Below are 57,671 nucleotides of genomic sequence, written 5' to 3' on the forward strand. Positions count from 1 at the left end.
GCGCCTGATTGCCGACCTGCTGCTGATGCGCGGTAATATCGGCAAGCCGGGGGCGGGAATTTGTCCGCTACGTGGCCATTCCAACGTTCAGGGTAACCGCACCGTTGGCATTACCGAAAAACCGAGCGCCCAGTTCCTTGCTAACCTGCAGCGGGTGTTTGGCTTCACGCCGCCGCAGGAGCACGGTCACGACGCGGTTAAAGCGCTACAGGCGATGATCGACGGCGAATCGAAAGCGCTGCTTTGCCTTGGCGGTAACTTTGCGGTGGCGATGCCGGATCACGAACGGGCTTTCCCGGCGGTACGGAGTCTTGATCTGAGCGTACATATCGGCACTAAACTTAACCGCTCGCATCTTCTGGTGGCAAAAGAGACCTTTATTCTGCCGTGCCTTGGCCGAACCGAACTGGATATTCAGGAAACGGGGCGCCAGTCGATTACCGTGGAAGATTCGATGTCGATGGTTCACGCGTCATCCGGTAAGCTGAAACCCGGCTCACCGCAGCTGCGTTCGGAACCGGCGATTGTCGCCGCGATGGCAATGGCGACCTTGCCGGAGAGTAAAATTGACTGGCTGGCGCTGGTCGCCGACTATGACAGGATCCGCGATCTGATCGAACAGACCATTCCCGGTTTTGACAATTACAACCAGCGTATTCGCCATCCCGGTGGTTTTCGTATGCCGCTGCCGCCGACGGAACGCATCTGGCCGACGCCGACCGGTAAAGCGATGTTCTCGGTTTTCCACGGCGTGCACGAAAACCAACAAGTGGACGGTGACGATGTGATGCGCTTGGTCACGCTGCGCAGCCACGATCAGTACAACACCACCATTTACGCCATGGACGACCGTTATCGTGGGATTTTTGGCCGCCGCGATGTGCTGTTTATGAACGAACAGGATATGGCTGCACAGGGGTTCGAACATGGCGATCGGGTAGATATTCGCTCCGCGCTGCCGGGTAATGACCAGCGGCTGGAGGACATTACCCTGGTGGCCTATAGCATCGCACCGGGCACCGTTGCGGCTTACTATCCCGAAGCTAACGTACTGGTTCCTCTGGACTATCTTGATAAAGAGAGTGGCACGCCCTCTTATAAATCGGCACCTATTCGCTTGACGCTACGCTCGAAAGAGATCCGTACGCTGGAAGGGATTCGTTAGGTCAATATTCACCCACGGCGTATTTACCGCCGTGGGCGCTCAGCTACTTCTGCGCCAAAATAAGCTTGATACTCAACCCGATAAAGCCGGCGGCAAAGCTCACTCTGAGCCCCTGTAAAACCCTGGGGCGAGTCAGCACGTATCCGCGCATCGCCGCCGAAAACGCGCCATAGAGCATAAAAATCAGCAGCGTCATCAGCATAAACACCCCGCTCAGTATCAGCATCTCCCTGACCGGAGAAGCCGAGCTGCTGTGGATAAACTGCGGCAAAAAGGCGAGAAAAAAGAGCGGCAGCTTGGGGTTAAGCAGATTGATCAGAATTGCGTGGGTAATCACTTGTCGCAGGTTGCGGCGTTCGTCGCCTTCTACGTTCAAACTGCCGCGCTGGGTGAGGGTGGCCCACGCCAGATACAGCAGCCAGGCGACGCCCGCATATTTCACCACCTCGTATGCGCCGGGCGTACTGTGGAGGATCGCCGCCAGTCCGGTTATCGCCGCAAGCATATGCGGAATAATGCCCAGCGTGCAGCCGAAAGCGGCGGCAAAACTCATACGCCTTCCCGCTGCCAGACCGGTGGCAATGGTGTAAAGCGTCCCGGTGCCGGGGGCAATGACCACAATAAGTGATGTCAGAAGAAACTCAGGGCTGATTAACGACATAATGTAGTTCCTGGCGTAAAGAATCGAAGGCCTGAGTATTTATGAACGCGTCGCGTCGGTATTGAACAAAATTGCACTCTGCCAGCTAACGGAGCACCTGATAGCGTCCTGGCGTCATGGCGAACTGTTTTTGAAAAGCACGGGTGAGGTGGCTTTGATCGGCAAAACCGGCCATCAGTGCGGTGTCCGCAGGTGAGTGGCCGGCAGCTAACAGACGGCGTGCCAGCCGCACACGGGACTGTATCAGGTAGGCGTGCGGCGTGATGCCGGTTGCGCGAGCGAAGCCGCGGATCAGCTGAAAGCGGCTGATACCGCTCAGGGCGGCGAGAACGTCGAGAGAGATTTTCTCTTCAGGGGCGTCATCAATATATTGCCTGGCCAACGCAATGGCGGGGGAGTCGCTTTTGCCGGGCAGCCGTGCACAAAGATGAAAACGAGTGATCTGCATCAGGCTTAGCAGTAGCGCTTCTTCCACTGCGGTGTCGTCGGCTGCGCTGGCGGTAATCTCGCGGAAAAGTTGCTGCATAATCTCGCGCAGGTGTGGATCGTCAACAACCGGGCGCAGGAGAATATCTTCAGCTTTTATTTGTCCCTGAAATTCGCCAGCAACAAGTTCAGGATCGAGATAAACCATCTGCCAGCTGCGGTGGCCATCCAGCGGGATGCCATCGTGCATCTCTCCCGGATTGACCATGATGATATTTCCGGCAATGGCCTCAATTTTCCCCAGATGGCTCCAGGAACGTTGCGCACCCTGAGTGAAAATCCCGATACCGAACTGATCGTGCGAATGCCGCGAAAAACGCTGTTCCGTGACTAACGACATAGCTTCCAGCCCCGGCAAAGTGACCCGGTGCTGCTGGACGTGATGAAGGCGAGTTTTCAACGGTTTCTCCTGCCGGTGCATGATACGAGTGTAGCCCTGCGAACGTAAGGCGAGCAACAGCTGATGGCGCTTGAATTTCATGGTTGCTGAACATAACATTTAGCTAACATTTTTCCTGCTGCGCTCACCATGGATAACGGATGGATATCAAACAGCTTAAGTATCTGATTGCGCTCGACAGGACGCGTCATTTTGGCCAGGCCGCGGCGGCTTGCCATATCACCCAGCCCACGCTTTCGATGCGTATCCGCAATCTTGAAGAAGAGCTTAATTTAACGCTGATTCAGCGCGGGCAGCGATTTGAAGGATTCACCCCGGAAGGCGAGCGTATTCTCGCCTGGGCACGAGCGCTGCTGGCGGCGCACGATGGGCTGGAGGCGGAGGCGGCTATCTGTCGCGGGCAGATGGTCGGCCAGCTAAGAGTAGGAATGGTGCCGTTAGCCAGCCTGAATCCGATGCAACTGATTAAACCGCTGTCTGATAAATACCCGGAGCTACAGTTCAGCCTGCTATCGATGACTTCGGAGCAGATCATCGACGGCGTTAGCCGCAACCAGCTGGATCTTGGGATCTGCTATCTGCACCACGTCGATAGCCAGTTGTTTAATGTGGTCTGGTTGCCCAATACCCGCATGGGTTTGCTGCATGATAAGCGTCACTATCAGTTTGAGGAGGCGACTCCTGAATGGGAGACGCTGGCTGCGCTGCCGCTGGGGTTCCTGACGAAGGGCATGTACTACCGCGAATCGATAGAAATGAGCTTTAAGGCCAAGGGGCTGGCGCCGAAGTACGTCTTCGAAAGCGACTCTACTTTTCAGATTATCCAGGCGGTGCAGGCCGGGATCTGCTGCGCGATCATGCCGCTGAATAACGGTCTTGAAGCGTTGAGCGATAATCTGGACATCAGACCCATCGCGGAGACGGAAGTTGACTCAATGCTGGCGCTGATTATGCGCAACAAAGAGCCGGTGTCGTCGCTGGCGGAAAAATGTTTTGCCGATGCACAGAGGATTTTTGGCGAGTCGGCATGCGCCGCTGGCTAATCCCGGCGGCGCTTGTCATCAGATATTCTCCAGGCTTATTCCCCGGGTTTTTGGACCGAAAATACCCACTGACAGCATAACCATCAGCATGCTGGCGACGATAAAGCTAATCACCCCCGGCGTACCGGCATATTGCAAAATAATACCGATTAAGATGCTGGTGATCGCTGTCGACAGGCGGCTAAAGGAGTAGCAGAAGCCTACCGCCCGCGCGCGAATATGGGTCGGGAAAACTTCGGCCTGATAGGCGTGATAGCTGATGGTCAGCCAGGCGTTTGACCAGGTTATCATAAACCCGCAAATCACCAGCAGCACCGGACTGTTTTGCAGGGCAAAGAGGGTACCGAAGATTACCGTCATCAACGCGGAAAGAACAATTTGCCATTTGTTTTCAAAGCGATGTACGAAGCGGGTGCAGAACAGGCAGCCAATCGGGTAGGCGAGGGTAATAAAAAACGCATACAGCAGGCTATGGGTAATGCTCGCCCCCTGGCCGGAAAGCAGCGCGGGCAGCCAGTTGCCAAAGCCAAAGAAGCCGATGGCCTGGAAGAAGTTCATCACCATTAGCATGATGGTGCGTTTGCGATACTGCGGAGCCCAGATCTCTTTAAAGTTTCCCAGCTTACGCGGGCTGTTGTGCTGCTCAACGCAATGGCGAGGTGACGGAGAAACGCCGCAGCGCTGCTCCATTTCGCACATCACCTTGTGGGCGTCCTCGTGGCGGCCTTTTTCCTCCAGCCAGCGCGCCGACTCCGGGAGCTTCTTACGGATAACCCATATCACCAGCGAGCAGAGCGCGCCGAAGATAATCACCCAGCGCCAGCCAGTGAGACCAAAAAGCGTGGTGGGCACCAGCACCCACGACATCAGCGCCACGGCGGGAACCGATAAGAACTGAATAAAGAAGGCGAAAGCGAAGGCTTTATTACGCAGATGGGTCGGTACCCATTCGCTTAAATAGGTGTCAATGGTGACCAGCTCAATGCCGAGACCGACGCCGACCAGAAAACGGCAGAAAATCACTCCTTCGGCGCTGCTTTGTAAGGCCATAATCAGGGAAAAAACACCGTACCAGGCAAGGGCGAACATAAACGTCAGGCGACGGCCCAGTTTATCAGCCAGAGGGGCAAGCAGGCTGGCACCGATAAACAGCCCCATAAAGGTGGATGAGGCAAATGCCGCCTGGTCGGAAATACCGAAAATACCTTTGTCGCCGGTATGGAAAATATCCTCTGCCAGCAGGCCGGTGCTGATATATCCGGTCTGGAAAAGATCGTACAGCTCGAAGAAACCGCCCAGCGCCAGCAGCGTGATAAAGGTCCACAGGCCAACGGAGGCGGGAAGCGCATCGATGCGAGCGGTTAAGCTGGAGTGGGGTTGTCCTGGGGAGGCGAACGGTGCGTCGTCCAGAACCTGGGTGGTAGACATATTATTATTTTCCTCAGATAAAATGTTTGCCTGCTAATGTTAATTGATTGTTAATAGTTTTAAATTTTTAATCGCTCGCCATACGAGCTGCGCACAGCCGAAAATGTTGATAAAATGTGAAAGTGTTGATGAATGAACTGGTTTTTGCTAAAGCCGCCTGCAGGTTTTGAAGTAAAGCACCGGGAAGAGCGGATGACGGTTAGCGTTGCCAACGCTGAATGATGTTAAAACGCGAATAATTTGTCTTATTAGACAATTCTAAACAAATCCTCACCAAAGCGAGATTTTAACTTTACTCAAATAATTGAATGACTATAATGAGCACAAATTCAAACAGGAGAAATATGTTGGACAGTCACCCTTACTTAAACATCAAGGCAAGCTGACGCTATTTTTCCTGCGCTGCTTGCCAAACCGGCGGGCAGCAATCTCCTCACTCAGACGATTGCATCCCATTAAAGAAAAACGCAGCATAGCTGCGAGGATCATCGTCATGTTCATGTTTAAAAATACATTATTCCCTCCGCCGTCAACACGACGTTAATCGCCTCCCCGGCGACAATTTGTCGTGTGCTGAATAAAGCACGTATTTAATTCTTCCAGCAAAAATGGAGGAACGTATGTTGATGTTTCCTTATATCGCAAATTTACTCGCAGCGATGCTGTTGGGTGCGCTGATTGGTGCCGAAAGACAATGGCGTCAGCGTATGGCGGGCTTGCGCACTAACGCACTGGTGGCAACCGGCGCGGCGGTTTTTATTCTCAGCTCAATTTCAACATCGCCGGATAGCCCGGGGCGTATTGCGGCTCAGGTGGTCTCCGGAATCGGTTTTCTCGGCGCGGGCGTTATCATGCGCGAAGGAATGAACGTGCGCGGCCTGAATACCGCCGCCACGCTGTGGTGCTCTGCGGCGATTGGCGTGCTGTGCGGGCTGGGCCAGTTCTGGCAAGCGGCGGCGGCAACGCTGATCATTCTGTGTGCAAATATTTTGCTTCGCGAAGCGGCGCAGCGGATTAATCAGATCCCCGGCGCGACTGAAGAAGAGAAATGCTACGTCCTGAATATTATCTGTAATAGCGAACATGAAAGTGCTATTCGTCAGTTATTACTGAATATCAGTAAAGAGATGACGCTCAGTTTACAGGGGCTGGTTTCAATAGCAGCAAAAGAACAAGGACATAAAGAAATTCGTATTGAGCTGGTCGGCAATGCTGATTATCGAAAGTCACGAGACCTTATTATGTCAAGAATTGGCGGTCACGAAAATATTACGTCAGTCCGCTGGTGCGTTGAGGGGAGCTAATCCCCAGGATATTAAACTATTGCAATGATTTGCATAAGGAGGGAATGATGGATATTCCCATAGGCCTAAAGTAATACGCGCTTAATAGCGAAAGAAATACATTATGCATAGACATTTTATGCAGGGATAAACACGTTTTAAATTTGGGGAACAATCATGACTGACATGAAAATAGAAAACCGGAAAGTAAACCGGTCTGCGTCAGAAAATGATAAGCAGCATAAAAAAAGCTTTGCCATTGAAACTGAGGCCTTTAACAGCCCGGACCATACGCTGGCGCGGCTCAACAGCAGCCGTCAGGGGCTGACAACGGAAGATGCCCTCGAGCGGCTGGAGGATTATGGCCGCAATGAGGTTGCGCATGAACAGGCACCTCCGGCGCTGATCCAGCTTTTGCAGGCATTCAATAACCCGTTTATTTACGTTCTGATGGCGCTGGCTGCCGTCAGCTTCGTGACCGATTACTGGCTACCGCTGCGTAACGGCGAAGAGACCGATCTGACCGGAATTATCATTATTGTGACGATGGTCAGTTTGAGCGGGTTATTGCGTTTCTGGCAGGAGTTTCGGACCAACAAAGCGGCGCAGGCGCTGAAATCGATGGTTCGTACTACGGCGACGGTGCTGCGCCGCGGGCCCGGCAATATTGGCCCGGTACAAGAGGAAATAGCGATAGAGGAGCTGGTGCCTGGGGACATTATCTTCCTGGCAGCGGGGGACCTGGTTCCGGCGGACGTTCGCCTGCTGGAGTCCCGGGATCTGTTTGTCAGCCAGTCGATACTCAGCGGCGAGTCGCTGCCGGTTGAAAAGTATGACGTTATGGCCAGCGTGTCCGGCAAAGGCAGCGACAGGCTCCCGGAGCCGAACAAGGACAAGAGTCTGCTTGAGATGGGCAACATTTGCCTGATGGGAACCAACGTGACCAGCGGCAGGGCGCAGGCGGTGGTTGTGGCCACCGGCAACCGCACCTGGTTTGGTTCACTGGCAAAATCCATTGTTGGAACCCGTACCCAGACGGCGTTCGATCGCGGGGTGAATAGCGTCAGCTGGCTGTTGATCCGCTTTATGCTGGTGATGGTGCCGATCGTCCTGCTGATCAACGGATTCAGCAAAGGCGACTGGGTAGAAGCCTCGCTTTTTGCTCTGGCGGTGGCGGTTGGCCTGACGCCAGAAATGCTGCCGATGATCGTCAGTTCTAACCTGGCGAAAGGCGCCATCGCGATGTCACGGCGCAAAGTGATCGTTAAACGCCTGAACGCCATTCAGAACTTTGGCGCGATGGATGTGTTGTGTACCGATAAAACCGGCACCCTGACTCAGGACAATATCATTCTCGAGCACCATCTTGACGTGAGCGGTACCGAGAGCGATCGGGTACTGACGCTGGCATGGCTTAACAGCAGCAGCCAGAGCGGGGCGCGTAATCTGATGGACCGGGCGGTGCTGCGCTTTGGTGAGGGGCGGATTTCCCCCTCGACAAAAGAACGTTTTGTGAAGCTTGATGAACTGCCATTCGACTTTGTACGTCGTCGGGTGTCAGTCTCGGTGGAGGATGTACGCCACGGTGACAAGAGCCTGATCTGCAAAGGCGCGGTCGAAGAGATGCTGATGGTGGCGACCCACCTGCGCGAAGGCGACAAGGTGGTTGAGCTGGATGAAACCCGCCGCGACCTGCTGTTAGCCAAAACCGAGGACTACAATGCTCAGGGTTTCCGCGTGCTGCTGGTGGCAACCCGCAAACTGGATGACTCCGCCTTAACCACGCCTCTCAGCACTGCCGATGAGCAGGGATTGACGGTCGAAGGTATGCTGACTTTCCTCGATCCGCCGAAAGAGAGCGCCGGAAAAGCAATTACTGCACTGCGTGATAACGGCGTGGCGGTGAAAGTCCTGACCGGCGATAACCCGGTGGTCACGGCGCGTATTTGCCTCGAAGTCGGGATTGATGCCCACGGCATCCTGACCGGTGCGCAAATTGAGGCGATGACGGATAACGAACTGGAGCGCGAAGTGGAAACACGCTCGGTGTTCGCTAAGCTGACGCCGTTGCAGAAGTCGCGCATTTTGAAAACGTTACAGAAAAACGGCCATACCGTCGGTTTCCTTGGCGATGGTATTAACGACGCGCCAGCGCTGCGCGATGCTGATGTAGGGATTTCGGTTGACAGCGCGGCGGATATCGCTAAAGAAGCATCCGATATTATCCTGCTGGAAAAGGATCTGATGGTGCTGGAAGAAGGCGTTATCAAAGGCCGTGAAACCTTCGGCAATATCATTAAGTACCTGAACATGACCGCCAGTTCTAACTTCGGTAACGTTTTTTCGGTACTGGTGGCCAGCGCGTTTATTCCATTTTTGCCGATGCTGGCGATTCACCTGCTGATCCAGAACCTGATGTACGATCTGTCCCAGCTTTCGCTGCCCTGGGACAAGATGGACAAAGAGTTTCTGCGCAAACCGCGCAAGTGGGATGCCAAAAACATCGGCCGCTTTATGCTGTGGATTGGCCCGACGTCGTCGATTTTTGATATATCCACTTTCGCGCTGATGTGGTACGTATTCGCGGCGAATAATGTTGAAGCGCAGTCCCTGTTCCAGTCAGGCTGGTTTATTGAAGGGCTGCTGTCGCAGACGCTGGTGGTGCATATGCTGAGGACGCAGAAGATTCCGTTTATCCAGAGCCGCGCCACGCTGCCGGTGCTGCTCACCACCGTGCTGATTATGGCGATGGGGATCTATATTCCCTTCTCACCGCTGGGCGCGATGGTCGGGCTGGAGCCGCTGCCGCTGAGCTACTTCCCGTGGCTGGTTGCGACGCTGCTCAGCTATTGCCTGGTGGCGCAGGGTATGAAGCGTTTCTATATCAAACGTTTTGGTCAGTGGTTCTGATGATAAGGAGGCGCAGAGATGAATCGTTCTCCGGACACCCTCATCGCGCTGATATTTTTTCTGATGGGTCTGCTGGTGCTGCTGTTGGCTTTCTGGCAAATCCTGTTCTGAAGAGGGGGCACGATGCGCAAAGGATCGCTGGATAAAGTCTTTATTCAGGTGGCGATTATTGCGGCCATTATCATTCTGTTGACCATCTGGATAAGATAAAAGGAACCCCGGGCCTGTGGCCCGGGGTTTTGACTTACCGTTGCGGCGGTAGCGCCTGTAAAATCCGCCCGGCCTCTTTCTCATTAAGCGGATAATCAAAGAAGCGCTGATAGAAATCACGGGTGATGCTCACCATATCAACATTGGCAAAGCGCTGAGGATGAAGCAACTTAGCCGCCCACTGAATTTGCAATGCGCTTTCGGTGCCATAACGATCCCACGGGAAAACGCCTGACGGATTCTGCACCACATGATCGTTTTTCACCGCGTTCAGGCTGGCAAAAAGTCCAGCCCAAGGGGATGTCTTCCAGTCGCCGCTGCCGGGGCCGAGAATGATAATGTCCGGCTGCCAGGCCAGCACTTTCTCCGGCGAAACCTCCTGCATATTGCCGTTAATTTCCTGCGCGACGTTCCTGCCGCCCGCCAGATGGATCCAGGTGTCAATCAGCGTATGGCTGCCGTCTACTTTCAGGGGCTTCAGCGATTGAATATGTAGTATCCGTGGGCGCTCATTGTCACTGAGTGACGCTGTTTTTTTCCCGACGCTATCAATAACTGATTGAAGATATTGATTATATTCGCCAGCTCGCGCCAGAGCCTGTCGACTGCCAATCACCTGCGCGGTGGTGGTTAACGAGTGCTGTAGCGAAGGATAGTCGGTAAAACGCATCTCCATAACCGGCAGGCCCGCCTGGCGAAACGCCGCGGCATCACCGTTATCTTTCGCGACAAATACCACCTGGGCTCCCTGAGCGAGCAGCGCCTCGCTGGTGAAGTGCGGCCCGCGAGCGATCAACGCCTGATGCAGCTTCGGCGCAATATGAAACATCCACGGCCGAGCGTCAGGGCGGTTGACGGTAGCGACGATGTTATCGCCAACCCCCAGCGTCATCAGCAAGGAATGGTGGGCGTACCAGCCTTCGGCAATTCTGTCCACGTTGTCGGGAAGGGTAACGTTGTGTCCGGCATCGTCGGTCACCTGACGGGAAGCCAGCGCCGGGAAGGCCAGAACAGCGCAGAGTAAACCAGCAGCTAATTTTTTCATTGGGCTCCTTAGAAGTCGAACTGTACAGAGACCGTCGCTTCACGCGGCGCGCCTAATTGCGCGCTGGCGTATCCCGCACCGGTATAGCCGGTCAACGCGCCGGGAACGATATTGGTCCAGTATTGACGATTGGTAATGTTAGTCACTGCTAACCTAAAGGTGGTGTCGGTATTGAACAACCGGGTGCGATAGTTGCTGCCAAGATCAACAGTGGTATAGCTGCCGACCCAGCTGTCGTTGGCGTTATCGGTCGCGCGGCGGCCAACGTAATGAATGTTGCCAGTCACGTCGAGGCCTGGCAGCTGCTGGATGCTGTAAACCGCCAGCATGTTGGCGGTGAAGCGCGGCAAACCAACGACCTGTTTATCATCCGCGTTGGCGCTTGAGGTGTCATGCAGGCGTGGGTCAAGCCAGGTCGCGCCGCCAAACAGGCGCAGGTTGCGAGTAACGTGGCCATCGGCCATCAGCTCGATCCCGCGGTTTTTCTGCGTACCGTCCTGAGCGAAATCGCCGTTGCTGTTGGTATAAGCAAACGGACGTTCAGCCTGAAATAGGGCGGTACTTAACAGCAAATCCTGTGTCGGCGCATATTTGGCACCGATTTCAATCTGATGGCTGCGGTATGGATCGAGCACTTCCCCGGCGTTATTGGCCCCTGTCGGTGCGGTGTCGCCTTGCTGCATGCTGTTGGCCCAGGTGGTATAGAGGGTGACGTTATCAATCGGTTTATACATCAGGCTGGCGGAACCGCTGACGCCGTTATCATCGCTTTTGCTGCTGCGCTGGCTACTTTTGTTGTAGTTACTGACGGTAAACAGGTTTTCACTGCCGGAAAGCAACAGGCTCCACTGCGGGTTAAAGGTCAGCGTATCGCTGAGTAAAAAAACGTGCTGGGTGGTGGTGGCCGAATGGTAGCGGTCAGTGAAGTCTGGGTAATCTGGCCGCTCAAAAGTTGGGTTATCGTTGAGTGATGAACTGCCTAATGTCTGGGTGCCGCCGCTGCGCGGGTTGTAGTTCTTCCAGACAAAACCGCGCATGCCGAGCGCCAGATCGTGCTGTAGCCAGCCGGTCTCTACGCTGCCGGTAAGGTTCGCCAGATAGCTGTTGATCGTAAAACGGCTGGCGGCAGAGTTGGCAGTTGTGGTGGTGTAGTTACCTTTATTATCGGTAAGCGTATTGGTGACTGCGGTGGATTCGCGATCGGCAATCTGACGCAGCACGCCGACATCCAGCAGCCAGTTGCCGTCGAAATCGTGTTTGATATGCAGGCTGCCGGTGGTGGTGGTGTCGTCATTCCCGGCGTAATACTGGCCATATTTGTCTTTCGTTGAGTCCAATGCCGACGGGAATTGGGTGCCTTTGGCAAGAGCAAAGCTGCCGGGCATCCCTTTTTGATAGAAGTGGTAGTAGCTGAAGTTGCTCTCCAGTACGGTTTTATCGGTCAGCTGGAAATCCAGCGCCAGCCCGGCATACTGATTGCGCTGACGGCTGCCGTGGGTATAGCCGCTGCCGTCCTGATCCATCAGGTTGAGACGATATTTAACCCGGTCGCCCGCATCCAGGGGGCCGCTCAGATCCAGCGCCGCGTTGGCACCCGAACCCGTGCCGCCGCCGACGGTTACCCGACGCAGCGGGACATCGGTTGGCCGCTTTGATACCAGGTTAAACATCCCCGCGGGGTTAGCCGGCCCGTACAGCGCGCCCGCCATACCGTTCAACACCTCGATACGCTGGAACTGCTCCGCCGGGTATTCGGTGGTTGAGACTACGTTCAGGCCGTCAATCATACTGTTTTGTACTACGCTACCCTGCATGCCGCGGGTTTGCGGGCGCACGCCTTCGCCCTGTACAGAAGGCATATAGCGGTAAACGTCTTTAACGCTGCCGAGCTGCTGCTGGCGAATCAGAGAATCCGACATGGTTTGTACCGCCCACGGTACATCGAGAAGCTTGCGTTTGCCGAGGTTGCCCAGCGTCGCCTGCTTTTGTGCTGCAGGAGTATTGTCATCAAGAGATTCTGCATTGGCCTGCGGCGCGGCGCTGACCACCATGGTTTCTTCCGCATAAGCGGTAATCGCCATAAACAATGAGGAGTAGGGAATAACCCCGGTCAATAAAGCGAGTTTCGTTAAGCGCATGAGTTTTAATTTCAGACTGGTGAAAGTGGAATGAGGCGAGAGCGACTCACGTCTCCGTCTGAAGGGTACGAATTATAATTGTATGATGATTAAGGGTAGGGATGATCGATATATATGTCAATATATAACGATTATTGCCAGTCGCTAAACGTTGCCAGATTCCGTTATTCGGCGATTTTATTTAATTGATTATTATATGAATTTAATGACGATATCCCCATCAAGGGGTAGGCTGTGTTCCCCTGAAGATATCAGGGGAACGGCAATCATTTGAGAAGTGGTAATTCGGCAAGCATCTGCTTAAGGTTTATTGCGTCCCAGGGCAGATGTTCCGCGACGGTGAGTCCTACCGGTAATGCCAGCGCAGTAGCCTGATTTACCAGCATGACCACTTCGCTCATCGTCAGTTTCCCTTCGGCTACATCGCCAAAGTCGTGTTCTCCTCGTCCGGGTCGGGCAAAGAGTACCGAGCGGAACAGATCGGGATTCAACACATCAAGATCGAGGTGGATCGCCAGATATTCAATACCTTCGCGGGTTATCCAGTCACTTACCGCCTGAGCGCCGTCTCTCACCGCTTGCGGATCGCAGGTCGCGATAGCGTGGTCGGTAATAAACTGTGCTTCATATTCCAGCGGGCTGTGAATACCAGCAATCATCGCTTTATGCGGCGATAGGGGCGTTTTAACGTCGCGGGTCAGTTCGCTGTCGCTCACGCCCATCAGCGCGCCCAGGACGTGAGCGTGGGAATGAGGGTACTGTTCCGGGGTCATGACGTCAGGGTGAGAGTCAATCCACAGGATGCCGAGCTTATCGCCATATTTCTCAGTGAGATAAGCGAACGGGGCCAGCGAGACCAGGCAATCGCCGCCAAGGGTCACAATAGTTTCCGGGTGATGTTCAGCGATTTTTTCACGTGCGTTGCGCAACTGCGCGACAACCTGGCTGCGGCCAACAATGCCGTTCTCGTTCACCAGTGGTTTATCGGACGGCGGCGTGACGGCGACTTCCGCCACGGCACCAGGAGAGGGGGGCGCGAGCCAGGCAAGAAGCTGGGAACCAAAATAGTAGGGCGGATTGTTGCCTCCTTGCCATTGCGGGAAGAGCAAACGGAGATTGTTGTGGGGTGAGTGAGTCATGAAACCCTCGATTCAGTGATGAACATACAAATGAACGAACGTTCATTCACTTTATAGTGTGTCTGAAATCAGTGCAAGCAAACCCGCACAACGTCTAGCCAGCATTGCGCAAAAGAGGCTAGAATCGCCCATCGCTGGATGGGGGCACAAATGTCAAAAGATTCAGAAACGTACCATAAACTGATTGTCGCGGCGGCGGCCTGCTTCTCTGAAAAAGGGTTTAACGGCACCAGCGTGCGGGAGATTGCGCAGCGGGCAGGGATTAGCCAGGGGGCGATGTACACCTATTTCAAAAGCAAAGACGAGCTGGTTGAAGCCATTATCCTTGAAGAGCAGAAATCTGCGCTGGCAAAGCAGCAGGAACCGCTGCACGGTACCTGCTTCGGGCAGGTTTGCCGTCTTGCTATCTCCTGCATCCAGGAGGTCGGCTATCCTTCATCCCACTCGCTGTGGGTGGAGATCATTGCGGAGTCGGCCAGAAAAGAGAACCTGCGTGCGGCTTTTATTGCCAGCGATAAGGTCATGCGTGAAGGCGTGGCGCATATCATCCGCAAGGGTATTGTTGCCGGAGAATTTAGCCAGCAGGTCGATCCTGAGGAAGCCACGATGACCCTTTTCGCGTTGATTGACGGTTTTATCGGGCGTAAGGCCATGATACCTTCATTCGAAATTGAAGCACAAATTACGCGTTTTACCGACGTGATAGCGGCGGTTTTGCAGAAATTACCGTGAAGCAGGCGAGGGATACAGGGCGGAAGAAACCCCGGCGGGCGTGAAGCCTGCCGGGGAAGGGATTACAGATCGAAGCGATCCAGATTCATCACTTTGGTCCACGCCGCCACAAAATCAGTGACGAACTTCTGCCGCGCATCGCTGCAAGCGTAAACCTCAGCCAGCGCGCGAAGCACAGAGTTGGAACCAAACACCAGGTCAACGCGGGTGGCGGTGTATTTCTCTTCACCGCTCTTACGGTCGCGGCCGATAAACAGCTCAGACTGCTCATCCGCGGCTTTCCAGACAGTGCCCATATCGAGCAGATTGGCGAAGAAATCGTTAGTCAATACGCCCACTCGGTCGGTAAACACGCCGTGCTTGCTGCCGTCGAAGTTAGCGCCCAGCACGCGAAGACCACCGACCAGCACCGTCATTTCCGGCGCGGTCAGCGTTAACTGCTGCGCTTTATCAATCAACAACGTTTCAGTGGAAATACCGCTTTCAATGCGACGATAGTTGCGGAAACCGTCTGCCAGCGGTTGCAGCAGATCCATCGATTCGACATCAGTCTGATCCTGACGTGCATCGACGCGACCTGGAGCAAAAGGCACGCTAACCTGCACGCCTGCCGCAGCGGCGGCCTGCTCAATGCCAACTACACCTGCCAGCACGATAATATCGGCCAGCGATGCTTTACCGGATGCCTGCTGAATTGCCTGCAGAGTCGGCAACACGCGGGTCGCAATAGCGTTGACCGGCCAGGATTTCTGCGGCTCCAGCGCCAGGCGCGCACCGTTAGCACCACCGCGTTTATCACCGCCGCGGAAGGTAGAAGCAGATGCCCATGCCACTGACACCAGTTCGCTTACCGACAGACCGGCATCGGCAATCGCCGCTTTCAGGCTGGCGATATCATCGGAGGTCGGGTTGTGGGTAGCTGCCGGTAATGGATCTTGCCAAATCAGATCTTCTTTCGGCACTTCCGGTCCCATGTAACGGGATTTTGGCCCCATATCGCGGTGGATCAGCTTGAACCACGCGCGGGCAAAGGCTTCGTTAAAGGCCTGCGGGTCGTTGAGGAAGCGACGTGAAATCTTGTCAAACTCCGGGTCAAAGCGCAGCGTCAGGTCGGTGACCAGCATCGTTGGCTTGCGTTTTTTCTCCGGATTGAATGGGTCGGGAATAATCTCCGGCGCGTCTTTCGCTTCGAACTGAATCGCGCCAGCCGGGCTACGGGTCTGTACCCACTCATATTTGTACAGGTTTTCGAAGAAGTAGTTGCTCCACTGGGTTGGGGTTTGCGTCCAGACCACTTCCAGGCCGGAAGTGATAGCGTCCGGGCCAACGCCGCTGCCGTAGCTGTTCGCCCAGCCCAGCCCCTGAGCTTCAATCGGCGCGGCTTCCGGCTCAGCGCCGACGTGGCTGGCTGCTGCGGAACCGTGCGTTTTACCCAGCGTATGACCACCGGCGATTAGGGCGACAATCTCTTCATCGTCCATTGCCATATTGCCGAAGGTGGCGCGAATAGCGGCGGCGGCGGAGAGCGGATCACCGCTGGCGTTAGGGCCTTCAGGGTTAACGTAAATCAGCCCCATTTCGGTCGCGCCAATGGCTTGCTTATTCAGGCTTTCCGGATGACGATGCGCCAGCCATTCGGTTTCATTGCCCCAGTCAACGTCCAGATCCGGTTCCCAAACATCTTCACGACCGGCACCGAAACCAAAAGTGCGGAAACCTGAGTTTTCCAGTGCCACGTTACCCGCCAGCATATAGAGGTCGGCCCAGGAGATTTTCTGGCCATATTTCTGTTTTACCGGCCACAGCAGGCGGCGAGCTTTGTCCAGACTGACGTTATCCGGCCAGGAGTTAAGCGGTGCAAAACGCTGCTGTCCGCGACCCGCGCCGCCGCGACCGTCAACGGTACGATAGGTACCTGCGCCGTGCCACGCCATACGAATAAACAGCCCGATATAGCTACCCCAGTCAGCAGGCCACCACTCCTGTGAGTCTGTCAGTACGGCGCGGATATCGGCCTTCAGCGCCGAATAATCGAGCTTTTTGAATTCTTCCCGATAGTTAAAATGTTCACCCAGCGGGTTCGAACGATTGGAGTGCTGATTCAGCAAATCAACACGTAGTTGGTTTGGCCACCAGTCGCGGTTGCCGGTACCACCGCCTGCGCTCTGGGTTGGCGCTTCGGCGTGGAAGGGGCATTTCCCAGCGGGTGCGTTATTCGAAGGGTCGTTTGACGTGCTCATATCAGGCTCCGTTTGCTTTTGTGAATGCCATAACGATATACACTGCTACCAATAAGCGATATTTGAATGAGTCTACGGATTTAATAGCTATTTCCGTTCAATCACTACTATAAAAACCGTGCAATTATTGTTGTTAAACGGTTGGTTATCAAAACCACCGTAATAACCATAGTCGTAACAAAGGGGTAAAGGAAACGTTAAAGTGCTTTCGTCATCACCGAATGCTAATTGTTTGAGTTATGACAATTTTAGTGCGTATAACCGCTTAGCGCTGCCAGTATAAAGGCGTACCAAAAGCGTCGATAAAATAGTCAATCACCGCGCGTACGTTTAGTGAGGGATGCCGGGCATGAGGGTAAATGGCGGAAACCGGGGAAGGTACGCTGCTGATAGCGGCGGTATAATTGGTCATCAGCTTAATAAGTCTTCCCTCGCCAATTGCTTCGTTCACCATCCAATCAGGAAATAGCACTACGCCCATACCTCCGAGCGCAGAGGTCAATAACGCATCGGCATTGTTTGAGGCCAGCTGCGGCGTCTGCGGATAGTGCATCCATTCTCCATCCGCAAGGCGGAACAGCCAGCGGTTAGGTCCGTTTGAACCACTGTAAACCAGCGTACTGTGCTGACGAAGATCTTCTGGGTTCTTCGGGATGCCGCGCCGTTGTAGATATTCCGGAGCTGCAACCAGGTAGTGGTGCTGCATACCGAGCACTCTGGCATGAAAGCTGGAGTCCGGGAGACTGCCGATACGAAAAATAACGTCGGTCGCTTCACGGTGCGGATCGATAAAATCATCGGTCAGCGCCAGCTCAATTTGCATCTGCGGATAACGTTCCTTCAGGTCCGGGAGCCACGGTGCGATATGGCGCTGACCGAAATAGACCGGGGCGTTTATGCGTACCAGACCACCCGGCTGAAGCGTCCGCTCCTGAAGGTCACGTCTGGCGGCGCTAAACTGTTCGCTGATGCTTCTGGCATGGGCGGCGAACAGACGCCCGGCTTCGGTTGGCACCACTGAGCGGGTGTTGCGATAAAACAGCTGTTGGCCGAGGGAGTCCTCAAGCTGATGGATGACCCGCGATACCATGGAAGGGGAAACGCCTTCCCGCCGCGCGACTACTGAAAAACTCTGGCTGTCGTAAACAGCGATAAAAAGCTGCAACGCCCGAAAATTCACATTGTCTGCATCGCTCATTAATGCAATATCCGCAAAAGTGTTTCCTTGATTGTATCGTTTTTTACATTACTCCGCTGCTTTATGCTCTGCCGCCTGATCAATAAGCGAGTAGCAACGATGCAGTTAGTACTGATTTTTTTGGTGATTGCCGGCGGTATGGGATTATCCGTTGAAGCCGGTCTTTTAGGGCCGCTGGCCGGGCAGGTAGGGGATTTATGGGCCACATTCAGTATTTTTAGCGTTGGAACCGCGCTGACGTTTCTACTGATGCTGCTGTTTGGCCCACGACAAAGCCCTTCATTTTTCTCCTTGCCGGGCTGGCAGCTCACCGGGGGCATTCTGGGACCGATTTACGTCGTCATCTTAACCGTTGCCGTGCCGGTTATCGGTATCGCCATGACCATGATCGGCATTCTTGCCGGTCAGGTATGCAAAAGCCTGCTGATCGACCATTACGGATTATTCGGTTCGCCAAAACGTAAAATTGATGGTCGGCGGCTTCTCGCTCTGCTGTTTATCGTTTTCGCCCTGATTTTAATCGCCACAAGCTGAGGATATGTCATGAGTAGCATAATGATTTTGCTGGCGCTGGTTGGCGGCGCAATGTTGAGCATGCAGGCAGCGATCAATGGCCGTTTAGGTAGCCAGGTTGGCGTATTCCGTAGTGCGTTTCTCACTTTCGCGGTAGGTGGAGTGATTACGGCGCTGCTGATTTTTTACTTTGAACCCCGCCAGGTGGTTACGCTACTGGATGTACCTAAATGGCAGCTATTAGGCGCGTTTTGCGGCGTGCCCTATATTGTGATTATGGTGCTGGCGGTACAGCGTATTGGTACCGCAACGGCTACGGTGGCAGTGATTTTTGGCCAACTGACCATGAGCCTGCTGATTGATAACTTCGGCTGGCTGGGAAATGACGCCATCGCCTTTTCACCTGGACGGCTGGGGGCGATTATCTGCCTGGGGCTGGCGCTTTTCTTTATCTATCGTTCCAGTGCGGCGGAAAAAGACAAAAGCAGTTGAAAGATGGTGCCCACCTGTTCAGGTGAGTTGCCGTTTGCCGCCGAACGCGACCATACTGTTCAGCACCATGTTACTGGCGCTTAAGACAGGTTACTGTCGGGGAGCATGGTGTTAGCCGCCGCGCGCCTGGGCATCACTTCATTCACTGGAGATACGCTATGCCTGAATTTTCGTCGCTGCTAACCTTTGCTCTTGTCGCCCTTGGTCTGGTGCTGACGCCTGGCCCGAATATGATCTATCTGATTTCACGCTCGATTTGCCAGGGGAGAAGGGCCGGGTTGGTTTCCCTGGGCGGCGTGGCGCTGGGTTTTGTGTTTTATATGCTGTGCGCCGCCTTCGGTATTACCGCGCTGATCTTCGCCGTTCCCTATGCGTATGACATTTTACGTATCAGCGGCGTTGCATATTTGCTCTATCTGGCCTGGCAGGCGGTGAAGCCCGGAGGCCGTTCGGTCTTTGCGGTGCGCGATTTGCCCGCAGATAGCGGCCGCAAACTGTTCTTGATGGGCTTTGTGACTAATCTGGCGAATCCAAAAATCGCCATTATGTATCTCTCTTTATTGCCGCAGTTTATTACTCCGGGACACGGCAGCATCCTCTCTCAGTCGCTGATACTGGGGTTTACCCAGGCGATAATTAGCGTGGCGGTCAATGCGCTGATTGTAGTGATGGCCGGACAGGTTTCGTTGTTTCTTGCCGGACGCCCTTTATGGCAGCAGTTTCAGCGCTGGTTGATGGCGACGGTACTGGCGGGGATGGCGGTTAAAATCGCCTTTGAGGCCCGTAGATAGCAGATGGTCCTCTCTGTATATCGGTTAATCGGTATTGACTTCTGTTGCGTTGCCAATAGAGGTCTTTTTCGTGACGTTGTCACGTATTTTCTCACATACTGATACATTTCTGCCAGAACATTAGCAACCTTTCGGTAGGGCTCCCGCGTTGATAACGCTATTCTTCCACGCTTTTCCCTTTTCAGGCCCTTTGTAATCCAGGTAAATGACCGCTAATGTCCCTAATGAGAGATGAAATTCGCGACCACTCAGCGGAAGAGATGCTATTTATTCGCCGTGCTGTCATTGCTTTTCTACTGGTGGTGGTCTGCTTTGCCATCCTGATTATTAACCTCTACCGCCTGCAGGTCGATCAGCACGACTTCTATCAAACCCGCTCAAATCAGAACGACATCAAAATGCTGCCCATCGCGCCGAGCCGGGGGCTGATTTTCGACCGCAACGGCATTCCGCTGGTGCAAAACATCACCCTGTACCGTTTGCAGGTGATCCCGAGCAAAATCGCTGATATGACGGCGCTGCTGCAGCAGTTGACGCCGATTGTCGATCTCACCCCGGAAGATATCGCCGGTTTTCGCGACGATATGCATCACAACAGCCGCTATAAAGAGGTGACCTTAAAATCGGATCTCAGCGACGTGGAAGTGGCGCGCTTTGCGGTCAATGAGTTTCATTTCCCCGGCGTTACCGTTGAGAGCTATCAGCAGCGCGATTACCCCTACGGCGCAGAGCTGGCGCATGTGGTCGGCTATGTGTCGAAAATCAACGACAGCGATCTGCAAAAGCTGGCGAAAGCGGGTGAAGAAGAGAACTACGCCGCCGACCATAATATCGGTAAGCAGGGCATTGAAGGCTATTACGAGAAAGCGCTGCACGGCACTACGGGTTATCAGGAAGTTGAGGTGGATAACCATGGCCGGGTGGTGCGCTTGCTAAAAGAGGTGCCGCCGGTTGCCGGGAAGAATATCTACCTGACGCTGGACCTGCACCTGCAGCAGTATATCGAGTCGGTGCTGAAGGGGCAGCGTGCGGCGGTCGTTGCGGTCGATCCGCGTGATGGCGGGGTACTGGCGATGGTCTCCAGCCCGAGCTATGACCCAAACCCATTTGTCAGAGGTATTGGCTATCAGGCCTACCGTTCACTGCTCGATAACCCGGATCGGCCGCTGATTAACCGGGTCACCCAGGGGCTGTATCCGCCGGCCTCCACGGTTAAACCCTATATGGCGCTGTCGGCGCTGTCGGCTGGGGTCATCACCCCAACAACTTCTTTCTTCGGCGCGTCGACCTGGACGCTGCCGGGAACCCAGCGCCGTTATCGCGACTGGCTAAAGAGCGGTCACGGTATGCTGAATGTGACAAAAGCGATTGAAGAATCGGCGGATACCTTTTTCTATCAGGTAGCGTTCGAAATGGGCATCGACCGTATCCATGAGTGGTTAAGCAAATTTGGCTATGGCCAATCAACCGGCATCGATCTTAACGAAGAGTACGCCGGAGTGTTGCCGAGCCGGGAGTGGAAGCAGCGAGTGCATAAAAAACCGTGGTATCAGGGGGATACTATCTCCGTCGGTATCGGCCAGGGCTACTGGATTGCCACGCCAATCCAGATGGTGAAAGCGCTGACTACGCTGATTAACAACGGTAAGGTACAAAACCCGCATCTGCTCTATTCCATGAAGCAAGGCAACAAGGTCGAGCGCTATCAGCCGCCGCAGAATCTGCCGCAGGTTGGCGATCCGCATTCACCATACTGGAGCGTGGTGCGTAACGGCATGTATGGCATGGCGAACTTGCCAAATGGCACCGGCTATAAGCTGTTTCATACCGCACCGTATCAGATTGCGGCCAAGTCCGGGACTTCCCAGGTCTTTAGCCTGAAAGAGAACCAGACCTATAACGCCAAAATGATCCCGGTACGCCTGCGCGATCATATTTTCTATACCCTGTTTGCGCCATATCAGCATCCGAAAGTGGCGATGGCGCTGATTCTGGAAAACGGTGGCGGCGATGGCGTGGTTGCGGGGCCAACGGCACGCGCGATCCTCGACCATATTTTTGACCCGGCCAATGTGCCAGCGGCGCAAGGTGCACAATCGACCGTGCCGCAGGTAGACAGCGCCGACGCGCAATAGGGCATTATTCACTCAAAGCATAAGCGTTAACGGATTGGTTATTTGCCGCCGTTAGCGCTTTTGCTCATAGTAGAGTTCTGTGTTGTTGTGAAAAAGGCGTTCTGATGTCGTTAAGCCGAAATACGCTACTTCTTATCCAGACCGGCACGCCGCCGGTCGAAATCGCCTCTGACCATGGCGATCTGCCGATCTGGTTTGGCAATTTACTCGCGCCGTGGCGCAATAAAATCCGCGTGGCGCGGGTATTTGCCGGGGAACCGCTTCCCGCGCCAGATAGCGATACCATCGCAGTGATTACCGGTTCATGGGATATGGTGACTGAGCGCCTGGCGTGGAGCGAAATGACCGCCAGGTGGATCCGCGACGCGATGGCTATTGAGATGCCGCTGTTTGGCGTTTGCTATGGGCATCAGCTTATGGCGCATGCCCTCGGTGGTGAGGTGGATTACCATCCTGCAGGGCGCGAAGCCGGAAGCAAAACCGTTACTCTCTCTGCGAATGGATTAACTGACGGGCTGCTGGCTGACCATCCGGCCCCCTTCAGCGCACATCTTACGCATATGCAAACCGTAAGCCGGTTGCCGCAAGGGGCTACGGTGCTGGCTTCGTCGCAGCACGACCCGCACCAGATTGTTCGCTATGGCGAGCATGCTATCTCCACGCAGTTCCACCCGGAAATCACTCCGGAAATTGCCCGCTCGCTGATTGCGTATCGTCAGGCGGTTCTGCGTAATGAGGGCGTTGACCCGGACAAACTGAGCCGTGAAGTCGAAGAGAGTCCTGTGGCATCGGCGATTTTGACTCGTTTTGTGGCTAACTATTTGCCGCCGGATAACGTCTGATTTTTCCGTTTTGTATCACCGTGTATCTGAGTTCAATGACGATACACGGTGCGACAAAATCCCCCCTCTGCGCGCACAGTGCAGATACATCGCGGTGTTGTGATAGGCCTGTCATCCAAACCATGAAGAGGCAACCATCATGAACACCACTTTTTTATCCCGTAAATATGCCGCCCTGGCGCTAATCTGCTCCTCACTGGTTTCTGCCAGCGTCTGCGCGGCGGAGGACAGCGCCGCCTTTAACGCTCTGCATCATATACAGGCGGGCGATCTCAATATTGGCTATGTGGATATCGGCCCCCGCGACGGGCAAGCGGTGATCCTGCTACACGGCTGGCCTTATGATATTCAGAGCTACGCCGCCGTCGCCCCAGCGCTGGCGCAGAAGGGCTACCGGGTTGTCGTGCCGTATCTGCGCGGTTACGGCACCACGCGCTTTATTTCAGCGAAAACGCCGCGCAACGGTCAGCCTTCAGCGATGGCGAAAGATATCGTCAATCTGATGGATGCCTTGCATATCAAACAGGCTGATTTTGCCGGTTTTGACTGGGGCGCGCGCACGGCGGATATCGTGGCGGCGCTGTGGCCTGAGCGGGTGAAATCGCTGGTTTCGGTGAGCGGGTATCTGATTAGCAGCCAGCAAATTGGCGAAAAACCGCTGCCGCCGCAGGCCGAGCTGTCGTGGTGGTATCAGTTCTATTTTGCCACCCCGCGCGGTGAAGCGGGTTATCGGCAGAACACTCACGATTTTGCGAAGTTTATCTGGCATCAGGCTTCACCGGGCTGGCAGTTTAGCGATACGCAGTTTGCACAGAGCGCGCAGGCGTTGGATAACCCCGATCACGTGGCGGTGACCATTAGCAACTACCGCTGGCGCTTAGGACTGGAGAAAGGCGAAGCGAAATACGCAAACTACGAGCAGAAACTGGCGGCTCTGCCGACTATTGGCGTTCCGACCATCACCATCGAAGGTGATAACAACGGCGCGCCGCACCCGGCACCTGAAAGCTATCGCGCTAAATTTACTGGCAAATACGAGCATCGCGAATTCAAAGGCAATATCGGCCATAACCCGCCGCAGGAAGCCCCGCAGGCGTTCGTGCAGGCAGTTGTCGATGCCGATCATCTGTAACTGCTGCGCCGGGGTGTGAAGTTGCGCTTCCGGCGATAGCGCATATTCTCTTTGAGTGGCAATTCTCTTACCGGAGCCTGCTTTGGAACGTATTGATCATATTCTGGTTGTTGATGATGACCGCGATATTCGTGAGCTGGTCACCGGTTATCTGGAAAAGTCGGGGTATCGCGCGACGGGCGCCGCCAACGGCAAGGCGATGTGGGCGGTGCTCAACGCGCATCAAGTGGATCTGATTATTCTGGATCTGATGCTGCCCGGCGACGACGGTTTACTTCTCTGTCGCCAGCTACGCAGCAACGGTCAGCAGGATATTCCGGTTCTGATGTTGACCGCGCGCACCGACGACAGCGACCGAATTCTGGGGCTTGAAATGGGTGCCGATGACTATCTGGTGAAGCCCTTTGTCGCCCGCGAACTGCTGGCGCGCATCAAGGCCATTCTGCGCCGTACCCGGGCGCTGCCGCCAAATTTGCAGATTACCGAAGCCGGACGACTCATCGCCTTTGGCGACTGGCTGCTGGATACCTCGGCAAGGCATCTGCTTGATGACAGCGGAACCATCGTTGCGCTAAGCGGTGCGGAATATCGGCTGCTGCGGGTTTTCCTCGATCACCCGCAGCGGGTACTGAATCGCGATCAGCTGCTGAATTTGACGCAGGGAAGGGATGCCGAACTGTTCGAGCGCTCCATTGACCTGCTGGTGAGCCGTTTACGTCAGCGCCTGCGCGAAGATGCCCGCGAACCGGCCTATATCAAAACCGTCCGTAGCGAAGGCTATGTGCTCTCGGTTCCGGTGTCGATTCGCGAGGCCCGCGAATGAAGCTCTGGCCCGCATCGTTGCAGTCGCGGCTGATGGTGATGATTTTCCTCGCGCTGCTGCTGGCCAATGCCTTAACGCTGTCGCTATTGCTCTACGAGCGGATGAGCAGCGCCCGCAGCGTGATGCTGGGCAACCTCGAATACGACGTCGCCACCAGCGTGGCGATCCTTAATCGTCTTCCCGCCGCCGAACGTCCGCAGTGGCTGGCGCGGCTGGCGCGTGGTAACTATCGCTATCAGCTTTCGGCGGGGCAAATCGGCAACTATCCCACCAGCTGGCGGGTACGTGATGCGGTGCGGACTTTGCAAGAAACGCTCAGCGGTACTTATCCGCTAAGCATTGTGGCAATCCCCGGTCCGCGCGAGCATATTCAGGCCCACGTCACCCTGCACGACGGCGCGCCGCTAACCATTGATTTGTGGCCGCGCCTGCCGGCGATCGCCCGTTGGCTACCCGTGGTACTGGCTGCGCAATTCTTGCTGTTGTTGTTTTGTGCCTGGTACGCCGTGCGTCAGGTGGTGCGTCCGATGGCCCGTTTCACCCGCGCCATTGACCATCTCGAACCGGCAATGAATGTGCCTGAAGTGATGGCGGAACAGGGGCCGGTTGAAGTTCGCCACGCGGCGCGGGCATTTAACGCCATGCAGACGCGTATTCACGACCATTTACAGGAGCGGGCGCGGATCCTCGCGGCAATCTCTCACGATCTGCAAACGCCAATTACCCGTATGAAGCTGCGGGTCGAGATGGCGGAGCGGCCGGAACTACGCGACAAGCTTCTGGAGGACCTGGACAATATGACCCGTCTGGTCAGAGAGGGGATCGCTTTTGCCCGCTCCGCCCAGCCGCTGGAAGAGACGCGCCAGCGCCTCAACCTGAATGATTTTCTCGACACTATCGTCTGTGATTATGCTGATGTTGGCAAAGCGGTGCGCTTTATTCCCGGCGCTATCCAGCGACCGGTGCTGATTCAGCCGCAGGCGCTGCGGCGCATTATGAGCAATCTGATTGATAATGGGCTGAAATTTGGCGATAGCGTCACCGTTATCCTCGAACATGCGCAAAACGGTGATATTACAATCAAGGTTGCCGATGAAGGGCCTGGGATCCCCGATGATCAACTGGAGGCGGTGCTGCAACCTTTTTATCGGCTGGAGAATTCGCGCAACCGCGATACCGGCGGCACCGGGCTGGGTCTGGCAATTGCCGCACAGCTAGCCAGCCAGATGGCGGGCAAGCTGACGCTGCGCAACCGCGCATCGGGCGGACTGGAAGTCATGGTACAGCTGTTTGCCGCCGCTTTGTATCCTTCTGTATCCCCGAGCGTGACAGATAACTAAGCTGACAAATTCCCGCTATTTCAGACACTTTAGCCATACATACGCCTGCTGTAATGGGTTGGCTGCCGCTTCAGGCAGCTAACTCATCTGAGGAGAGCGTGTATGTCCATTCTGATTGCTTTTTTCGGCGGTATGCTGACGCTGCTGAGCCCCTGTACCTTGCCGGTTATCCCGTTAATTTTTGCCAGCGCGCGTGGTAAAAGAGCTCATCTGCTGCTGATGCTCAGCGGCATGGTGCTGATGTTTACCGCCGTTTCGCTGCTGGTGACGGTTGCCAGTAGTTGGGTGGTGAGCCTGACACTTACCGGACGCTGGCTGGCGCTGCTGTTTTTGGCGCTGGTCGGAGTGAGCTTGATATCCGCAAAGGCCGCGCAGCGCCTGACGGCTCCGGTGGTGGCGCTAGGTAATCGTATTAACGCGCGTAGCTATCAGCACGCTGGAGGGATGGGCGCGCTGTTGGCGGGGCTGGCAATTGGCCTGCTGTGGGCACCGTGCGCCGGGCCAGTACTGGGCGCGATCCTCAGCCTTGGATTTATTCAGGGCAGCTCGGTCACCAGCGGATTACTGCTGCTGTCTTACTGCAGCGGCAGCGCGCTGATGCTGGCACTGTTGTGGCTGTTCGGCTCCCGGCTGACTGCGCGTCTGCGTAAAAGTCTGGCTTTTAGCGAACGTCTGCGTCAGTTGGCGGGGGTGGCGATGCTGGTATCGGTGGTGCTGATAGCCAGCGGGGCGGACAGCTTTCTGCAAGGCGCAAACGGGCTGGCGCAACGGCTGGAGCAGCGTCTCAGCGCGGGTTTGCCGGGAGCGGAGCAAAAAACGGTTCTCCAGCCGGTTGTGGCGCCGCAGCCAACCAGCGAAATGCCTGCACTTGATGGCGGCAGCGCGTGGATTAATAGCCAGCCGTTGAGCCACTCCGCCCTAAAAGGCAAAGTGGTGTTAATCGACTTCTGGACCCGGGATTGTATTAACTGCCAGCACACGTTGCCCTACGTGCGCGAGTGGGCGAATAAATACCGCGCTGCCGGGCTGGTGGTAGTGGGCGTACATACTCCGGAGTATCCGTGGGAGCGTTCGCTGCCCGCGCTGCGTGAAGCGGTCACAAAATGGCAGCTGACATACCCCATCGTGGCGGATAACGGTTACGCCATCTGGAACGCGTTTGGTAATCAATATTGGCCCGCGCATTATCTGTTCGATGCCAAAGGCAAGCTGCGCTATACCGCTTTTGGCGAAGGAGACTACGTCCAGCAGGAGAAGATGATCCAGCAGCTGTTACAAGAGGCGAGAGTCTGAGCTAGCGATTGCAGTTGCATTGCGGCTGTTTTCCCGGAGGCGGTGCTGCGCACCTGTCCGGGCTACAGCTACACAGCTGCCTCCGGGAGCTTTAGTGACAACGTCACTTATTTAAATGTAAAAAAAAGCCGATAAAGTGAATTATCGGCTTTTCAGCGTTTATTGCGAAACTAGTTTACTGCGCCAGCAGTTCCTGAGCGGTGCGTTCTACCAGGCTCAGCAGTACCTTCACGTCATCTAAGGTGACGAGCGGGTTAAGCAGCGTCAGCTTCAGACAGGTTACGCCGTTGTGCTCGGTTACCCCGACGTTGGCACGACCGGAGGCCAGCAGGGCATCACCAACGCGCTGGTTGAGCAGGGCGATGGCGGCATCGTCGCTGCCCGCCATCTGCTGCGGGCGCGAACGGAACAGCACGCTTGCCAGCTGCGGTTGCATCACCAGCTCCAGCGTCGGCTGAGTCTCGATGTAATCCGCCACGTTCAGCGCCATCGTCACGCCGTGATCGATGATTTCCGCGTACTGTTTCTGGCCCAACGCTTCAAGACCCATCCACAGCTTCAACGCATCGAAGCGGCGGGTGGTTTGCAGCGATTTGGACACCAGGTTCGGTACGCCATGCTCTTCATCGAACTCAGAGTTCAGATAGGCCGCCTGATAGCGCATCAGCTCATAATGGCGGGCTTCTTTTAGCAGAAAAGCACCGCAGCTGATGGTCTGGAAGAACTGTTTGTGGAAATCCAGAGTGATGGAATCCACTAATTCAATGCCATCCAGACGATCGCGATATTTCTCAGACATCAGCAGCGCGCCGCCCCATGCCGCGTCAACGTGCAGCCAGATCTGGTGTTCTGCCGCCACTGCCGCGATTTCACGCAGCGGGTCTATCGCCCCCGCATCGGTGGTGCCTGCGGTGGCGACAATCGCCATAATCTGCTCGCCGTTAGCCTGGGCTTGCGCGATTTTCGCTTTCAGGTCCGCCACGTCCATCCGCGCGAACTCGTCGGTTTTCACCAGCGTCACGGAACGGTAGCCGAGGCCCATCAGCGCCATGTTCTTCTGTACCGAGAAGTGGGCATTTTCTGAACACAGCACTTTATACTGGCGAATATCGCCCGGCAGACCATCCTGCTGAATGGAGTGGCCCTGGCGGGCAAAGAAGGCATCACGCGCCAGCATCAGGCCCATCATATTGCTCTGGGTGCCGCCGCTGGTGAATACGCCCGCATCGCCTGTGCCATAACCGACCTGAGCGCGCAGCCATTCAATCAGCTTGATCTCAATGATGGTCGCCGACGGGCTTTGATCCCAGGAGTCCATGCTCTGGTTGGTGGCGTTAATCAGCACTTCCGCCGCCTGGCTAATCACCAGGCTCGGGCAGTGCAGGTGCGCCACGCACTGTGGGTGATGTACCGACAGGCTGTCTTTCAGGAAGTACTCGATCGCACGTTCAATCGCCGCCTGGTTACCCAGACCCTGTTCGTTGAAATCAAGGTTGATGCGCTCACGCAGTTCGTCAACGCTTTTACCCTGATACATTTCAGGTTGCTGCAGCCACTGCGTTACCGCCTGGCTGGTCTGGGCGATAGCTTGCTGATAGGCGTCAATACTCTGCGCAGAACCAGCAAGAATCGGATTCAATTTGGACATTGCGGTCACTTACTCCACTCAGACCGGTTTTACGCCGGCGGCCAGCAGGGCCTGTTCAAATTTGTCGAAGAAAATTTCCAGCTCAGCGTTGCTGATCAGCAGGGACGGCAGCAGGCGCAGTACGCAGCCGTGACGGCCACCGCGCTCGAGGATCAGGCCCGCTTCGAAGCATTTCTTCTGCAGCAGCGCAGAAAGTTCGCCATCCGCCGGGTAGCTACCCATGTGGTCCGGCGCTTCGTTCGGTTTGACGATCTCGATACCGATCATCAGGCCCAGGCCGCGAACGTGACCGATAACCGGATAACGTTTCTGCATTTCGGCCAGTTTACCTTTCAGCCACTCGCCCTGGGCGGCGACTTTATCGGCAATTTTGTTGTCTTTCAGGTGACGCAGGGTGGTCAGACCGGTAGCCATCGCCAGCTGGTTGCCGCGGAAGGTGCCAGTATGGTGACCCGGTTCCCAGGCGTCGAACTGCTTCTTGATACCCAGAACGGCCATCGGCAGACCGCCGCCTACCGCTTTAGACATCACGATGATGTCCGGCTCAATGCCAGCGTGTTCGAAGGCGAAGAATTTACCGGTACGGGCAAAGCCAGCCTGAACTTCATCGATAATCAGCAGAATGCCGTGTTCCTGAGTCACTTTACGGATGCGCTGCAGCCACTCCACCGGAGCCGGGTTCACGCCGCCTTCACCCTGAACGGCTTCGAGGATCACCGCCGCTGGTTTACGCACGCCGCTTTCGACGTCGTTAATCAGATTTTCGAAGTAGTAGGTCAGCGCCTTCACGCCTGCTTCACCGCCGATACCCAGCGGGCAGCGGTACAGGTGCGGGTAAGGCATAAACTGTACTTCCGGCATCATGCCGTTAACCGCTGCTTTTGGCGACAGGTTGCCGGTCACGGACAGCGCGCCGTGGGTCATCCCGTGGTAGCCGCCGGAGAAGCTGATGACGGAAGAACGGCCAGTGTATTTTTTCGCCAGCTTCAGCGCCGCTTCCACGGCATCAGCACCGGTCGGGCCGGTGAACTGCAGGCAGTATTCTTTACCTTCGCCCGGCAACAGGGAAAGCAGGTATTCACAGAAGCGATCTTTTAACGGAGTGGTCAGATCGAGAGTATGTAACGGCAAGCCGCTGGTAATGACACTTTGGATGCTCTGCAGCACATCAGGGTGGTTGTGGCCGAGTGCCAGAGTACCGGCGCCGGCAAGGCAGTCCAGGTACTGTTTGTTATCCGCATCGGTCAGCCATACGCCTTCCGCTTTGGTTATCGCAAGGGGCAGCTTGCGCGGGTAGCTCCTGACATTCGATTCGAATTCAGCCTGACGGGCCAAAAAGGTATCGTTGTTTGCATCTAATAAGTCTGCGCCTAAAGTATCAATACGGACTTTATCCGTCATCATATCACTCCCACAACCAGCGTTACGGTTGAACCCTGGTTGAATAAATTGGTGTAAGAAATTGAATCGTCATGCATAAAGCGGGCACAATATATGGCTTTTTAAATCTGCATTCAACGTTTTATTTATTGAGGTATTTTTACGTTATTTTTACATTGTAAAAAATGAACCTAACTCATTGATAGAAATGAAGTGTTTTAAAGGCCTAAAGACCTTTAAAATTGTAATTATTAGTGAAGGAATTTCTTAATTTTTATTACCGCTTCGCTGATATTGCTGGCGGAACAATTCCGCCAGCAATAGCGTTACTCAATGCAGTTCAACCGCATAATTTGTTAAAGGTGTGACTTTTTTCACCAACTTGTTGTTATATAAAAACTGTTCGTAAGCTTCATAACGTGACTTATCAAGGGCAGCAGGATTGGCGGCAAACAGAGGGATGGTTTTCAGCCATGCCTGCTTATTCAGTTCAGTGTTGAGCTCCGGATGCGCGGCAGCAAAGGCCTGCCAGGTTTCCTGCGGATGAGCGCGCAGGTAAGCGACGCCTTTTTGCAACGCGGTGAGGAAGCTCTTGATTTTGGGCGCGTTGGCTTCGTCGCGGTTAGCGACAATCACCAGCTCGTCATAGGCCGGTACGCCATAGTCCTCGACGTTCATCACCACAGGATCTTTCCCCTGAAGCTTAATTTCCAGCGCTTCTATATTACGGTAACCGCCAATGACCGCATCAACCTGACCGGCCAGCAGGGCGCTGGTTAACTGGAAGTTCACATTGATAAGCTTAATGCTTTTGGGGTCGATCTGCGCGTGCTGCGCCATGGTTGCCAGCGTCGCCTGTTCAATACCGCTGACCGAATAACCGACTTTTTTACCTTTCAGGTCAGCCGGAGTTTTGATGCTTTTATCCAGCGCGATCACCGTGTTCAGCGGCGAATTAATCAGCGTGCCAACGCGCACCAACGGCAGCCCTTCATCGGCAAAAAAATGTACCTGCGGCTGGTAGGTGATCGCCAGGTCTGCCTGACGAGCGGCGACCAGTCGTGGCGGCAGCGCCGGGTCGGACGGGGGAACAATTTTGACATCCAGTCCCGCTTCTTTAAATGCGCCAATCTGCTCGGCGACCATGATCGGCGCATGATCGGGGTTAATATACCAATCCAGCACGAGGGTCAGTTTCTCGTTGGCCAGCGCCTGAGCGCTGAGCAGCGCGGTGAAGGTGACTCCGGCGAGTATACATTTACGCATCGTTATTCCTTATATGTTGTTATTCCGGCGTCCAGTTGATCAGCCGATGTAAAAAAGCATCCACCGCCAGCCACAGCAGGACGGTCAGCAGTACTAAAATAAACAGGGCGGCAAAGCAGATATCGGTTTGCAGGCGGGCGTTGGCGTTAAGCATGACGTAGCCCAGTCCTTCAGCTGAGCCGACCCATTCGCCGATAATTGCGCCGATGGGGGCCACGGCGGCGGCCATCCGCAGGCCTGAGCCGAGCGCCGGGAGCGCCGCCATCATCCGCACGTGGCGCAGCTGAGCGGCAAAAGATGCCCCCATGGTGCGCGCCAGATCGAGATAGTCGTTATTGACCCGCCGCAGACCATCAAAAAACGCCGAGGTCACAGGGAAGAAAATCACCAGCACCGCCATCATCACCTTGGCGCTCATCCCAAAGCCAAACCACAGTACCAGCAGCGGGGCGAGGGCAAAAACCGGGATCGCCTGGCTGGTCAGCACCAGCGGCATCAGCCAGCGCTGAAGGCGAGGCGAAACGATCATGCACAGCGCCAGAATCACGCCGAGCAGGACGCCGAGCGCGAGGCCGCTGAGTATTTCGCTCAATGTAATCAGAGTGTGCCAGCCCAGATATGCCCGGTTGACCCACAACGCGCTGGCTACTGCCGAAGGAGAAGGCAGCAGGAAAGCGGGAATGCCGCTGCGGCTCGCCAACCACCAGAGCAGCAGCAGGCCGCAGAACACCACGCAGCCACGAAACAGTTTCCCGCTCATCCGTTAGCCTTTATTAGCTGTTGTAATAGTTCCGCCTGACTGGTTAACAGCTGCGGATCGTCCGGCGCGCGCGGCGGTACGCCGGATAGGTGATGCGTATCGTCAATCCCGCCGGGAGCATTCGAGAGCACCAGTAAGCGATGGCTTAGCCGACAGGCCTCCATCGGATCGTGGGTGATAAGGACCACGGTGCGGTTCACCAGCAGCTCGGCGGCCAGCGTCTGAATTTTCGTGCGGGTAATGGTATCGAGCGCTGAAAAAGGCTCATCCATCAGCACGATGGGACGATCTTCATATAGCGTGCGTGCCAGCGCCGCCCGTTGACGCATGCCGCCGGAGAGGGAGGCGGGGCGATCGTTGGCGCAGTGTTCAAGGCCAACCTGCTGTAGAAGCGTTGCTACGCGCTGGCGGTCAACGCGCTCCCCGCGCAGACGTGCGCCGAGGGAGACATTGTCGCGCACGCTTAACCATGGATAGAGCAGATCTTTCTGACCCATCCACGCCAGCCGTTTGGCAATCGGCTGACCGTCGCTGGCGCGGACCTCGCCCGCAGTGGCTTTTGCCAGCCCGGCGATGATGCGCAGCAGGCTGGTTTTCCCGGCACCGCTGGCCCCCAGTAGCGAAACCCACTGACAGCCGGGGATATCGAACGTCAGATTGTCGAAAATCTGCCGTGAGCCAAAGCGCAGGCTCAGACCGCGCACCTCAATACCAGGTGCAATCACGCCGGGCGCTCCGTGACGGCATTCAGCCCCATTTGCCAGAAGTTAGCTTCCAGCCGCGTGGCGGTGGTGAAAATAGTGCTGAGTTCAGCAAAACGCGCCTCGCCGCCGCGCTGTTGCCAGAGCGTTTCCAGCAGGCTAATAGCAGCATTGACGCCGTTCAGGTAGCCCTCATCGCCGTAGTTGCGGATCCAGGAAGCATAAGGGTTAGCGGTCAGATTTGTTGCCGGATCGTGCAGCAGACCAAGCCCAATTTCCGCATAACCCGCAACGCAGGGCATCAGCGCGGCCAGCAGATCGAGCGCGTCGCCGGAGTGGCCGATATCCAGCACGTAGCGGGTGTAATTGACGGTTTCCGCGGCTTCCGGTTCGGCGGCCATCGTCGCTTCATCCAGTCCCCATCCAGTGCAGTAGCCAACATGCAGCGGGAGTTCGTCGAGGATGGCGTTCATCGACGCGGCGGCGGTACGCATTTCCGGCAAAGTGCGCAGTTTGCTGACCAGCAACGCATAGCTGCGGGCAAAGTGGATCAGAAACAGGTAGTCCTGGGTCAGATAGCGGCGGAAAGCAGGTTCGGGCAGGGTGCCGTCGGCGAGCTGGCGCAGGAAGGGATGAGCGACGTAGTGTTGCCAGTCGGCACCGGCCTGCTGACGCAGACGACCGTAAAGACCTTGAGTAAACGCGGGAAGAATCACAGGACCTCCTGATTAAGGGGAGATCCGGGCGTGCTGAAGTGTGAACAGGCAATGGCGCAAAACTGGCGGAAATGCCAACCCGTCCCTTCGCTGGCATGACCCAGATCAGGTTCAAAGGGTTCGGCTTACGCCATCTCAGCCCTCACGGGACACCCCTCGGTTTGGCTCATGTTATACGACATTCGCTTTTTGATTACAATGCCGCGATTTTGTTGGTTTTATGTGACGTTGTCACACTTTAATTTGCCGGATGGCGGCTAACGCCAGGATTGTCGTCGTTGCCGGCTCGATATTATTGAAACTCAACCCAGCTGGCGCCGTTATCCGCTGAACGCACGCAGTTCTCCACCCAATGCACGCCGAGCGCGCCGGCTTTGGCATCCGGATACCAGAAGTTTTCCAACAGCGCAGCATCGCGGCGATCGGTCGCATCCATGGCGATAGCAAAGCGGCGGTACAGATTCGACCAGGCCTCAAAAAGCCCTTCGGGATGTCCGCCGCCGATCCTGTCATCCTGTAAAGCCAACGGGTCGAGATAGGACATGCCGCGCTCCAGAATACGCACCGGCTCGCCCTGGATTTCATAGCGCAGCTGGTTGGGCTGTTCATCCCACCACTCCAGGCTGGCTTTTTCACCGACGATACGTACTTTTTGCCCGTGCATTGAACCGCTATTGACCGCCGAGCACCACATCGAGCCAATGGCGCCATTGTCATACTCCATCAGCACATGCGCGTTATCCTCCAGCGGGGCGCGGCTTTTGACAAAGCTCTGGCGGGAGCACATCAGGCGGGTGATGTTGAGCTTTGGCGCCATCGTTTCCGCCAGAAATAGCGGATGCGTGGCCAGGTCGCCCAGTACATAGCTGGGACCGACAAATTTCGGGTCAACCCGCCAGCGGGTGCTGGGGTTTTCTAGTTCCACCGGCTGATTGTGGAAACCGTGTGCGAACTGCATATTGACAATACGGATTTCCCCCAGCAACCCTTGCTCAATCATCTGCCGCGCCTGCAAAATCAGCTGATGCCCTGCGTAGCCGTAGGTGACGCCAATGATTTTGTGCTGCTTTTCGCTCAGAGCCACCAGCGCATCGGCCTCTTCACCGGTAAAACACAGCGGTTTTTCACAGACCACATGCAGTCCGGCTTCCAGCGCGGCGCGGCAAATGGCGTAGTGGGTGTTGTTCGGCGTAGCAATAGACACCGCTTCAATGCCGTCTTCTCGCGCCGCCTCTTCGCGAAACAGGGTTTCATAGTCGGGATAGCAGCGTTCTGCCTCCACGCCCAGCTGCTGGCCAAATTCTCGTCCGCGTTGGGCGTCAATATCAAATGCGCCTGCCAGCAGGGTAAAAGAACCATCGCGCAGCGCCGCCGAGCGGTGAATATAGCCAATCTGACTGCTTCCGCCGCCGCCAACCATGCCCCAGCGTAACGATCTGCCAATGGGTTTTGTTCCGTTAATCATTGTTTTCTCTCCTGATTAAAAGCCAACAGAGCGCAGGTAGCGCAGACTTTCCGTCACTGCCTGCAAACTGCCCTCGACGTTGCGCGGGTCACGTTCCTGCTCAATGGTGATCCAGCCCTGATAGCCGCGCTTATCAAGAAACGTGCGTACCGCCGGATAATCAATGGCGCCGCTACCGAGCGGGCACATTACGCCTTCCGCGCAGGCGGAGAAGAAGTCGATACCGCGTGAAATCACGCTCTCAAATACGCCAGGATCGACATCTTTAAAGTGCAGGTAGTCAAGACGTTTGAAATGACGATCCAGCCAGCTGATGGGGTCCATTCCGGAATAGTAGAGGTGACCGGTATCAAGGCAGAGCCCGGCAACGTCGTGAGGGATTTGTGTTGCCAGCAGGTCTATTTCATCGGCAAATTCAATACAGCCGCCAGCATGGGGGTGGATAACCGGGCGAACGCCGTACTCCTGCCACGCCAGTTTGCTGATGGTGACAATGTGGCTAATCATCCGCTTCCAGTCGGTGGGGGAAAGACGTGGTGCCAGGTCGCTGCGTCCGGCGTACTTCGCTCGTTGCGGATTACCGAAATCAATGATCACCAGGTAGGGCGGCTGGAAGGGGTTGCCCGGCGTTTTTTCCGCCGTTGGAACCTGAGACAGATTGCGGCAGAGGTTGTGCGTCAGTTCGACAATGTTCGGGAAGTTCTCTTCGCTGACCAGATCGTCAAAGATCGTTCCGGCAACCAGCGACAGCCCCTGTTTTTTCAGCGCTGCGCGAAGCTCATCCGCCTGGGTTGGCAGATAGCTCCAGGGCCCCAGTTCAATACTTTTGTAGCCTGCGGTCGCCGCTTCCTGTAGTACCTGTGACCACGGCGGTAAATAAGGGTTTTTGGGATCATCGACGCCCCAGCTACATGGCGCATTGGCAATATGTATGGTCATGATGGATTCCTTTTTAGAATGAGGAGAAAACATGACCAGTATTGAATGAAAATTTCAAAATCAACAATGATGAAATTTAAATTCTTTGATGTGATTCAAGCTTTATTTTGATGGTTAAAATGATAGTTTTTTATCAAACACAGTGGCGAAGCGGGGCGCGGCGAATTTCCCATGCCCCTGGCGATTAGAGGTTTTCTTTGGTGACTAAATCAAATGGTTGTAGCGCGTTAATAAATGACGCCTGCGGCTGGCTGGCAGCCTGGACAAACGCGGTGATAGTCGCGGCGGCGAACTCGGCAATCCGGTGCGTAATCATCAGATCGATCGTACCATCAATTAACGCCAGCTCGCCGTTGTCCACCGGGCCGTGGCAAATCAGCGTGACCTGATGCTGGCGCTGATGTGCATGCAGCGCGGCGATAATGCCTTCCACGCCGCCGCAGGGGGCGTAAATCGCTTTCAGAGAAGGGTACTGTTGCAGCATTTCATCCGTCACCTGACGGGCAATATCAGCACGTTCGTGGCAGCGCACCGGTTCGAGCACCCGCTCACCTTTACCGTGCTCGCGCAGATAGGAGCGAAAGCTTATCTCGCAGCTCTCCTGACAAATAAACCGGTTATCGCCAACGATAATGCCGATTTCTCCGTCGCCATGACACAGCCTGTCCACCGCCCAACCGGCGGTGCGGCCTGCTTTCTGGTTATCCAGCCCGATATAGCCGGTACGCTGTGCAACACCCATATCAGAAAGCAGAGTGAAAACGCGCACGCCTTTATCGTTAGCCTGAGCGATGGCATGGCGGATAAGCGGGTTGTCCAGCGCCACGATGCCGATAACGTCCACCTCATCGCTCAGACGAGAGATAGCGGCGACCATATCGTCGATGGCATTGATATCGTAATGCAGGAAAACGGGGTCTTGCGTCGGGCTATGCCATGCCAAAGCAGCCTGTGTAAGCGCCTGCGCCAGCTGATGGTAAAATGAGTGTGATTGCTGCAGCAGAATAAACCCCATTCTGAGGGTTATTGCCGACTGACCGGCAGCCAGTCGATAGTGGGATTGCTCCAGCGCGAAACCTAAGCGTCGTGCGGATTCAAGTACTTTACGTTCGGTACTCTCTTTGACGGTAGTTCGTTTATTTAGCACCCTGTCCACCGTCGCAATCCCAACTCTGGCGTCTCTGGCAATGTCCGTCATGGTGACTTTTTTCGCTGACATAGATATCTTTCCTTAGAGGGTAATGATAAAAATCTATCATCATTTTCACAGCCAAAAAGCGAACAGACACAGAGTTTGCGAAAAGCGTGTTGTCAGCATAAAAACCATGCATATTTTTATTTAAAAAGATACTACCAAATCCTTCTTTTGCGCATATCTTTTTGAAATTAAGAAAAATCTCACCTCATTTTCAAATGAAAAGCCATCCTGCTAACCCGCGCGGTCTTTTATTAAGCAAAAAGGACTATACTTGGCAATCTTCCAGTAATTCGTTCAAAAAACATTAATTTTTTATTAATTTTACGCTCAATGCATTACCTGCTCATATGATGTGGTTGTTGAAGTGAAGGGTTTGGAAGGGCGGAGGTTTGTATGTTATTAAAAGAACTTATTATTTTCGACTTATTAAGTACCCCCGTTTGGGTCGTCCATCCTTTCAATGAAAATGTGATCTTTGCCAACCAGGCATCTAAAGCGCTGAGCGGTAATCTGACCCTTGAGCAAATGCGCAAGGGAACCTTCTCAACCTGCCCGGAGTTGGTGCTGCAGCACTACCTGCGCTACTTTAAAAATATAGCGGAAGTGTATGAAATATGGACCGTTGAAACCCCTGAAGGATTGGCGTCTGTGAGCTGTAAAACCACTCTGATTACATTAGAAGAGCAGGGCAGCTTAATCCTTTTTGAAGCCGTCAGGTTGCTACCGCAAAATAGATCGATTAATACTGTGTCGCGTTCTTATCAGCGGCGTAATAATGGTTTCTTTGCCCGTTTTTTTATGACTAATTCCGCACCGATGCTATTAATCGATCCTAATAAAGAGGGTCGAATCGTTGATGCTAATATTGCGGCTCTGCGTTTTTATAACTACTCTGCGAAAGAAATTCGAACTAAACACACCTGGCAGATAAATACACTTGGCCGCGACGTATTACCGATTATGCATAATGTAGTGAGCCTGCCGGGAGGGCATAAACCGCTAAATTTTACCCACATCCTTTCCGATGGATCGATACGCCATGTTCAAACCTATGCCGGGCCGGTGACGTTATACAAAGCCAGCCTGATGCTGTGCATCATCCACGACATCACCGAAGAAGTGCATTTGAAGAAGGAGCTGGAATTTTCCGCCTCGCATGACTCGCTCACCGGGCTTCTCAACCGGCGGGAGTTTTACCGTATTGTGGAATCCCCCTCTTTTAAACCAGAAGGTTATTGTCTGTTACTGGTGGATATTGACCACTTTAAGTTGATAAACGACGACTACGGTCATCAGAAAGGTGACGAGGTTCTGTTGGCCATTTCTGCTCTTCTGACGTTCGCGGGGGGCATGGACGACAAAATATATCGCTGGGGCGGCGAGGAGTTCTTACTGTTCCTGCCCAACGCATCACTGGAGACAGCGCGGGAGATGGCGGAGAAAATTCGCTATGCCGTCAGCGAATACCAGACGCCGGACCTGCTGGCTCCCGTCACGGTAAGTATTGGCGTTGCGGAACATCAGCATGGCGAAGAGATAGACCAGTTGTTTAATCGTGTTGATAAGGCTCTGTATGCAGCTAAAAAGGCAGGACGTAACAAAGTTCAACTGCATCTGATTGAGAAGTACTAGCTTCATTGACCCGATATTCAGGCGCAAAGGTCTACACTAAGTGCATCACAAAAACGGGAACAGGATGTCATGGCTTATTCAATCTCAAAGAAATTCCTCACTGCAACCTCCGCGCTGCTGCTTTTATCTATGAGTTCAGCACCGGTTATTGCCGCCGTCAGCAAAGGGGAGTCATTCTCTGCGCTTAGCGCCGAGAATGGGTTAAGCGAAGCGGCAAAACAGTATCTCCTGCATTATCCTTCCCACAGCGGCGTTGATGGCAAAACCGTGCGCGAAGATACTGCCGCCGTATTTATTCCTTTTGGCGCAACCCCGGAAGGAGGATGGCCGGTGGTGGTCTGGGCTCACGGAACCGTGGGCGTTGCTAACCACTGCGCGCCGTCGTTAAACCCGCGCAGCGATCGGGATAAACAATATTTGAATACCTGGCTGTCTTTGGGCTATGCGGTCGTTGCGCCGGATTACGCTGGGCTAGGTTCTTCAGGTCTGCATCATTACCTTAATGCTCGCGGCGAAGCGTGGAGCGTTCTCGACGGTGTTCGCGCCGCCCTGAAGCAGTTTCCGCTTAAGAATGAGCTTATTTTGGTAGGTCAGTCACAGGGCGCACATGCGGCATTCGCCAGCGCGGGATATCAGCCGGAATATGCCCCAGAGCTGAACGTTCGCGCAACGGTGCTGACCGGTACGCCTTATTTTGAGAAGGGCACGACCGCCGCGGATATCCTTCCGCATGCCGGTAATAAAGTTCAGACCGGTGGCGATCCGAAAATACCGTACATTTTCTATATTTATCTCTCTGCCGCCGACAGCAATCCGCAGCTCAATCCTGCGGACTATTTCCAGCCAAAAGCGCTGCCGCTGCTTAAAGAAGCAAGTAATCTGTGCATTACACCGCTAAACGATGAGGTTATGAAGGCAGGCCTCAATGCCGCTAATTCACTGAAGCCGGGCATAGATTTGCTCTTAAACGCCAGCGTCGACACGATGCTTTACCCGACGCTAAAAATTGACCACCCGGTGTTTATTGGCATTGGCAGCGTGGATATTAACGTGCCGACGGCGATGCAAAAACGTTTTGCGGATGCGGTGATAAGTGCGGGAACGCAGGTCGATGTTCATATCTATGAAGGACTGGATCACAGCGGAACGGTTAACCCGTCATTGCGTAATTCGGTGCCGTTTTTGATTAAGACGCTGCACGATAAGCCGTAGTCGAAAGAGGTAAGTGAGCCGCCCTGAGCGATGGGGCGGTTCAGCACAGGTTTAACGTAACTTACCAATATTTGGGAATAAGGTAACCATACATCACAACCGCGACAATAATCATCACCGCAATAATCGCCCAGTCTGCTTTTAGTGATTTTACTGCGTTCATAAGTTTCTCTTTTTCGAATGAATGATATTGCCAGGTTACTCCCGTCGTCTGCGCAGAATAGTGATAGTGATCACACAATAACATTCGTCATACAAATAAATTGTGTCGATTTTTTAATTTTAGCAGCAATATTTTACTCGCTCATCCAGACCCTCATCGCTAACATTCCTGAAGAATGTAGCCCGCTAGTCGGCACAAATTAGCCAACGCTAACCCAACGTTTACCGACCAGTATTGTCAGCGCCATAATTGCGACTACGGCCGCCAGATGCATAACAAAGTCCAGCGGATGCAGATGCACCGGGTGACAAAAGGCCAGCAGGCTTACCGCCAGGCTGGCTATCCCCAGTCCGGCCATCGCCAGACTGCGCACGGGATGCAGCGAGCGGGTACGACGCAGGCTGGCGATCATGAGCACCATCATCGGCGAACTGACGGTCAGCAGAAAAGTAAAGCAGCTGATACTGTCGTTATCGTGAATCACCGGCGCATCGCCGGGAATACTGCGCAGGCTTAATCCAAGCCACATAAGCCCGATGGGCAGCAGCGCTTTCCAGCCGATCGCTCGCCGCCCGGCAATGCTCATGGTGAAGGCGCTGAGAATGGCCAGCGTTCCGAGCAAAAATGCCAGTATAAGCTGCGCTACCGCCCAGACAGCCCCCGGTTGCGACCAGTCGGTCAGCCCTCGCGGTAGCAGATAGCATACGGCGATAGCGCAGGGAAGCGCCATCCCCATCCAGCTAAATACCCGGAAGCCGGTTGACCGCAGGCGTTTCACCGGTCGCATGTCGCGGCCAAGTTTTTCAATTAACAGATTATGACTGGTCATGATGGGCTCCAAAACGGCGCAGATTTTTCAACGCCCGATGCAGTAGCGACTTCACTGCCGCAACGCTCAGATTGTTATGTGCGGCGGCCTCCGTCAGGCTCATTTCGCGCAAGTGTACATGTTCGACGATTTCCCGTTGGCGGGCGGGAAGCTGGCGCAGATAGCCCGCCAGCTCATCTTCGGCATCCCGGTGCTGGGCGGACGGAGCCGAAGGTAAATCTGCCAGCGTTTCGTCATGAATTTCCCAGTGCTGGCGGCGACCACGTCGACGCAGCGCATCAATGGCGCGCGCCGAGATAATCGCCATCAGCCAGGGCAGAAAGGGAAACGCCGGATCGTAGGTATGGCGAACCCGATGTATCGTCAGCAGTACATCCTGAATCACATCCTCGACTAGCGCATCGTCGCTGATTTGTTTACGGATCTGCGAACGGATCACCGGTACGAGGGCTTTTAATAACCGGGTGTAGGCGAGCCTGTCGCCCGCCTGAGCCCGTTCCATTAGCGCGGGCCAGCTTTCACGCGCGCTATCGTCAGTGTGCATAATCCGCCTTGTGCTATGACGCTTTTTTACTGGCAGCCTGCTGGAGAGCGTTGACCACGATGCCAGGAGTCAACACCTGCGGCAGTACCTGCGGTGGGCTGCCATCAGCGGGGTAAACCACATAGAGCGGTAGCCCGCCCTGGCCGAACTGGTTGAGTGCATCATCGACGTCAGGGTTAAATTTGGTGGAATCAGCAATCATATATATCGTCCCCGTGTTCGCCAGCGCCGCCTTCACGGCCTGAGTAGAGAGCGACGTTTTCTCGTTGACCTGGCAGGTAATGCACCAGGAAGCGGTAAAGTTAACAAATATCGCTTTGCCATGGCCGCGCTGTTCGGCAACGCTCTGCGGCGTCCATTTTTGCGCTGTTACTTCAGCGGTGTGCACTTCATCGCTGGACGTCATCATCCCAGGTAGGGGGGCGATGACCGTAGCGATCAACACCGCCGCCACGGCGAACAGCGCTTTGTGGCTTTGGCCCTGAAAACGACGCTGCTGGGCGATGCCATATAGCCAGGCGGCAAAACCGATCGCCACGGATGCGGCCAGTAATGCGGCCAGCGCCGTGGTTCCGGCCTGCTGTGCCAGTACCCAGACCAACCAGGCATATGCGCCGAACATCGGAAACGCCAGGGCCCGTTTCAGAATATCCATCCAGGCGCCAGGACGCGGCAGTAGTTTCGTCAGCGCCGGGAATAGCGAAACCAGCGTAAACGGTGCGGCAAAGCCTAACGCCAGCGATAAGAAGACCGTCAGCGCCACCTCCGGCGGCTGCACTAAAGCATAGCCAATGGCGCTGGCCATAAAGGGTGCGGCGCACGGTGTCGCGACAATAATCGCCAGTGCCCCGGTTAACGCTGAGCGGGTAAATGCTCCGCGGCCTATATCCAGCGCGCCGACGCGCTGGGCGGATAATCCAACTTCAAACACGCCCAGCAGATTGAGCGCGGCGGTGAGGATAACCAAGGCGAGCAAGGCGATAACCAGCGGCGACTGTAGCTGGAAACCCCAGCCAACCGCCGTCCCCCCCGCGCGTACCGCCAGCAGAACACCGGCCAGCAGCATCATGGTTATCACCACGCCCAGTAAAAAACCAAGGCCTTCGCGACGAGCGCTGGCCGCGTTATCCGAGTGGCGCAGCAGCCCGAGCGCTTTCAGGGAGATAACCGGAAAAACACAGGGCATAAAGTTGAGGATAATGCCGCCAATAAAGGCGGCCAGCATAGCAGTTAACATCGCTGGCCTCTTTGCTTAGTGAGTTTGCGGGTGAGATGCGTCGTACTGCTTAACCGCAGCCAGCGTTTTCTCAATATGCGTTTCCGGGTTTCTATCAGTGTAACTCAGCAGAATATTGCCATCCAGCGCGATGACATAAGAGGTACGGTCAGAAAGCGTTTTACCTTTCATCTCCATTAGCGTCTGGTACTGCGCGGCAACTTTAGCGCCCGGGTCTGCCGCGACGGTGAATTTATCGCGACACTCCAGTTTGGAGAAATCGCTTACCTGATCGGTATTGCCCGCGGTGACGCCAACCACCGTGGCGCCCATTTTGTTAAAATCATCGGTGGCTTCGGCAAAGTCATGCGCCTCGATCGTACAACCTGCGCTGAAGGCTGCCGGGAAGAAGTAGATCACGACCGGGCCTTTTTGCAGCGCCTGTTTGAGCGAGAAGGTCAGCGGTTTACCCGCAAGCGCCCCCTGTAGCTCGAAGTCAGGGGCTTTGGCTCCTACCGGCAGCGCCGCGCTGGCGCTAAATGCGGGCAATGCGATGGCGGCGGCGAGGGTCAGGGTAGAAAAGAGAGTTTTTATTGATTGCATTATCAGCTCCTGCGATGGGTGAACAATCTGGGTTCAGGTCAACTCAGTTATTCAGTTCGCCGGAGCAGACGAAAAAGTTGCGCTTAGGTAAAAAAATTTATGATTTATAGCCCCAGGCCGTGAGGAAGACGGCAATCGCACACTCGGCGAGCTGGTCCAGCTTCTCTGGTGCCACCGTTTTTTGTGCAATTAATGCCCCAGGAAGCAGATATCCCATTATTGCGCCGAGAAACGCCGTTGCCTGGAGTTCCGGGTCGCTGATGGTCAGCAATCCTTCGGCTTGTTTCTGCGCCAGAATTTCGCTGAGCGCCTGTAACACTCGACCTGAGGGGCGCTGTTCAAGCGTCACGTACAGCTCCGGCTTTTGCACCAGTACCTGGATGAGCAGGCGCTGAAAATGGATATTCTCCGGCGCATAAAAGTGTTGCTGCACCACGCTCGCAAAACCCCGCAGCAGCGCGGGAAGATCCTGCTGACTCTCCTGCAAAAGCTGGCGCAGGGGCGGCTGCATTTTATCATTGAGATACTCAAAAGTTTCCAGCAGCAGCGCGTCTTTACCGCCGGGGAAATGACTGTATAACGTCGGTCGCGTTGTTCCCGCTTCGGCGGCGATAGTGTCCAGAGAGACATCAAGCCCATGCTGAAGAAACAGCTTACGAGCGGTTTGTAGAATGCGGGGGCGGGCTTTCATCGGCCGCCCGCGTTGATTCGCCATCGATTCAATCCTTACGGTTTGCGTCTTTTCAGTTGCGCGATCCCTTGCTGAACCAGCAAGAAAAATAGTGGGACGAAAAGCAACGTCAGCAGGGTCCCGGTGAGCATACCGCCTATCACCGCAGTCCCTATCTCTTTTTGGCTGGAAGCGCCTGCACCGGTAGAGAGTACCAGAGGGATAACGCCGACAACAAATGCGAGTGAAGTCATGACGATAGGGCGCAACCGCAATCGCGCGCCTTCCAGGGCCGCTTCAGCCAGCGTTTTTCCTTGTCGGAACTGCGTCAGGGCGAACTCCACGATGAGGATCGCATTTTTGGCAGAAAGCCCCATTGTGGTCAGCATGCCTACCTGAAAGTAGATGTCGTTTTCGAACCCGACCAGCCTTGATGCGCCCACGGCCCCCAAAATACCAAGTGGGATGATCAGCATCACGGCGATCGGGATAGACCAGCTTTCATACAGCGCAGCCAGGCATAAAAACACGAATGCCAGCGACGCCAGGTATACCCACAACGTTTGCACAGATGATGCCTGTTCCTGAAAGGAGAGGCCGCTCCATTGCAGATTAAACCCGCTCAACGCGTTCACCAGTTCGGACATCTCCGCCATTGCTGAACCGGAACTGACGCCTGCAGCAGCGCTTCCCTGAAACTGCACGGCCGCCAACCCGTTAAACCGCTGAAGCATCTGCGGTCCGGTGGTCCAGCGCGATGACGAGAAGCTGTCGAAGGAGGCCATATTGTTACTGCCGCCGCGCACAAACCAGGCGGACAAATTGTCCGGCGTTGAGCGCCAGAGCGCATCCCCTTGCATATAAACCCGCTTCACGCGCCCGCGGTCGATAAAGTCATTGATATACACGCCGCCCCACGCGGCAGAGAGCGTGCTATTGATATCGGCCTGATCCAGACCCTGGGCCTGCGCCTTTTGTCTGTCGACATCGACCTGCAACTGCGCTTTTTCTTCCAGGCTGTTAATTCTTACTGCGTTCAGGTCAGGCTTTTCTCTGGCAGCATTGAGCAGCGCAGTTTGTGCCTGGATGAGCGCCTGATAGCCGCTTTCCGAACTGTCCTGTAGCCATAACTCAAAGCCGCTCGATTGCCCAAGCCCTCGCACCGTAGGCGGCGACATAATACTGATGGTGGCCAGCCGGGGGGTTTTATTAAAGTGCTGATTTGCCCGCACGATAATCGCCTGGGCGCTATTGTATTCTCCGGGACGCTCATCCCAGTGCTTTAGCTCGGCAAAGGCCATGCCCACGTTCTGACCGCTGCCAGCGTTATTTCTGCCGGTGACCATAAAGATAACGTTCAGGTTGTTTTTTTCCTCTGTCATAAAATAGCGGGTAATCTCCGCGCCGACCTCTTCGGTCATCGACATCGGCGAACCTGAAGGAAGAGTGAACTGAACCATCACCGCTCCCTGATCCTCATCGGGCAAAAAACCGGTCGCGAGCTTCTGATACTGCCAGAGCATCAAAATCGTCAGAGCCAGCGCAAGGAGCACAAAGCGGAGCGGGCGACCGGCTATCTGCCGGAGTATGACAAGGTAGCGATTCTGGCTGATAGCAACGCCGCGATTGAAACAGGTGAAAAATACACCTTTTTTAACGTGTCCGGGCCTGAGCAGATGGGCGCAGAGCGTTGGCGTCAGCGTCAGGGCGACCAGCGCAGAAAGCGCCATTGCGGAGACAATGGTCACGGTGAACTGGCGATAAATAATCCCCACCGATCCACCGAAGAACGCCATCGGAATGAAAACAGCGGAGAGAACCAGCGCGATACCGATTAGCGCGCCGGTTATCTCATTCATCGATCGCAACGTAGCCTCCAGCGGCGTGAGATCCTCCTCCGCCATCAAACGTGCAACGTTTTCCACCACCACGATAGCGTCATCAACCAGCAGACCGATTGCCAGAACCATCGCGAACAGGGTTAGCGTATTAATGTTGTACCCCAGCAGGCTGAGGATGCCAAAAGTCCCCAGCAGAACCACCGGTACCGTGAGAGTCGGGATGAGCGTTGCCCGCCAGCTCTGAAGAAAGAGGTACATCACCACAACCACAAAAAGAATCGCCTCAATCAGCGTATGCACCACGCTCTCAATCGAGACCGTCACAAACGGCGTACTGTCGCGCGGGTAAGCAGCGACAACGCCCTGTGGAAAGCGCGGCGTTAAGCGCTCGACCTCTGCCCGGATCTTCCGGGCGGTTTCCAGCGCGTTGGCCCCGGAGGCCAGTTGAATCGAGATCCCGGCAGAGGGAAAACCGTTAAGCGTGGTTTGGTTTTGGTAGTTTTCCGCACCGATCTCAACGCGGGCGACATCGCGAAGATAGACCACCGAGCCATCGCTATTGGTGCGTAGAATAATGTTTTCGAACTGCTCAGGATGTTCGAGACGGGACTGCGTGGTGACCGTCGCATTCAGATACTGCCCCTCCAGCGTAGGTAGCGAGCCAATTTCACCGCTGGTCACCTGCGAATTCTGCGCCTCTATGGCGGCCTGCACATCTGAGGGCATCAGGCCATAGCTGGTTAGCTGAAGAGGATTGAGCCAGATGCGCATCGCATACTGGGCACCAAAAACGGTGGTTTCGCCAACGCCCTCCACCCGGCTCAGAGGTTCCTGCAGGGAGCTGACGAGGAAATCGCTTATATCAAGGCTGGTCAGCAGACGACTCTGGTCATACAGAGCGACCACCATCAGGCTATCTCCCTGTGATTTCGTCACCGTGATCCCTTGCTGCTGGACCTCCTGCGGTAAGCGCGTAATCGCCTGATTGACGGCATTTTGTACCTGCACCTGCGCCATATCAGGGTTAACGTTCTGATCAAAACTAAGGCTAATGCGCGCCTGGCCTGCAGAACTGCTGCTGGAGGAGAAGTAAAGCAGTCCGTCGATACCTTTAATCTGCTGCTCTAACACTTGCGTGACGCTGTCCTCAACGGTTTCCGCTGACGCGCCGGGGTAGTTAGCCGTTACGTTGACGCCGGGAGGCGCGATATCCGGATATTGTTCAACCGGCAGCGTGAGCAGCGCGAGGGTTCCGGCCGCCATAATGCAGATAGCGATAACGGCAGCAAAAACGGGGCGAAAGACAAAAAAGCGGGCCAGCATCGTTGTCTACCTCGGCTCAGTTAATAGATTCTTGCAGAGCAAACACGGCAGGCGGTTCACTTAGCTCGTGGTATGGCGGAAGCAGGGTAAAGGGCAATGAGGGTATTGATGAGTCCTGGGCTTTAGTTACAAGGAATCGGCTGATTTCCGCACATGAAACCGTGCGCTGGTACTCGCTCCAGAGATAGTCATAGGTTTGAATGCTGAAAATATTCTGTTGCAGTAAAAAGTGCAGATAGCGCTGGCGTTGCTGCGCATGCTGGTAAATGAGAAGGCTATGGCAGAGCCTGGCCTGAGCGGGGTCTTGCGTGCGTGAGCATGCGTCCTGGAGCTGTTGTTTCAGCAAGTCTGGCTTAAGTAACGCCGCGCTCACAGAGCATGAGATAAATGATAATCCAATGAAAAAAAACAGCTTTCCCCATTTTTCTTTATTACACATCAGATTAGCCTCATTAGTTTATTTACTTTACAGTAAAGTAAATAAACTGTTTAAACAAGTCTTCATCTGGACGAGCAAAAAAACAGGGAAAGCGGAGAGGTGAGCGGAAGGCGCCGCTGGCTAAGGGTTAAAACATGCTATTGCCGCTGGCGGTTTTTTCCGGAACGTTCTGGGTGACGTCCCAGTGCTCAACGATTTTATGCTGTTCGTCAACGCGGAAAATATCGATGATCGCGCGCGTCACCCCTGGCTCACGTCCGGTCACCTCAACGTGGAGGATAACGTGATCCCCATCAACGAAGGCCTGCTTAATTTCGCTGCGCGAGTCGGGATATTTACTCTTCAGGAACGCGATAAACTGCTGAAAACCTTCAACTCCGTCTTTCGCCATTGGGTTATGCTGTATATAACGATCCCCAAGGTAGGGTTTGGCGGCGGCAAAGTCTTTGTCGTTTAACGCTTTATTATAAAAATCAATAACGTTCTTTTTGTTTAACTGTTCACTTTCACTGTTGCCCGCAAAAACGGCGGGCGTCAGAGCGCAGAACAGCGAAAGAGCAATGATCGATTTTTTTAACATAAATCCTCCGGCGATGGTTGTGGTATCAGGCCTCTGGCCTGTCAGGTGTGTTAATCAACCTCCCCAACGGCTTTTCAGATAGTTCACCGCCTGCTGGGTTTGCGGCTGATTGAGGTAATTCTCTCTGAACAAAATAGTGCCCTGAATTTGCGGCATTGATTCATTCAGATCAAGCTGCTTTTTCAGCTCCGGCACGCCGCCGCTTACCGTCCAGTCAGGCTCGTTCTTCGACGGTTCGCCCACTTTGTACAGCGCGACGCCGATATAGAGGCGGGTGTTCGTGGGTTTCACCACGTCAGCCCACCACTTTGCCAGAACATCATAGCGAGCCGCGTCGCGAGCAAAAGGCCAGTAGATTTGCGGAGCAATATAATCGAGCCAGCCCTGCTGCACCCAAAGGCGTGTATCGGCATAAGACTCATCGTAGGCTGCCGCGCCGCGGGTATCTGAACCTGCCGGATCGTGAGAGCGATTACGCCAGACGCCCGCTGGGCTAACGCCGAATTCAACGTTGGGGTTGAGCTGTTTGATAGTGCGAGAAACTTGCTCTATCAACAGCTGGGTATTGTGTCGCCGCCAGTCCGCTTTCGCGGCAAATCCCTGACCGTACTGCTGAAACGTACGGCTGTCGTTAAGCGCCGATCCCGGCGATTCGGTGTAGAAATAATCGTCGAACTGGACACCATCAACCGGATAGTGCTCCACAACCTCAGCCACGATGCTGGTTATCCAGTCGCGCACTTCAGGGATGCCCGGGTCAAGGACAAAGCGGTCGCCGGAAGTGCGGATCCATTCAGGATGCAGGACGTATACGCTGGCGGGAAACTGCGAAAGCGTACCGTTAAGCTCGGCCACGGTTTTGGGGCGGGTATTTACCGAGACGCGATAGGGGTTAAACCAGGCATGAACGCGCATCCCGCGCTTATGGGCTTCATCCAGCATAAACTTCAGCGGATCGTAGCCCGGATCCTCGCCGATTTTCCCTGTCAGCATATCGGACCACGGCAGAATCTTCGACGGCCACAGGGCGGTGCCGTCTGGTTTCACCTGGAAAAAAACGGTATTGATACCGAGACTTTTTAAATTATCCAGCTTGGCGATCAGCGCTTGCTGCTGTAGGGCAATACGGCGATCGGCAGTCATTGCGCCGTTAACGGATTCCAGCGGCGGCCAGTCGAGGCGCGAGACGGTCGTCAGCCAGACGCCGCGTACCGGCTCGTGACTTCGCGGTAACGTCGGTTGTTTGGTTGCAGGCGGCAATGGCGTCACAAGAGAAACGGGCGGTTTACTGCCGCAGTGGGCCAGCAACAGCGCAGCGCCTATTGCTACAGCGGATATTTTTACTTTCTTCAGGAGAGCGTTACGCGAGCGGATCGTCATATTTGCCAGCTTTTCTGGTCATCGCACAAAAGAGACATTTTCGTATTATTCGACTTTAAGTCAATAGTTTAGCGACAGACATAATGGCTTAAGCACCGATGCCTTACGCCGGGAAATCGCTTCTCGCATCACGTAACGGTTTATCATGATATATCATTGATATGCATTAAAACTTGATCGGTTCAGGGCGAGTTTAAACAGGGTTTGTTAAAATCTGGCCAAACAATTGACTGCCAGCCTCATATGGCAAGTCGAACTGGGTTAACACAATGAAATCTTCATCATCTTGCCACCGTTTGTGGATACTGTTGTTTCTGATTGCGGTACTGAGTCTGGGGACCGGTCTTTGCTACTGGCAAATGCAAAAAAAAGTGGATAACGATATTCATTCACGGCTTCAACAGGCGATAGCCAGCCTCGATGTTACCGTTTCTCACGCGGAGCAGGCGGCTAACCAGGCTGAACCCTTCATGGGAAAGAATTGTAGTGAGAATGTCCTTACCGAACTGCGTACTCTGGTTGCTACTATTCCTGATGTGCGCACGGTGAATCTGGGGCGAGGCAATGAAATATATTGCACCTCGGTTTTTGGTGGACGGAAATTTCAATTCGATCGCAGCCAGTATACACAAGGATCATTGCAATTATTCAGCGGTAATGAAATCACGCCATCCCATCCGTTAATGGTGTATAGCGAGCAGAATGATACGGGAAATACTATCCTGGTGGGCGTTGATGGTTATTATTTGCACAACATTCTAAACGTTCTTGATGGCGATGCGCATTTATATCTTCAGGTCGGCGATCGCGTGATGACCCGCAAAGGGGAGGTGACGACAACGCCGGATATCAAAGTTCCCGTCAGCTTAAACTCTGAGCAATTTCACTATTCTGTTATTGCCGACCGCCATTTTGCATCCGGCCTCGGCGCATTTATCCACTATGAACAAAATACGCTGATTGCGATTATTCTGGCTTCCTTACTGCTGACTTTTTTGTTCCGAAATTACCTGCGCTACCGTAATACGATTGAGTATCAGCTCAGGAAGGCTATCGAACTGAAACAGCTTAAGCCCTATATCCAGCCCATTATCAGCGATGAGACTGGAACCGTTATCGGCGGTGAGGTGCTGGTGCGCTGGGAACATCCAAAACAGGGGTTTATTGCACCGGATAAATTTATCTCCGTCGCAGAGCAAACGGGGCTTATCAAAGAAGTGACGGCGATTTGCATGGCCGAGGTGAGCCGTCAGCTGCGCCGCCAGCAGGCAGTCATCCCGAAGGGGCTATTGATCTGCTTTAACACCAGTTCGATTAATTTTCAGGACGACGAAATTGTTACGCTATGTCAGACGTTTATTCAGCAGATGAAAGAGGCTCAGGTGCAGCTTGTGCTGGAGATTACCGAGCGAGAGTCCATTGAGAATACCCTGCAAACGTCAGCGGTGACGGAAAGACTCAGGAGCATCGGGGTGCAGTTTTCGCTTGACGATTTTGGTACCGGATACGCTAACTACAGCTATATTCAGCAATTTAATCCGGAAATCATCAAAATTGACAAGGTGTTTACCTTTAACATAGTGACTAATAATGCCTCTGCGCTGGTGGTGAAGAATATGGTTAACCTGGCGAAGAAGTTTAATTGCCAGATTATTGCTGAAGGCGTCGAGGATAAGGATCAGCTTAAGATGCTCAAAGATATGGGGATCGTCGTCTATCAGGGATACTACTTCTCTAAACCGGTGCCGGTTAATGACTTTATTACGATGCTTTCTTGCACGTTTCGCTAAGTAAGAGAGGAAGTCTTATCAAAACGCAGGAAATTAAAAGGTGATCAATTCGGCAAAACCGAGTCTTAATTTCCTGTCGTGGTTAAAAATTTGGCATCATTGAGAAACAACTCAACAACATGGAGGTTGTCTTGTTTGAATCTCACCTGAATATTTTTATCCGTGCGGTGTTTGTCGAGAACATGGCGCTCAATTTTTTCCTCGGTATGTGCACTTTCCTCGCCATTTCGAAAAAAATCGATGTCGCTTTTCGTCTCGGGCTGACGGTGACGGCGCTGCTGGCGATAGCAACGCCTGTTAACAACCTCATTTACAATTACCTTTTAAAAGAGAATGCCCTGATTGAAGGCGTCGATCTGAGCTTCCTCGATTTCATTACTTTTATCGGTGTTCTTGCGGCGCTGGTGCAGATCCTCGAGATGGTTATCGATAAATACTTCCACGCGTTAAACCATGCTTTAGGGCCGTTTTTGCCGTTATTAACCATTCACTGCGCTATTTTTGGCGCGACCATTTTTATGGTGCAGCGTGAATACAGCTTTCTGGAATCACTGACCTACGGCACCGGATGCGGTATCGGTTGGATGCTAGCGATTGTGGCGCTGGCCGGTATTCGTGAAAAGCTGAAATATGCCAATATGCCGAAGGGGTTACGTGGACTAGGCAGCGTCTTCATCACCGCTGGACTCATGTCTCTGGGATTTATGTCGTTTTCGGGTATCTCCTTGTAGGCTACATCTGGTGCGGGGAGCAGGGCGCTCCCCATAAAATCTGATTTGCCTCAGTTATCAGAAAAAGTACTTAAAGCGCACGCGGGCGCCGTAGCGATCGTGTACGCTCTCATCGCCGCCTTTTTCATCCAGCCATGACCAGTACGCGCCTAAATAGATATTGAAATTCTTCATATCCATCAGGTCGGGAAGCTGGTATGAAGTATGCAGCGTATGAATGTCATATGTGCCCTTTTGGGTTATCCAGCAACCATCGTCGCAATTTGCCAGTGAACTGCCATCAAATTGCTCAATTTTGTTGTGCGCGTAGATATAGCCAAGCTCAAAACGCTGCCACAGGGCGTTAATGCCGGCGGTGAAGTCTTTTTCACCTGAAGCGTCCAGATAGGCGGTGTTCAGGTTAACGACAATACCGTTGTCCGGATCTTCCTTAAGGCCGTTCCAGGTGAATGTCGCGCCGTAGCCGTTTCGCCTGGACTGGTTTACCCATTTCCCCTGTTGGTCATAATAGCCCCAGGCATTATTCACGACGTTGGACTCCATTGCCACGGCGGCACTCATCGCATCTTCAGACCAGGAGATAACAGGGCGCAGATAAACCACGTTTTTCTCATTCTCTATCTGACGACCATGATATTTTTTATCAACCAGTAGCGAACTGCCATCCTCAACCAGGGTGTTTAATTCGAAATACCAGTTATCCAACTGTTTGCTCAACATAAAACTACCGCCGGAATCAGACCGCCCGCGACCTTCTTTCATCATATAGATATAACCATGACCATCGTTGTACAGATCGTTCGCAGTATTGCCGGAATGCTCAATAAAAGTATCCTGATTAAGGGGAAACATATCGAAGGCCTCAAAGCGGCCGACTTTCATTTTCCAGTCCTGCTCTTTGCCGAAGAAGAAGGCGGCATCGTCAAGATTAACGGAGCCATTCAGGTCGGCAAGCGGTTGTACCGTAAATCCGGCAAAACGGCCATCGTTCAACCCCCGGTAGCCATCAAAACCTAATAAGATGCGCCCGTTAATATCCCATTTTTCATTACTATCGTCGCGTTGGCTAATAAGAGAACCTTTGCGACTTTCCGCATCCATATTAAATTCAACGTCGCCATAAAAATTGAGGTCACCAAATCCGCTGAGTGTTAATGTCGGCTCCGTTTTATTATTACGCGTTTCGTGCGCAGAGGCCGTTCCCACTACCGGGACAGGCTGCGCGTGACTTAGTGTCTGACTGGACTTCAGTTGTTTGATTTCTTCTTCAGCAGTTTGCGCCCGCGATTCTGCCGAATAGAGCCGCTGCTCAAGGCGCTGCAGACGTTGTTCCATTGATATTTCCGGTGAGTCAGCAAAAGATGCTGGGGCCACCAGACATAATCCCATAGAGAGCAGGGCAGTTTTATTTTTCATTATATAATTCCATTAATTAACAGAGGTGATATTGCGTAAAAGCGTGCTTCGCCATCATCGAAGGTGTGACGATAACGTTCATTCAAATAATGACGAAGCAGAGGTTTTAATTATGACGAACGCGACTCTCGATATTTTATTTTATATTTACCGGAGCCGACCGATACCTGATATTCATCGCCCACGTGGGTAAATTCGAGAGAGTGGTGCTCTGTAATTTCACCGCCAGCCGGGAGCATAATCGTGGCCCGACTGTTGTGGGGGATGGTGATATCCAGCGTCATCTCCTGATGCTCATCTCTCTGCCAGTTCACGCTAATTTCGCCATATCCCGAACGGTAGCAGGCATTCATCCACTCAAGATTGCCGCCAAACGTCGGTTTAATAAGGATATGTCTAAATCCCGGGTTATTTTCATCGGTGTCGATACCAGCGACCGCCCGATATATCCATTCGCCAATTGCGCCATAAGCGTAGTGGTTAAAAGAGTTCATATCCGGGCTCCACATTGAACCATCGGGTTTAATACCATCCCAGTGTTCCCAGATGGTTGTTGCTCCAGCTTTAACCTGATAGAGCCAGGAGGGGAAGTCATCTTTTAGCAGTAGTTGCCAGGCTTCTTTGCCGCGACCGTTGTTGCTGAGCGCGTGGCAGAAATAGGGCGTACCTACAAATCCCGTGACCAGGTGCCCATCATGTTCATTAAGCAGTTCAACCAATGTATTGATGGTTCTTTCTCTGAACCGTTCCGGGACCAGACCAAAATGCAGGGCCAATATATGCGCGGTTTGTGTTCTTGCTGCCAGACGCCCGTTAGGCGTAAAAAACTCTTGCTGGAAGCTGTTGACGATTGAGGTATAAAGCGCTGAATACTCCGTGTAGTCGTCTGTATATCCGAGTACTTTCGCCGTTTTAGCCAGCAACAAAGTAGACAAACTATAATAAGCCATGCAGGTTAAATCGTTTGGCGTTGCGCCAAAATAGCTGCCTTCTTTGGCATCAAGAGCGACCCAATCACCGAATTGTAATTTATAGCTCCATTTATTATCGACAGCGTGTTCGCGCATGAAATTCACCCACGCCTTCATGCTGCCATACTGGTTGCGTAACGTTGCGGTATCGCCATACATCAAATAGAGCGTCCAGGGATTGATCACCGCAGCATCGGCCCAGGCGGCGGCAGAATGTGTGCAACCGTCGCGCATAAAGCGGTCTTCGTCGCTTCTGCCGGTGAGGATATCGGGAACCACGTGCGGTACGCCGCCTTCCGGCGTCTGGTCATAACGAAGATCGGTCAGCCATTTGGCAAAAAAGTTGCGCGTTTGCATCAGATAGCTCGCGGTGCGGCAGAAAATCTGCGCATCGCCGGTCCAACCCAAACGCTCATCGCGCTGTGGGCAGTCGGTGGGAACATCAACGAAATTCCCCTTCAAGCCCCACAAAATATTGTGGTGCAGCTGATTTAAATCCGGATTAGAGCAGAGGAATTCGCCTGTCTGCTCCATTTGTGAATGCACCACTACAGCTTTAAAATCATCCAGCGCAATGGTCCCAGGCCAGGATTCAATTTTCACATAGCGGAAGCCCTGGAAGGTAAAGTTAGGGTGGTAAACTTCGACATCCGCTCCCTTCAGCGTGTACTCAATGCGCTGCTTTGCCGAACGCAGGTTGTCAAGATAGACGTTGCCGTCCTTATCCAGCACTTCGAAATGGCGAAGAATAACCTTGTCTCCGGCCTGACCATTGACGTGGAATTCAACCCATCCGGTAAGATTCTGCCCAAAATCAATAACGGTATCGCCTTCAGGTGTCACGAGAAGGGCAAGAGGTTTAAGGCATTCTACAGCCTGCACCGTACATGCCCCTTGCGCTTGCAGAGCCTGTTTGCTTGCTGTCACGAGGCTGACTGGCCGCCATCTGGCCGTATCGCAATCCACCTTATTCCATGCGGATTGTTCACGACGCGCATCATAGATTTCGCCATCGTAAATCTCCGAGAATAATACCGGTGAGTCAGCGGCCAGCCAGCGGCTATCCGTACCAAACATCATTTGACGCCCATCTTTATAGGTCACGACGACCTGACAGATAAACGCGGTTCGTTCGCCATAATAATTACGCTGGCGATTAAAGCTCATATCGCCTTTATACCAACCGGCGCCAATGCTGGCGGCAATCGCATTTTCCCCGCTATTAACCAGATGAGTCAGGTCGTAAGTTTGATAGAGCAGGTGGTGGTGATAGCTGGTCCATCCGGGAGTCAGCTCATCCTTACCGACTTTTTCACCGTTGACATACAGTTTATACAGACCCAGGGCACTGGCATGGGCAACAACAGAGTGAATATCGGCGCAGTCATAGAGTTTAAAAAGCGTTCTGAGCAGCGTACCTCTGGAGTCATTTTTATCTTCGCTGGTTTCAGCAGAAATAAAATCCGCCGTCCACTTTGAACCCGGCAGCCCGGTAATAAACACGGCACTCTCGCTCCAGCTGCTCTGCTCGCCGTGATTATCACCCATCCTCACCCTAATAAAGTAATGACGTGAATTTTTAAGCTCAAGATCAGGTAAGACGATATTTTGTGATTCTGCGCTGGTAACCCAACCGCTGTCATAAACAACCTTGGTGAAGGCTGCGTTTTCACTTAACTGAATTTGTCTGTTTACTTGTTCAACATTTTGATTGCTGCTGTCAATCACCCAGCCCAATACCGGCATCGTCTCAGTACCGTTAAGCGTTGGGGAATAGTTTAATGACACGCTTTTAATCGCTAACATGTTACCGCTCCTTTTAGTTTTCACCTGCTAAATGCTTATTCATTTCGCTATTACGGACATCAGGGGAGAGCATTTCTGCTTCATCATTAAATTCATTACGCTGTTTGCCCCGGAAACAGAGCCAGCCAATAAACACACCAACACCGACGATGGATGAGAGCGTGGCGTACAGCACCATCGGGCCAGCATCAAGCAATACGGGGGTAACGAAAGCGAGCATGCCGCATGACAGGCGGGCAACGGCAACAATGACGCCCTGAGCGGTGGATCTCAGCATGGTCGGGAATGACTCCTGCGACCAGACTTTCATTATTCCTTCGAACGCCAGACCGCTCCCCATATTGGTAAATAACATGCAGCAGAACCATGATGCTGGAGAGAAGTTAAAAATCATCGGCAGAGCGTATCCGCCGGTCAGCAGGACGGCACCTAATATATAAAAGGGCATACGTTTAGGTGTATCGACAATACGCATAAATAAAATACCGGAGGCCATACCAACAGGCATGATGAGCAAATTCCATAACGAGTTTGTGCCGACGCTAATCCCCACCACATTAACCGCAACGTAGGTTCCGAACTGTCCACCGGTATTAGCGGCGAGGTTGGTAAACGCGTAAAAAATACAAAGCGCGACAAATGGCCACAAATATTTTCCCTGAAGGAGATCTTTATATGAGGATTTTTGCGCGCGAACCGTTGTGACGCCACGACGGAGCTCATCACGAGCAACCAGCCACAAAGGTGATTCGGGAATAGACCAGCGCAAAATCAACAAGATGGCGGCCACCAATCCCACATGTAGATACATGATTTGCGCGCCGCTTCTTCCCCATTCACCCACAACGGCGGCAATCGCCATGGTCATGCCGATACCAATGGTCCATAACAGGTTGGAGAGGGCGATGATCTTTCCTCTGTTTTTATCCGTGGCCGCTTCGGAAATGGTTGCCAGCGAAACGGGTAAATCAGCGCCTGTCGCCAAACCGACTAATAAAGTGCCGATCAGCAAT

General features: G+C 54.0%; 50 protein-coding genes and 2 riboswitches (2 of these 52 cut by a window edge). Of the genes, 20 read left to right on the top strand and 30 right to left on the bottom strand.

All coding sequences use genetic code 11. The features are described 5' to 3' along the window. Positions 1–1,165: the 3' portion of an FdhF/YdeP family oxidoreductase gene (locus FN082_RS18670; protein ID WP_139538223.1), read on the top strand. The gene continues 1,136 nt to the left of window position 1, outside the view; only the last 1,165 of its 2,301 coding nucleotides appear in the window; its start codon lies off the left edge, out of view; its stop codon occupies positions 1,163–1,165. Positions 1,166–1,208: 43 nt separating this feature from the next. On the opposite strand, the gene FN082_RS18675 is transcribed toward FN082_RS18670, so the two are convergent. Both FN082_RS18675 and FN082_RS18680 read right to left on the bottom strand, forming a co-directional pair. After that, a complete protein-coding gene (locus FN082_RS18675; RefSeq protein ID WP_142982106.1) occupies positions 1,209–1,826 on the bottom strand; it encodes a LysE family translocator in 618 nt (205 codons plus the stop codon). Between the two features lie 85 nt (positions 1,827–1,911). Further along, positions 1,912–2,712 carry a helix-turn-helix transcriptional regulator gene (locus FN082_RS18680; RefSeq protein WP_142461816.1) on the bottom strand — a complete coding sequence of 267 codons (801 nt, stop codon included), beginning with the start codon at positions 2,710–2,712 and terminating at the stop codon, positions 1,912–1,914. Positions 2,713–2,852: 140 nt separating this feature from the next. Here FN082_RS18680 and FN082_RS18685 point away from each other — a divergent pair, with 140 nt between their 5' ends. Next, complete coding sequence (locus FN082_RS18685; protein ID WP_139538225.1) at positions 2,853–3,755, top strand: LysR family transcriptional regulator; 903 nt, start codon at positions 2,853–2,855, stop codon at positions 3,753–3,755. Between the two features lie 18 nt (positions 3,756–3,773). On the opposite strand, the gene FN082_RS18690 is transcribed toward FN082_RS18685, so the two are convergent. Continuing rightward, positions 3,774–5,183, bottom strand: a complete 1,410-nt coding sequence (locus FN082_RS18690; RefSeq protein WP_139538226.1) for an MFS transporter — start codon at positions 5,181–5,183, stop codon at positions 3,774–3,776. A gap of 608 nt (positions 5,184–5,791) precedes the next feature. Here FN082_RS18690 and FN082_RS18695 point away from each other — a divergent pair. The 4 genes from FN082_RS18695 to mgtU all read left to right on the top strand — a co-directional run bounded on the left by FN082_RS18695 (position 5,792) and on the right by mgtU (position 9,586). Continuing rightward, positions 5,792–6,487: an MgtC family protein gene (locus FN082_RS18695; RefSeq protein WP_112214881.1), complete on the top strand. Its 696-nt coding sequence runs from the start codon at positions 5,792–5,794 to the stop codon at positions 6,485–6,487. 156 nt (positions 6,488–6,643) lie between these two features. Continuing rightward, on the top strand, positions 6,644–9,376 hold the full coding sequence (gene mgtA / locus FN082_RS18700) for a magnesium-translocating P-type ATPase (protein WP_139538227.1): 2,733 nt from the start codon (positions 6,644–6,646) through the stop codon (positions 9,374–9,376). A gap of 18 nt (positions 9,377–9,394) precedes the next feature. Continuing rightward, positions 9,395–9,487, top strand: coding sequence for a protein MgtR (gene mgtR / locus FN082_RS18705; protein ID WP_142982107.1), 93 nt, complete (start codon positions 9,395–9,397; stop codon positions 9,485–9,487). A gap of 12 nt (positions 9,488–9,499) precedes the next feature. Next, a complete protein-coding gene (gene mgtU / locus FN082_RS30340; protein ID WP_254244378.1) occupies positions 9,500–9,586 on the top strand; it encodes a magnesium transporter protection protein MgtU in 87 nt (28 codons plus the stop codon). 34 nt (positions 9,587–9,620) lie between these two features. On the opposite strand, the gene FN082_RS18710 is transcribed toward mgtU, so the two are convergent. The 3 genes from FN082_RS18710 to FN082_RS18720 form a co-directional block, all read right to left on the bottom strand. Continuing rightward, complete coding sequence (locus FN082_RS18710) at positions 9,621–10,631, bottom strand: ABC transporter substrate-binding protein (RefSeq protein WP_139539702.1); 1,011 nt, start codon at positions 10,629–10,631, stop codon at positions 9,621–9,623. A gap of 8 nt (positions 10,632–10,639) precedes the next feature. Further along, entirely contained in the window at positions 10,640–12,769 is a 2,130-nt protein-coding gene (locus FN082_RS18715; RefSeq protein WP_142982108.1) for a TonB-dependent receptor, read from the bottom strand. 266 nt (positions 12,770–13,035) lie between these two features. Next, positions 13,036–13,908 (bottom strand): arginase family protein, encoded by an 873-nt coding sequence (locus FN082_RS18720; RefSeq protein WP_142982109.1) that lies wholly within the window; start codon positions 13,906–13,908, stop codon positions 13,036–13,038. A gap of 150 nt (positions 13,909–14,058) precedes the next feature. Between FN082_RS18720 and FN082_RS18725 the strand changes: the two genes are divergently transcribed. Then, the gene (locus tag FN082_RS18725; protein ID WP_142982110.1) at positions 14,059–14,640 is read left to right on the top strand and encodes a TetR/AcrR family transcriptional regulator; all 582 of its coding nucleotides are present in this window, start codon (positions 14,059–14,061) and stop codon (positions 14,638–14,640) included. A 62-nt stretch (positions 14,641–14,702) separates the two neighbouring features. Here the strand turns inward: FN082_RS18725 and katG are convergent, their stop codons facing one another. Together katG and FN082_RS18735 are read right to left on the bottom strand one after the other, a co-directional pair. Continuing rightward, entirely contained in the window at positions 14,703–16,880 is a 2,178-nt protein-coding gene (katG, locus tag FN082_RS18730; RefSeq protein WP_142461745.1) for a catalase/peroxidase HPI, read from the bottom strand. Positions 16,881–17,145: 265 nt separating this feature from the next. Continuing rightward, entirely contained in the window at positions 17,146–18,078 is a 933-nt protein-coding gene (locus tag FN082_RS18735) for a LysR family transcriptional regulator (protein WP_142982111.1), read from the bottom strand. A 99-nt stretch (positions 18,079–18,177) separates the two neighbouring features. On the opposite strand from FN082_RS18735, the gene FN082_RS18740 reads away from it, so the two are divergent. From FN082_RS18740 to FN082_RS18780, 9 genes are all read left to right on the top strand, one after another. Continuing rightward, a complete protein-coding gene (locus tag FN082_RS18740) occupies positions 18,178–18,612 on the top strand; it encodes a DMT family transporter (protein ID WP_142982112.1) in 435 nt (144 codons plus the stop codon). A 9-nt stretch (positions 18,613–18,621) separates the two neighbouring features. After that, a complete protein-coding gene (locus FN082_RS18745) occupies positions 18,622–19,083 on the top strand; it encodes a DMT family transporter (RefSeq protein ID WP_180349609.1) in 462 nt (153 codons plus the stop codon). A gap of 59 nt (positions 19,084–19,142) precedes the next feature. Further along, positions 19,143–19,222, top strand: a riboswitch (ZMP/ZTP riboswitch). A 19-nt stretch (positions 19,223–19,241) separates the two neighbouring features. After that, positions 19,242–19,874, top strand: coding sequence for a LysE family translocator (locus FN082_RS18750; protein ID WP_112214892.1), 633 nt, complete (start codon positions 19,242–19,244; stop codon positions 19,872–19,874). A gap of 215 nt (positions 19,875–20,089) precedes the next feature. After that, positions 20,090–22,009, top strand: a complete 1,920-nt coding sequence (gene mrdA, locus FN082_RS18755) for a penicillin-binding protein 2 (RefSeq protein ID WP_185932132.1) — start codon at positions 20,090–20,092, stop codon at positions 22,007–22,009. Positions 22,010–22,113: 104 nt separating this feature from the next. Continuing rightward, the gene (locus FN082_RS18760) at positions 22,114–22,851 is read left to right on the top strand and encodes a glutamine amidotransferase (protein WP_139539709.1); all 738 of its coding nucleotides are present in this window, start codon (positions 22,114–22,116) and stop codon (positions 22,849–22,851) included. 139 nt (positions 22,852–22,990) lie between these two features. After that, positions 22,991–23,983, top strand: coding sequence for an alpha/beta fold hydrolase (locus FN082_RS18765; protein ID WP_139539710.1), 993 nt, complete (start codon positions 22,991–22,993; stop codon positions 23,981–23,983). 82 nt (positions 23,984–24,065) lie between these two features. Continuing rightward, positions 24,066–24,806 carry a response regulator gene (locus tag FN082_RS18770; protein ID WP_142461747.1) on the top strand — a complete coding sequence of 247 codons (741 nt, stop codon included), beginning with the start codon at positions 24,066–24,068 and terminating at the stop codon, positions 24,804–24,806. Then, the gene (locus FN082_RS18775) at positions 24,803–26,146 is read left to right on the top strand and encodes an ATP-binding protein (RefSeq protein ID WP_142982113.1); all 1,344 of its coding nucleotides are present in this window, start codon (positions 24,803–24,805) and stop codon (positions 26,144–26,146) included. The genes FN082_RS18770 and FN082_RS18775 overlap by 4 nt, the downstream gene beginning before the upstream one ends. 102 nt (positions 26,147–26,248) lie before the next feature. Further along, the gene (locus tag FN082_RS18780) at positions 26,249–27,439 is read left to right on the top strand and encodes a cytochrome c biogenesis protein/redoxin (RefSeq protein WP_139539713.1); all 1,191 of its coding nucleotides are present in this window, start codon (positions 26,249–26,251) and stop codon (positions 27,437–27,439) included. 175 nt (positions 27,440–27,614) lie between these two features. On the opposite strand, the gene FN082_RS18785 is transcribed toward FN082_RS18780, so the two are convergent. From FN082_RS18785 to FN082_RS18825, 9 genes are all read right to left on the bottom strand, one after another. Beyond that, positions 27,615–29,096 carry a pyridoxal phosphate-dependent decarboxylase family protein gene (locus FN082_RS18785; RefSeq protein ID WP_185932133.1) on the bottom strand — a complete coding sequence of 494 codons (1,482 nt, stop codon included), beginning with the start codon at positions 29,094–29,096 and terminating at the stop codon, positions 27,615–27,617. 9 nt (positions 29,097–29,105) lie between these two features. Continuing rightward, positions 29,106–30,491 (bottom strand): diaminobutyrate--2-oxoglutarate transaminase, encoded by a 1,386-nt coding sequence (locus tag FN082_RS18790; protein WP_142982115.1) that lies wholly within the window; start codon positions 30,489–30,491, stop codon positions 29,106–29,108. A 306-nt stretch (positions 30,492–30,797) separates the two neighbouring features. Continuing rightward, on the bottom strand, positions 30,798–31,733 hold the full coding sequence (locus tag FN082_RS18795) for an ABC transporter substrate-binding protein (RefSeq protein ID WP_139539716.1): 936 nt from the start codon (positions 31,731–31,733) through the stop codon (positions 30,798–30,800). Between the two features lie 19 nt (positions 31,734–31,752). Beyond that, complete coding sequence (locus FN082_RS18800; RefSeq protein WP_139539717.1) at positions 31,753–32,493, bottom strand: ABC transporter permease; 741 nt, start codon at positions 32,491–32,493, stop codon at positions 31,753–31,755. Then, complete coding sequence (locus FN082_RS18805) at positions 32,490–33,218, bottom strand: ABC transporter ATP-binding protein (RefSeq protein WP_185932134.1); 729 nt, start codon at positions 33,216–33,218, stop codon at positions 32,490–32,492. The genes FN082_RS18800 and FN082_RS18805 overlap by 4 nt, the downstream gene beginning before the upstream one ends. After that, positions 33,215–33,910, bottom strand: a complete 696-nt coding sequence (locus FN082_RS18810; RefSeq protein ID WP_142513806.1) for a TenA family protein — start codon at positions 33,908–33,910, stop codon at positions 33,215–33,217. Before FN082_RS18810 ends, FN082_RS18805 begins: the two co-directional genes overlap by 4 nt. A gap of 65 nt (positions 33,911–33,975) precedes the next feature. Then, a riboswitch (TPP riboswitch) is annotated at positions 33,976–34,077 on the bottom strand. 125 nt (positions 34,078–34,202) lie between these two features. Beyond that, positions 34,203–35,375 (bottom strand): Gfo/Idh/MocA family protein, encoded by a 1,173-nt coding sequence (locus FN082_RS18815; protein ID WP_139539719.1) that lies wholly within the window; start codon positions 35,373–35,375, stop codon positions 34,203–34,205. A gap of 15 nt (positions 35,376–35,390) precedes the next feature. Beyond that, a complete protein-coding gene (locus FN082_RS18820) occupies positions 35,391–36,314 on the bottom strand; it encodes a sugar phosphate isomerase/epimerase family protein (protein ID WP_142982116.1) in 924 nt (307 codons plus the stop codon). Between the two features lie 184 nt (positions 36,315–36,498). Next, the gene (locus FN082_RS18825) at positions 36,499–37,533 is read right to left on the bottom strand and encodes a LacI family DNA-binding transcriptional regulator (protein ID WP_139539721.1); all 1,035 of its coding nucleotides are present in this window, start codon (positions 37,531–37,533) and stop codon (positions 36,499–36,501) included. 372 nt (positions 37,534–37,905) lie between these two features. On the opposite strand from FN082_RS18825, the gene FN082_RS18830 reads away from it, so the two are divergent. Together FN082_RS18830 and FN082_RS18835 are read left to right on the top strand one after the other, a co-directional pair. After that, positions 37,906–39,144, top strand: coding sequence for a sensor domain-containing diguanylate cyclase (locus tag FN082_RS18830; protein WP_142982117.1), 1,239 nt, complete (start codon positions 37,906–37,908; stop codon positions 39,142–39,144). 69 nt (positions 39,145–39,213) lie between these two features. Continuing rightward, positions 39,214–40,356, top strand: a complete 1,143-nt coding sequence (locus FN082_RS18835; RefSeq protein ID WP_142982118.1) for an alpha/beta fold hydrolase — start codon at positions 39,214–39,216, stop codon at positions 40,354–40,356. Positions 40,357–40,417: 61 nt separating this feature from the next. On the opposite strand, the gene ykgR is transcribed toward FN082_RS18835, so the two are convergent. From ykgR to FN082_RS18880, 10 genes are all read right to left on the bottom strand, one after another. Then, the gene (ykgR, locus tag FN082_RS30390) at positions 40,418–40,519 is read right to left on the bottom strand and encodes a small membrane protein YkgR (RefSeq protein ID WP_328592364.1); all 102 of its coding nucleotides are present in this window, start codon (positions 40,517–40,519) and stop codon (positions 40,418–40,420) included. A gap of 199 nt (positions 40,520–40,718) precedes the next feature. Continuing rightward, positions 40,719–41,348, bottom strand: a complete 630-nt coding sequence (locus FN082_RS18840) for an NrsF family protein (protein ID WP_142461754.1) — start codon at positions 41,346–41,348, stop codon at positions 40,719–40,721. Next, positions 41,335–41,892 carry a sigma-70 family RNA polymerase sigma factor gene (locus FN082_RS18845; protein ID WP_139539725.1) on the bottom strand — a complete coding sequence of 186 codons (558 nt, stop codon included), beginning with the start codon at positions 41,890–41,892 and terminating at the stop codon, positions 41,335–41,337. The genes FN082_RS18840 and FN082_RS18845 overlap by 14 nt, the downstream gene beginning before the upstream one ends. 13 nt (positions 41,893–41,905) lie before the next feature. Then, entirely contained in the window at positions 41,906–43,129 is a 1,224-nt protein-coding gene (locus FN082_RS18850) for a protein-disulfide reductase DsbD family protein (RefSeq protein WP_142982119.1), read from the bottom strand. A gap of 15 nt (positions 43,130–43,144) precedes the next feature. Then, positions 43,145–43,711: a peroxiredoxin gene (locus FN082_RS18855; protein WP_142982120.1), complete on the bottom strand. Its 567-nt coding sequence runs from the start codon at positions 43,709–43,711 to the stop codon at positions 43,145–43,147. Between the two features lie 97 nt (positions 43,712–43,808). Beyond that, complete coding sequence (locus FN082_RS18860; protein WP_139539728.1) at positions 43,809–44,426, bottom strand: TetR/AcrR family transcriptional regulator; 618 nt, start codon at positions 44,424–44,426, stop codon at positions 43,809–43,811. A gap of 11 nt (positions 44,427–44,437) precedes the next feature. Next, positions 44,438–47,545: an efflux RND transporter permease subunit gene (locus FN082_RS18865; protein ID WP_142982121.1), complete on the bottom strand. Its 3,108-nt coding sequence runs from the start codon at positions 47,543–47,545 to the stop codon at positions 44,438–44,440. 16 nt (positions 47,546–47,561) lie between these two features. Then, complete coding sequence (locus FN082_RS18870; protein ID WP_139539730.1) at positions 47,562–47,984, bottom strand: hypothetical protein; 423 nt, start codon at positions 47,982–47,984, stop codon at positions 47,562–47,564. A 127-nt stretch (positions 47,985–48,111) separates the two neighbouring features. Beyond that, positions 48,112–48,564, bottom strand: a complete 453-nt coding sequence (locus FN082_RS18875; protein ID WP_139539731.1) for a nuclear transport factor 2 family protein — start codon at positions 48,562–48,564, stop codon at positions 48,112–48,114. A 54-nt stretch (positions 48,565–48,618) separates the two neighbouring features. After that, complete coding sequence (locus FN082_RS18880) at positions 48,619–49,944, bottom strand: glycoside hydrolase family 10 protein (protein ID WP_139539732.1); 1,326 nt, start codon at positions 49,942–49,944, stop codon at positions 48,619–48,621. A 269-nt stretch (positions 49,945–50,213) separates the two neighbouring features. Between FN082_RS18880 and FN082_RS18885 the strand changes: the two genes are divergently transcribed. Continuing rightward, the gene (locus FN082_RS18885; protein WP_142982122.1) at positions 50,214–51,734 is read left to right on the top strand and encodes an EAL domain-containing protein; all 1,521 of its coding nucleotides are present in this window, start codon (positions 50,214–50,216) and stop codon (positions 51,732–51,734) included. Positions 51,735–51,853: 119 nt separating this feature from the next. After that, positions 51,854–52,465 carry an NADH:ubiquinone reductase (Na(+)-transporting) subunit E gene (gene nqrE, locus FN082_RS18890; RefSeq protein ID WP_235891564.1) on the top strand — a complete coding sequence of 204 codons (612 nt, stop codon included), beginning with the start codon at positions 51,854–51,856 and terminating at the stop codon, positions 52,463–52,465. A gap of 57 nt (positions 52,466–52,522) precedes the next feature. Here nqrE and FN082_RS18895 read toward each other — a convergent pair whose 3' ends face one another. The 3 genes from FN082_RS18895 to FN082_RS18905 all read right to left on the bottom strand — a co-directional run. Further along, on the bottom strand, positions 52,523–53,881 hold the full coding sequence (locus tag FN082_RS18895; RefSeq protein WP_142982123.1) for a carbohydrate porin: 1,359 nt from the start codon (positions 53,879–53,881) through the stop codon (positions 52,523–52,525). A 110-nt stretch (positions 53,882–53,991) separates the two neighbouring features. Continuing rightward, entirely contained in the window at positions 53,992–56,658 is a 2,667-nt protein-coding gene (locus FN082_RS18900) for an alpha-L-rhamnosidase (RefSeq protein ID WP_142982124.1), read from the bottom strand. A 13-nt stretch (positions 56,659–56,671) separates the two neighbouring features. Further along, positions 56,672–57,671, bottom strand: the 3' portion of a protein-coding gene (locus tag FN082_RS18905; protein WP_142982125.1) for an MFS transporter. Its footprint extends 302 nt past the window's final position; the window shows 1,000 of its 1,302 coding nt (coding positions 303–1,302); its start codon lies beyond the right edge, outside the window — the gene reads right to left on this strand; the stop codon is at positions 56,672–56,674.

Origin of the sequence: Klebsiella spallanzanii, from assembly GCF_902158555.1 — a bacterium.
GTDB classification, from domain to species: Bacteria; Pseudomonadota; Gammaproteobacteria; order Enterobacterales; family Enterobacteriaceae; genus Klebsiella; species Klebsiella spallanzanii.

Excerpts from the sequence above, each read along its gene's own strand:
- FN082_RS18675 (WP_142982106.1), bottom strand. The coding sequence starts at position 1,826 with ATGTCGTTAATCAGCCCTGAGTTTCTTCTGACATCACTTATTGTGGTC.
- FN082_RS18685 (WP_139538225.1), top strand. The coding sequence starts at position 2,853 with ATGGATATCAAACAGCTTAAGTATCTGATTGCGCTCGACAGGACGCGT.
- FN082_RS18690 (WP_139538226.1), bottom strand. The coding sequence starts at position 5,183 with ATGTCTACCACCCAGGTTCTGGACGACGCACCGTTCGCCTCCCCAGGA.
- FN082_RS18695 (WP_112214881.1), top strand. The coding sequence starts at position 5,792 with ATGGAGGAACGTATGTTGATGTTTCCTTATATCGCAAATTTACTCGCA.
- mgtA (WP_139538227.1), top strand. The coding sequence starts at position 6,644 with ATGACTGACATGAAAATAGAAAACCGGAAAGTAAACCGGTCTGCGTCA.
- mgtR (WP_142982107.1), top strand. The coding sequence starts at position 9,395 with ATGAATCGTTCTCCGGACACCCTCATCGCGCTGATATTTTTTCTGATG.
- mgtU (WP_254244378.1), top strand. The coding sequence starts at position 9,500 with ATGCGCAAAGGATCGCTGGATAAAGTCTTTATTCAGGTGGCGATTATT.
- FN082_RS18710 (WP_139539702.1), bottom strand. The coding sequence starts at position 10,631 with ATGAAAAAATTAGCTGCTGGTTTACTCTGCGCTGTTCTGGCCTTCCCG.
- FN082_RS18715 (WP_142982108.1), bottom strand. The coding sequence starts at position 12,769 with ATGCGCTTAACGAAACTCGCTTTATTGACCGGGGTTATTCCCTACTCC.
- FN082_RS18720 (WP_142982109.1), bottom strand. The coding sequence starts at position 13,908 with ATGACTCACTCACCCCACAACAATCTCCGTTTGCTCTTCCCGCAATGG.
- FN082_RS18725 (WP_142982110.1), top strand. The coding sequence starts at position 14,059 with ATGTCAAAAGATTCAGAAACGTACCATAAACTGATTGTCGCGGCGGCG.
- katG (WP_142461745.1), bottom strand. The coding sequence starts at position 16,880 with ATGAGCACGTCAAACGACCCTTCGAATAACGCACCCGCTGGGAAATGC.
- FN082_RS18735 (WP_142982111.1), bottom strand. The coding sequence starts at position 18,078 with ATGAGCGATGCAGACAATGTGAATTTTCGGGCGTTGCAGCTTTTTATC.
- FN082_RS18740 (WP_142982112.1), top strand. The coding sequence starts at position 18,178 with ATGCAGTTAGTACTGATTTTTTTGGTGATTGCCGGCGGTATGGGATTA.
- FN082_RS18745 (WP_180349609.1), top strand. The coding sequence starts at position 18,622 with ATGAGTAGCATAATGATTTTGCTGGCGCTGGTTGGCGGCGCAATGTTG.
- FN082_RS18750 (WP_112214892.1), top strand. The coding sequence starts at position 19,242 with ATGCCTGAATTTTCGTCGCTGCTAACCTTTGCTCTTGTCGCCCTTGGT.
- mrdA (WP_185932132.1), top strand. The coding sequence starts at position 20,090 with ATGTCCCTAATGAGAGATGAAATTCGCGACCACTCAGCGGAAGAGATG.
- FN082_RS18760 (WP_139539709.1), top strand. The coding sequence starts at position 22,114 with ATGTCGTTAAGCCGAAATACGCTACTTCTTATCCAGACCGGCACGCCG.
- FN082_RS18765 (WP_139539710.1), top strand. The coding sequence starts at position 22,991 with ATGAACACCACTTTTTTATCCCGTAAATATGCCGCCCTGGCGCTAATC.
- FN082_RS18775 (WP_142982113.1), top strand. The coding sequence starts at position 24,803 with ATGAAGCTCTGGCCCGCATCGTTGCAGTCGCGGCTGATGGTGATGATT.
- FN082_RS18780 (WP_139539713.1), top strand. The coding sequence starts at position 26,249 with ATGTCCATTCTGATTGCTTTTTTCGGCGGTATGCTGACGCTGCTGAGC.
- FN082_RS18790 (WP_142982115.1), bottom strand. The coding sequence starts at position 30,491 with ATGATGACGGATAAAGTCCGTATTGATACTTTAGGCGCAGACTTATTA.
- FN082_RS18795 (WP_139539716.1), bottom strand. The coding sequence starts at position 31,733 with ATGCGTAAATGTATACTCGCCGGAGTCACCTTCACCGCGCTGCTCAGC.
- FN082_RS18800 (WP_139539717.1), bottom strand. The coding sequence starts at position 32,493 with ATGAGCGGGAAACTGTTTCGTGGCTGCGTGGTGTTCTGCGGCCTGCTG.
- FN082_RS18815 (WP_139539719.1), bottom strand. The coding sequence starts at position 35,375 with ATGATTAACGGAACAAAACCCATTGGCAGATCGTTACGCTGGGGCATG.
- FN082_RS18820 (WP_142982116.1), bottom strand. The coding sequence starts at position 36,314 with ATGACCATACATATTGCCAATGCGCCATGTAGCTGGGGCGTCGATGAT.
- FN082_RS18825 (WP_139539721.1), bottom strand. The coding sequence starts at position 37,533 with ATGTCAGCGAAAAAAGTCACCATGACGGACATTGCCAGAGACGCCAGA.
- FN082_RS18830 (WP_142982117.1), top strand. The coding sequence starts at position 37,906 with ATGTTATTAAAAGAACTTATTATTTTCGACTTATTAAGTACCCCCGTT.
- FN082_RS18835 (WP_142982118.1), top strand. The coding sequence starts at position 39,214 with ATGGCTTATTCAATCTCAAAGAAATTCCTCACTGCAACCTCCGCGCTG.
- ykgR (WP_328592364.1), bottom strand. The coding sequence starts at position 40,519 with ATGAACGCAGTAAAATCACTAAAAGCAGACTGGGCGATTATTGCGGTG.
- FN082_RS18840 (WP_142461754.1), bottom strand. The coding sequence starts at position 41,348 with ATGACCAGTCATAATCTGTTAATTGAAAAACTTGGCCGCGACATGCGA.
- FN082_RS18845 (WP_139539725.1), bottom strand. The coding sequence starts at position 41,892 with ATGCACACTGACGATAGCGCGCGTGAAAGCTGGCCCGCGCTAATGGAA.
- FN082_RS18850 (WP_142982119.1), bottom strand. The coding sequence starts at position 43,129 with ATGTTAACTGCTATGCTGGCCGCCTTTATTGGCGGCATTATCCTCAAC.
- FN082_RS18855 (WP_142982120.1), bottom strand. The coding sequence starts at position 43,711 with ATGCAATCAATAAAAACTCTCTTTTCTACCCTGACCCTCGCCGCCGCC.
- FN082_RS18860 (WP_139539728.1), bottom strand. The coding sequence starts at position 44,426 with ATGGCGAATCAACGCGGGCGGCCGATGAAAGCCCGCCCCCGCATTCTA.
- FN082_RS18865 (WP_142982121.1), bottom strand. The coding sequence starts at position 47,545 with ATGCTGGCCCGCTTTTTTGTCTTTCGCCCCGTTTTTGCTGCCGTTATC.
- FN082_RS18870 (WP_139539730.1), bottom strand. The coding sequence starts at position 47,984 with ATGTGTAATAAAGAAAAATGGGGAAAGCTGTTTTTTTTCATTGGATTA.
- FN082_RS18875 (WP_139539731.1), bottom strand. The coding sequence starts at position 48,564 with ATGTTAAAAAAATCGATCATTGCTCTTTCGCTGTTCTGCGCTCTGACG.
- FN082_RS18880 (WP_139539732.1), bottom strand. The coding sequence starts at position 49,944 with ATGACGATCCGCTCGCGTAACGCTCTCCTGAAGAAAGTAAAAATATCC.
- FN082_RS18885 (WP_142982122.1), top strand. The coding sequence starts at position 50,214 with ATGAAATCTTCATCATCTTGCCACCGTTTGTGGATACTGTTGTTTCTG.
- nqrE (WP_235891564.1), top strand. The coding sequence starts at position 51,854 with ATGGAGGTTGTCTTGTTTGAATCTCACCTGAATATTTTTATCCGTGCG.
- FN082_RS18895 (WP_142982123.1), bottom strand. The coding sequence starts at position 53,881 with ATGAAAAATAAAACTGCCCTGCTCTCTATGGGATTATGTCTGGTGGCC.
- FN082_RS18900 (WP_142982124.1), bottom strand. The coding sequence starts at position 56,658 with ATGTTAGCGATTAAAAGCGTGTCATTAAACTATTCCCCAACGCTTAAC.